We start from the raw sequence: 57,068 nt of genomic DNA, 5'->3' as shown, positions 1-57,068 counted from the left end.
ATAGTCCTTCTTTCCAAGATCTTCAGGGTAATGAATAGTAACGACGCTACTGAATCAGGCTGATTCATCGTCATGACTGAACACGATCGCTCCGGATTGAGCTTATCGTTTGCTTCGCATAGTGTAGGTGCTCGTTCCTAACAAGCCAAAGATAACGCTCCTGGGATGCTCTACTCTGACTGAATAACGTTATACACGCAACCCGGTTCACACTCTATTGAATGAAAATGACGAGGCGCGTACCCGCTTGACTTGGGAGAATCACTTCGGCTCAATGAACCTGATGTCCAGCCCATGTAAAACGGATTCCGTATAACGATTAAATTTCCGTAACACTATACCACAGATGCAATTTGGCGCAATCAGTTATTGCAATACGTGTTAACTTCCTCTACTAACGGAGACTCTCGTTCGGTGGCATCTTGGAGGGCATCAAATGCTTGCTGTGCCGCCTCTGCATCCTGGCTACTGACGGCAGTCACCATCGCGTTGGTGGCCTGACTCGTATCCGAATACATTGAGATGAACCGGGTTTGATAGGCTTGAAGGCGCTCGTCTGCGAACTGGAGTGATTCCATTTCCGATCTAGCTTGAGCCGTTGTATTGGCTATTTTTTCCATTGCCTGAGTGTCTTGGGGGCCTTTGGCCGTTTGAGTGACAGTTTGGACATCAGTCACGACACCGTTCGCAATTTCAATGAGCTGATTGCACTGGGACACTTTGCTTTCACTACAGCTCGTTGCCAAAATACTCAGAACAGTGACGACGGAAACACAAACTGTATATTTGCGAAAAAGCAGCATGCTTATTCTCCCAGGTTGGCTGACAAAATCTAGAGCAAGTCAAGAGTGGTTTAAAGGTGATTCGAGGCTGTTTAAGAACTGGCCTGTCGTGTTCATTGGGTATCTGCCGAGCTGACCGCCCCTCCCTCAAAAGGGGATTTAGGAGATGTCAACCGTTTGGCTACCGAACAATAGGACATTTAAAACATCCTCTTAGAGAAGTAACAAAGCCTTTACGTTTAGGTGGGTCGGTTTTCCATTCTAAGCGATGGTGAGATGCAAGACTTTGGAGTACAGCTTCCTACCCGAATCTACTGCCCATTTTGCTAAATCGCCAACCCTTGTTCTGGCTTACCGCAGGCGCAAGCTCCCAGGTCTGGGGAACTTTGAAACAAAATCGGTTCGGAAGTCCCTCCGGGGCTGGGGGAGTTAGCGATCGCCATCTGCCAGTCCGCAGGTATTTGGCGAGAAGTCGCTGTCTGGCGACACAATGAACAGCTTAATGTCATCAAAAACATAATCCGGCTGGTGACAACTGAGATTCACCCCAAAGTGCTCAAGGGTGGACTCTTTCGTTACGAGCAGCAACCGCTGAGACCGCTGAAGTTCCATGTCCAACTCATACGGTTCTTCAAAACGCTTGATATAGCTGAGACGGCTATAGAAATTTAGACTTGGATCGCCCACTCCAAAGGCGGATGGCAGGCTATCTGCACAGGCTTCACAGGTTTCTTGCTGCAACACCTCTGCCAGCGGCAACAAACGCCCACCCAACACCTGAACATCTAAAACAGGCAACACTAAACTCACCAGGGTTAACGCCACGCAACTAAAGGCAACCAGGCTTCCCCACCATGCCCATACCGCCTGGGCACGCAGCAGGCTGAAGAATACAGCAACAGCCGCCCCTACATGAATCAGGGTCAGTATCCACAGGGCACCTGTGTTTTGGATGCTTTGAAGCACAGGCTCATTTGGCAACAGGCGAGGCAGCACCAGAAAGGCGATCGCCATCAGCACATAACCCAGCCCGGTCAGTTTGAGTGTCAACTGTTGCCAGCGACCAGGCGTAGCCATCTGCCGTTCCCACGCTTGAGCGCAAAGATAGGCCAATGCCGGGAATCCAGGATTGATGTACCACGGCAGTTTAGTTGCGGCGACGCTCATAAAAACCAGCACCGTCAGTAGCCAGATCGTCATAAATAGACCTATCTGCTGAGCGGGTGCCTGGTGCCGCCAGTAGCGCAACCGCAACCAGCCCTGCCGAGGCGCTTGAACCAGGGTTTGGAGGAGCGGCAGCACCCAGGGGAAAAAACCAACTAGCAGCAGGGGCAGATAGTACCACCAGGGGCCGACTTGATTTAAGTTTGCCGTAACAAAGCGATCGACATTGTTAAAGACGAAGGATTGATCAACAAAATTCCAGCCGTTCGCGTACAGCACCAAGAGATACCAGGGAAAGGTAATGGCTCCAAAAAGGGTGAGTCCCCATCTCCACGGCACTGTGGCGAATTGCTCACGCCAGCGGCCTACAGCGGTTAAGAAAACGGCGATCGCCAAACTGCATAGCACCAGTGCCAGCGGCCCTTTCGCTAAAACAGCCAGCCCCAGGCAGGCAAAAAACCATAAATACCCCTGGCGTTGCCCCGTGCTGTAGGCCCAATACCAGCAGTACAGTGCTGCTGTCATAAATACCGTCAGCAGCATGTCGTGCTGTCCGGTTCGCCCCAGAGCAAAAGTAAACGGATTGGCAGCCAGCATGGTAGCCGCCAGAAGCGCAATGCGGGAGTTGGCGAACCGTGCCACAAAGCCCCAGGTAATGAGAACCAGACCCGTTGCCGACACCGCCGACGGCAGCCGCACCGCCCATTCGTTTAAGCCAAACAGCCGAAACCCGATCGCAATCAACCAGTGCAGCAAAATCGGTTTATCAAAATAAATGTCGCCGTTGTAAACCGGCGTAATCCAATCCTGTCGCACCCAAATTTGGCGGGCAATTTCTGCTTGTTTCGCTTCGGTGATGTTGAACAGCGTGTAGCCATCCAGTTGCCAAAAGAACAGAACACCACACAGCAGCAATAACCCGACAAGGGTCAGTAGGAAGCGGTTCGATAGAGAGTGGGAAGAAAACGATATCGCAGGCATTGATCGTGAGTGGCAGAGCGACAGACAGTTCCAGGCTGAGTGACGTAAGACCAATAAACGTGTGCCACTGAGCCTTTTACCTCAAAATAGAGTTTTACCCCAAAATAGAGAAAAATTAAGACAAACCACGAACCGCAGCCGCCACTTGTTGAGACACAAAGGGCAAGATGGCTTCATTTTGACTGTGGGGCTTATCTTCTGTGAAGACCACCAACAAATAAGGGCGATGGTCTGGGATTTCAATGTAGGCTGCATCATGGCGAACGCGACTCGTTAAACCCGCCTTCGACCACAGTTGAGCCGTTTGGGGCAATCCGGCTCCTAAGAAGCCAGTCACTTGATTTTCGGGATCAGCCGCCAAATCAGCCGGATGCAGACTGCGTTTCATTAAATCCATCATGGTTTGCGATCGCCGCGCCGACACGGCCACTCCTCCTATGATGCTGTGCAATAACCGCGCTGTGGCATTGGTAGTCAACCGATTGCGGTTGTCCATTGTTTCCCCTAAAAACGCCCGCTCTCTGCCATAGGGGCCATCACACCAGGTTTTTTGGTTGACGTTGATCGTTTCTAGCTCTTCCCAGTTAAAGGACTGAAAGTAGCGGTTGACCATGTTGCGCTGGTTTTTCCAGGTTTCAAAGGGAGGAGACGGTAACTCTGGACCGCTGGTGGTTCCAGTCAACACATCCACAACCAGGCTGGTCGCGTCGTTACTGGAGTCGATGATCATGTCTCGAATGGCGCGATCGAGTTCGTCCGACTGGGTCACCATTCCCTTTTCAAGCCACTCATAGACGGCCACCAGGTAAAACAGCTTGACCACGCTAGCCGGATAGATGCATTCAACGCCCCGGTAGGCAAATCCTCGCACCGGACGTTGCCAGAACTCATGCGGTGTTAGCGCACCGCCCGTATTCACGGGTACCGGATCGTCATAAACAACCCAGGTCAGGGCAATTTGGTTGCGAGCCAGTCCTGGAAATTCTGACCATGTGGCTTCCAGGAGGCGATCGCCTAGCTGTTCTAGTTGTTCATCTCGCTGAAAGAATGGCATGATCAAACCTCAAAGGATATGTAGACGCTAAACTTTGGCTTGTCAATTGTAACCATTGGTTCTGAACGCTCAATCGGCCTGACCTACCTTGTGATTTAAAGATTTTTGTCTCTGTATCATGGTTTTGCTTTCCCAACTACAAACAACCGTCCAGTCCAATCAATCTGTCGAATACCAGTGTCAGGCCAACCTCAACCTTTACGATTCACCCGATCTGACAGCATTAGCAACCCAGGCAGTAACCAATCGCCAGTTGCGCGTCGTATCGCTGCCGTTCGATGCGGATGGGCAGGGGGCAGGAGCCGCAGTGCAAGTGAGATTATGTGAGGACAACTATCCTGGCTGGCTACCGTTAGAAGATCTGGATTTAATCGAGCCGGCTGAAACGCCATATGAGGCGATCGACCTAACAGAAGCAGAAATCCGGGCGCGGATTCCCAGCGTGATTGCCTACGCCTACGCCACGATGTCGCAGCCGAATTACTATCTATGGGGTGGAACGGTTGGCCCCAACTATGACTGTTCTGGTTTAGTGCAAACGGCGTTTGCATCCGCTGGCATTTGGGTGCCCCGAGACTCCTATCAACAAGAGGCATTTACCCAACCCGTTGCATTAGAGGCACTTATCCCTGGTGACCTTGTCTTTTTTGGCACTCCAGAGCGAACCACTCATGTGGGGCTTTACCTGGGTGAAAGATGCTACATCCACAGTTCCGGCAAAGCCCAAGGACGCAACGGCATAGGCATTGATACGCTATCCACCGAGGGCGACGAGATCAGCCGAGCCTATTTTCAACAGTTCCGCCGAGCGGGTCGCGTGGTGAGCAGTTTCTCTTAGAGCATGGTTTAGAGGGGGGTAAACCAGATTGAACGATCGCCTGATGAACCCCGCTCACCGCTCCACAGGTTGCAGCGCTGGTTCAACGCGCCACAGTTTGCCGTCTAGCACTGCGCTGGGTTTAACCGACACAAGACGGTAATTGTGCTGCTGTAACCGTGTCTTTAATCCGTCTGACGGTCGAAACAAAAGCACATCCGTGAAGCGATCGGGAATGGTGGGAGTCATCTCTCCTTTAACCAGAAGTAACTGTACCGTAGGATTGAGCTGATAGCTCAGTGGCAACACGGTAATACCCGCATCAGCATCGCTGATGAGCAAAGGGCGATCGGCCTGGTTCGCAATCCAGGCCGTCTGCCGGAGTTCTGCTTTGAATGGCCCTCCTTGATACAGCAGTTCCGTCAAGATTCCGCCGGAAATGAGTAGAACAACCAGCGATCGGCAGAGGTACAGGGGCACCATCCGCGAACGAGCAGTGGTAATGCAAACACTCATGCAATAGGCAACGGCTAACTGCATTCCCAAAAAGGCTGGAATCAGATAACGTCCGGTTGCCGATCGCTGTCCCCCCAGGATCAGATCAGGCCCGATCAACAGCAGCAGCGGCACGGCAATTTGAATCACAATAAACAGCCAGACAGGTTTGGGCGTATCACGGCAGAGAAGGTAGAGGGAATAGCCCACCAGCAACACGAGCATCAACGCTACACCATTAACCAACAGGGCAGCATCCCGCAGATCGTCCAAATTGAAAAACACGTCGTTCAGGCTCACGGCCCAGCGTTGCACCAGTGTAAGCACAGGGAGATCTCTGGCCGTGCGGTTGGGTAAGGTGCGCCACTGCACAGCAATAACAGCGATCCAGGGCGTAAACACGACGATGCCGATGAGGGTCGCTCGGAGGTAGGCGATCGCCACCCGGCTCAGACGACCCGACTCTAGCCAAAGGACGTAGATTCCATGTCCCAGCAGGGTAAAGCCGAAAAAAAGATGCGTATACAAGCCCACCGCCACCGTTGCCGCATACAGCCACCAGTTTGACGGGGTGCGTAACCGGATCGATCGCAGCAGCAGCCAGCTAGATAGCAAAATCATCACAATCCACGCACTGTTTTGGCGGGCGCTTTGGGCATGAAAAAGATGCATTGGAGAAACTGCAACCAGGGCGATCGCCATGCCACCCACCAGAGCCGAGCCAAACAATTCCAGACAGAGCCAGTAAATACAGGGAAGAGCCAGGAGACTAATCAGAGCAGATAAACTTCTTAAACCTTCGACCGAACTGCCAAACAACTGCACCCAAAATCGCGCCATTAAGTAATACAAAGGAGGGTGTTCGGGATGACCGACAAAGGCTCGAATGGCATCCAACAGACTGCGATCGAAATGGGGACGTTGATACTGTTGCAACTCTCCAAGTGTAATAACCTGCCCATTAAAAACCTGTGTAAACAGGTCGTTTTTTGAATACCCCGAAATCCGCAAAAACGTTAACGTTTCATCATTCGTCAGTACGCGCCAATCTAAATCGACCAACCGAAAAAAGACACCAATAATGACAACAATAGTGATGACTAACCAGGCTCGAAGCAATACTGTATTCGATTGAACTGCACTTGAATGAGCGGCAAGCTGAGATAACTTCATGCTAAATAGTCATTACATTAGTCATACATTAGTCATGTGTTGCAATGGAGGCAAAGGATAAGATTTTCGCAACACAAATCTCGTCTCTTATTTTTATAGTTGTTAACACCTTATTCGCCCTTCATGATTTAATGCCTTTTTTAATCAAGACAGTGTGAATAGCTCAGTATACAGTTTGATAATTCAATAAAGATGTTCTAACGCCGATGAATTTACTCGTTAAAGTTTGGTATTTCTAGTTAAAGACGGCCTCACACCCCGTCCTGTCATGCCGCGTGAATGACCCGAATCGATGCAGTTTGGGCATTACTGATGGGATGCGTGAATTTTGTGGGGACGTTGCCTCTACAGCAGGAAGGAACCTACCGCTTTCCTACCGTCATTCGCAACGCCATGTCAGTTTGTGCTCACCCGCCTATTTAGCGACCTATGACTCTCAAGCTTCGACCGCTCATTGCTGCTGGAAACCAGGTCGTAAAGCGATTTAAGCCTTACCTGCGCTGGTTTATTCTGGGTGGCACCCTGTTATTTTTGGTGAAGGCATTAAAGGATAACTGGCGCGAAGTAACCGCCATTCGGATTGACGAAAACGGATGGGCTTGTTTGGCGATCGCCACCGGAGTCACACTGCTGGCGCACATCTGGTCAGGTTGGGTCTGGAGCTGGATTCTGCGAGAGTTAAATCAGCCTGCTAACGGCGTTTGGGGGGTTTTGGTGTACCTCAAAACCAACATCGCCAAATATCTGCCGGGTAACGTCTGGCACTTCTACGGTCGGGTTAACGCGGCTCGAGCCGTGGGCTTCCCACTCGGAGCTGCAACGCTCAGCGTGTTGATGGAGCCGCTGTTGATGGCCGCATCAGCCCTGATGATTGCGCTGGCAACCACCCAGCAGGTGAACCTGGGCATTCAGGTGTTTAGCCTTGTCGCAGTGCTGTTGGGCATCCATCCCTGGGTGTTGAACCCCATTTTGCGATATCTGAGCCGAGTTAAAGCCAAGATGCAGGGCGCAACCGATGGTCAGCAGCTTCAGATCAAGCGCTACCCGCTGTTGCCGCTCCTGGGCGAACTGGGTTTCTTAGGGCTGCGCGGCAGCGGATTTTTACTGACCATTGTGGCATTGCAGCCCGTTCAGCTAGCACAAACCCCATCTATCATCAGCGCCTTTGGCATTGCGTGGCTGGTTGGCTTAGTGGTTCCCGGTGCGCCGGGAGGTCTTGGCGTGTTTGAGGCCACGGCGATCGCCCTCCTCAACCACGAATTTTCAACGGGAAGCGTCCTCAGTGCAGTGGCACTATATCGCCTGGTCAGCACCCTGGCAGAAGCGATCGGCGCGAGCATGGCCTGGCTGGACGACCAATGGAATATGTCCCCGGTCGAATCCAATCTCGAAGGGTCGAGCGAGGCAAAACCGTAGTTGCAGCACTGGCTTGATTTGGCCGGATTTGGCTTAACAATACCTGATAATGTAAGTTCTGCCAGTGTGGTGCAACGTTGACCACACGGCATCAAGCCCCACGTTGATCAGGCTGTCTTATATGGTTGTTGATAAGCATGAGCAACTTGCCCCGCTAGATACCGATCGCCCCGCTCTTTCCGTCGTTGTGCCCATTTACAACGAAGCCGAAAGCCTACCTCACCTGCTCAAGGCCATCACCACCAACCTTGATGCGCTCGCTCTGACGTATGAGGTTATTTGCGTCGATGACGGTTCCAGCGATGGCTCCACCGAAATTTTGCGCCAGCAAACCGAGGTTTACCCCTACTTAAGAGCCGTCCTCTTGCGCCGCAACTATGGCCAAACTCCAGCAATGGCGGCAGGGTTCAACTATGCCTGCGGTGATGTCATCATTACCCTGGATGGCGACTTGCAAAATGACCCAAGCGACATTCCCCGCCTGCTTGCCAAGTTAGACGAAGGCTACGACCTGGTCAGCGGCTGGCGCAAAGAGCGGCAAGATGCCGCATTGACCCGGCTCCTACCGTCCAAAATTGCCAACTGGCTGATTGGTAAAGTGACTGGGGTATCGTTGCACGACTATGGCTGCTCCCTCAAGGCGTATCGAGCGGAGCTGGTAATGGACATGAAGCTGTATGGTGAATTGCACCGCTTCTTGCCCGCACTGGCATTTATTGAAGGCGCACGCATTGCCGAGCTTCCAGTACTGCACCATGCGCGGCAGTTTGGGCAAAGCAAATATGGGTTGGGGCGCACCTTCCGCGTTTTGATGGACTTGCTAACCATCTTTTTCATGAAGAAGTTTTTGACCCGTCCTATGCATGTCTTTGGTCTATTTGGCCTGGTTTGTATGATTCTGGGTACGATTACGGGCCTATACCTCACCGTGCTCAAGCTGGGGTTAGGACAAAGCATTGGCGATCGCCCCCTGCTCATTCTGGCCGTTGTGCTGTTTCTAACGGGCGTTCAGCTCTTTAGCTTTGGCCTACTGGCAGAGCTATCGATGCGAACCTACCACGAATCGCAGAATCGCCCTATTTACCGTGTGCGGGAAGTCCTCGGAGCAGACAAACCCATGCCACCGATGTAGAACCGCAACGCTCTTCCGCGAGCCGGGTGAAATTAAAGTGAGAGGCTCAGGCCAGTTCAATTCGTTCGCAAATGCCACGCCTTGGGCTGGGTAAATGTCTGAATGCCATAGGTGGAGAGCGTTAGACCGACACCAGAATGCCCTCGCCCCGACCAGGGCAACCGGGGACTGACGCGATCGCAACAATTCCAGTAAACCGTACCGCTGTTCATTTGCTGCAAAATTGCCCTGGCTCTCTTCTCCTGAGCAGTGTAAACGCTTGCCGTTAAACCATAGGGCGTATCGCTCATTAACTGCACCGCTTCTGCATCATCCGACACGGGTTGAATGCCAATAACAGGGCCAAAGCTCTCCTCTCGCATCACCGTCATGGCATGGGTGGTGTCGAGTAACACCGCTGGCGCAAAAAAGTATCCCGGTCGGTCGAGACGGTATCCACCCACGGCCAGCTTAGCGCCCTTAGCAACCGCATCCGCGATCTGATGTTCCAACACCTGCAACTGAGCGCGACGGGCTAATGGCCCAATGTAGGTCGTTTCTAGCGTTGGATCGCCCACCTGCAAGCCTTCCACCCGTTTGACAAAGTGGGCAACAAACTCTGGATAAATTCGGTAGTGAACATAAATGCGTTCGATCGCACAACAGCTCTGCCCGGTGTTATAAAACGTGCCATCGACCAGGGCAGCCGCAACTGTCGCCACGTCTACATCGTCACAGACATAGGCCGGATCTTTGCCTCCCAGTTCTAGCTGCACTTTCATCAAGTGCCGTGAAGCAGCGGCTGCAACCTTACAGCCCGTGGCATAGGAGCCAGTGAAGAAAACGCCGTTGAGCGGATGCTCCAGCAGTAGCGCCCCCACCTCCCCGGTGCCCAAGATGAGTTGAAACACACCCTCCGGCACGCCGGCCTGTCCCATGAGATGGGCGATCGCCTGTCCAGTCAACGCGGCATACTCGGACGGCTTATACAGCACCGCGTTTCCCGTTAGCAGTGCCGGAATAAAAACATTGGTGCCAACAAAGTAAGGATAGTTCCAGGCCGAAATGTTGGCAACAACGCCTAATGGTTCATGGCTAATTTGCTCCCGCAGTCCGCTATTGGGGTCAGCTAGCACCGTCTCTGTCTGGATAACCCGCTCCACCTGCTCCAGAAAAAAGGGAATACGCTGCGTTGTCGCCTGTACTTCGGCACGAGCCTGGGTGATGGGCTTTCCCATTTCTGCCGTCAGTAAACTGGCTAGCCCCTCTGCCTGCTCGACTAGCAGTTGATTAAAGCGGCGAATCACCTGGATACGCTCGGCTAAAGAAGTATTTGCCCATGCCGCCTGTGCATGTTTGGCCTGTTCTACCTTGTGGGCGATCGTGACAACCGTATCGTCCGGAAGTTGCTCAACCCGATCCTCAGTGGAGGGATTAACAATGGTCAACATTGATTCAGCCTGTAATCAACCAGGACTTACTGTACGGCTTCTGTTGACCATTGGCTGAATCACACGCTACTGAGTTCGTTGCCATAAACCGGGCTACAGCACCTCGGCTCTTAACCGCGCGATCGGTAAACAAAGGAACTTGCGATAGCCGGGAACGTACGCCCGCTGGCTGAATACATCGTACTGGTTTGCTTCGATCACATCCAGGATTTTGCGATACAGCATCAGGGCAGCCCACACCGGAAACCGAGCATCTTGGCTGAGAGAGCCAATGCCCGACTCGGCCTGGGTATAAAACTGCCGCGCCCGCTGAATTTGAAAGCGCATCAGTTCACGCCAGCGATCGTCTACCACCCCATTCAGCAGGTCTTCTTCGGTGTAGTTAAACTGCGCCAGATCTTCCAACGGAATGTAAATGCGACCACGACGAGCATCCTCGCCTACATCTCGCAAAATATTGGTGAGCTGGTTGGCAATCCCCAGGGCGATCGCCTCCGATTCAGGATTGCGTCGTTCGGGACTTTGCCAGGGCGTAGAACCCGAATTAGGGTCTACACCCATGACCGCTGCCGACATCAACCCTACCGTTCCGGCAACTCGGTAACAGTACAGGTTTAAGTCTTCAAACGTGCTATAGCGCGATCGATAGAGATCCATCCGTTGGCCAGCGATCATATCGCGAAACGGCTGAATATCCATCGGGAACCGTTCCAGCGTATCAATTAGCGCCACATCCAAATCATCCATCGGATGCCCTGCAAACAGCGCCTCCAGATTTTGTTCCCAATGATCGAGCGTGGCATCGGTTGTCAGATCGGCTCGCGGGCCATCAACCAGCTCATCAGTACGGCGGCACCAGACATAAATTGCCCAGATTGCCCGACGCTTTGCCTCCGGCATTAGCAGCGTACCTAAATAGAAAGTTTTGGAATATTCTGCCGTAATTTGGCGGCAAAGTTCGTATGAGTCTTCTAGTGAAGCCAGGGTGGTTATGCGAGGGGATTCAGGCAGTTGCAGCATTACATTGCAATCTGGGGGTCATTATTAAGGCTATCAGCGATTGGTCTATCGGCTATCTGCCACGGGGGGATAGAGCCAGCGGCAAAACCGAGTCAACCTTGTGTCAACGATCGGGCTATGGTTAGCCGCTAACAGCAGGCTCGATGGCATTTGGGGCCAAAGGTTGTTGACTAACCCCTGGCTGCCGACTGTTAATAGCCTGCGCTGTCAGCTTACCAGAAAGAACGGCCCCCTCCATGCTTGCCAGGTAACGTTGCATTGTATAGTCTCCAGTTAAATAAAAATTGGAGATGGGAGTAGACTGCGAAGGACGACACTGCTGCCGCCCCGGCGTAGCTTTGTAAACCGAGCGCGGAGTTTTGACAACTTTATACTTCAGCAGCTTAGCAGGATTATCCGTACCAAAATGCATTGGGAACAGTTTCTCTAGCTCAGTCATGGTCGCAGCTACAATCTCGTCGTCTGATTTGCTAATCCAGTCTTTAGCCGGAGCCAGCACCAGTTCTAGCATAGAGCGATCGGGACTGGCATAGCCCCGGCAAGTATTGCTCATGTCAGCGTACACACTCAGGAGGGGCGATCGCGAGAACAACAGATGATCGACATCCGTTAATTTGCGATCGAACCACAGGTGCAGGTTGATTACAGGCACCCCTTCCAATCCATTGAGCTTCTTGAAGTAGTCCATTTCGCGCCACGCCGCAGGCAGCATTACCTTAAATGGATCAACGGGCATCGCAGACACATAGAGATCGGCAGTCAAAATCTCATCTTCTGCGCCGTTTAGCCCTCGAATCAGAAACCCACGAACGCTGTTATCGTCGTTGAGCAAAATTTCCTTCAGTGGCGCATTCAGCCGCACCTCGCCCCCTCGTTCGGTGACGTAATCCACCATCGGTTGACATAACCGTTCGGGGGGCGCTCCATCGAGGAAGGCCATTTTCGACCCTTGCTTTTCTTGTAAGAAGCGGTTCAGCGCCGTTAAAAGAATGGTGGACGAAATTTCGTCTGGATTGATGAAGTTCAATGCCTTAGACATGGCAATAAACACCTCCTTCTCCACCCGTGGCGGCACCTTTTGCCGCTTGAGCCACTCCGAGAAAGAATACTTGTCCATGTCTTCAACATAGGACTGCCCTTTGATCATGGCCGGAATTAAGCCAATGCCAAAGCGAATTTTTTCATCCCACGTCAACATATCGTTGTTGCGGAGAATAGCCACAATGCCATTGATTGGGGCAGGAAGATCTGGAAAATCAAATCGGGAGTAGGTGCCCGGAGCCTCTGGTTGGTTGAAGATCATGGTGTGTTCTTTCCACTGCAACCGATCTTCAATTTCTAGCTCTTTAAAGAGCTGCAACATGTTGGGATAGGCACCGAAGAAAATATGTAACCCCGTTTCGTACCAGTCACCGTCTTCATCCTTCCACGCAGCGACTTTCCCCCCCAACACATCTTGACGCTCAATCACAATGGGAGTGTATCCAGCATCGGTAAGATACTTGGCACAAGAAAGACCCGCTAGCCCTGCTCCGGCGATCGCAACTCGCATGTAACGCTATTGTCCTTATGAAGTCTTACGTCTACTAGCTCTCATTATATGTTGCAAACTGTTACATTTTGTCGCAGGCATCATAGAGCAGTAAATTATCCTCCAAAGTTACGCTCTTCTGGGCGTTTATGCCAGTTTTTTGGCTCAACGTTCGATCGCAACCGTTAGCCAGGTATCCCCCAGGAGGGCAATTTTGGCGTTTTAAAATCTTGCAAAATGGGCAAAATGAAAACGGATTTTCCCTGAATTGCCTGCATTCATACCTCCCTCGGCCTAGAGCAGCACCCATCGACAACACGAACTCAGCGCCTTACAGCTCATTTTTATTGACGAAAGCAGATGACTGAATTGAATTTGCCATCAGAGCGCATTTCTACTGGCTTGGCTGGGTTAGATGCAATACTTTGCGGTGGACTGATTCGACGGCGATCGTACCTGGTACGGGGTGGCCCTGGAACGGGCAAAACAACCATTGGGATGCATTTTCTCTCTCAAGGAGTTGCAGCCGGAGAGCAAACCTTGCTCATCGCTCTGGGGGAACCAACCGAGCAAATTTTAGCCGATGCCAAAACGCTCAACCTGAACCTGGATCACGTCACCGTCTTAGACCTCAGCCCGACCTCCAACTTTTTTACCCAGATCCAGACCTACGACATCTTCTCTCCGGCTGAGGTTGAGCGCGAACCCATTTCGCAACAAATTATTGAGCAAATCCAGGCACTCAAACCCCAACGCGTGTTTTTGGACTCGATGACCCAGTTTCGCTACCTTGCTCCCGATCCGTTTCAGTTCCGCAAGCAGGTGCTATCTTTCCTGCGGTTTTTGGTTGAACAAGAAGCAACCATCGTTTTTACCTCAGAGGGAAGTGAAGAGGCTCCCGATGATGATCTGCAATTTATGAGCGACGGGGTGATTCATCTCAGCCTATTACCGCCAGGGCGCACGCTCACAGTGACTAAATTTCGAGGGTCCGACTTTCAAAAAGGCACTCATTCCATACGGTTGACCCACCACGGCATGAACGTCTTTCCGAGACTGTTACCCGGAGTCTACCGCCGAGAGTTTCCGCTCGAAACAATTCCCAGCGGCCTTCCAGACCTTGATGAACTTTTGCATGGGGGAATAGAGCGAGGAACGGTTACTATCTTCAGCGGCCCCAGCGGTGTTGGTAAAACAACCGTTGGGCTGCAAATTATGAAAGAGGCGGCAGGTCGAGGCGAACGGTCTGTGGTCTATACCTTCGAAGAAGAGGTGGAAGTGATCAAGCGACGCTGTGATGCGGTTGGCATTCCAGCACGCATGATGAGCGATCGCGGCGTTCTATCGTTAGTCAAAATAGAGCCGCTGCAACTTACCCCCGACGAGTTTGCCAACCTCGTCCGCCAGGAAGCGGAAGACAGACAGGCTCGCATCATTATGATTGACAGCGTATCGGGCTATCGGCTGTCGCTCAGCGGTAAGGATCTGGTGAGCCACCTCCATGCGCTTTGCAAGTACCTCGCCAATGTGGGCATTACCGTTCTGCTGATCAATGAAACAGAGTCGTATGCGGGCGAGTTTCAGGCTAGCGAAATTGGCATTACCTACCTGGCAGATAACTTTGTGTACTTCCGGTATTTCGAAAAAGTGGTAGACCGCAAAATAGAAGTGCGTAAGGCAATCGGCATTCTCAAAAAGCGGCTCAGCGATTTTGAGAAAACTTTGCACGAACTTGAAATTACCCGGCACGGATTAAGAGTAAGCCAGCCTATTTCTGGATTGCAAAACATCCTGGGCGGCACGCCCCAGGGACATGAATAGCGGGCTGAACGAGCAAGCGTTTACCAGGAAGCAGGGGTGCATCTGCCAGAAAATCGCTGTACTCTATCGGTAGTAGGTCGTTAGTCGGGCGATCGCCCAGTGCGTTAAATCAATGGCGATCGACCCATCCAAGCGTGTTCCCTGTCGATTGATCTCCTCGGCTTTCCATATATCTGATATCTGACAGCAAGAAAGCCCATCTCACTGCAACAGAAGATTAAGCAGGTAGTACCGATTGTGGGTAACGAGGTTTGAGCTGTTATTCACAATCCTTTAAGCGCATGAATATGCATCGGATTCTTTTATTGCTCGAGCATCGAGAAAATCGCAGCCTCCTCGCAGATTGGTTATCTCGTCGCCATCAGGTTTTGTTGCCTAACCTGGCAACCATTAACGCTCAGGCGGCATCGCTTCGACCCAACCTGCAACCCACCAATCAAATGACAAGTGCAACAGCCACTTCATCTGGCTCTTTAGCAGTTTCCAGTCCGTTTGATCTGTGCATTTTGGATGGTCAAGCGCTACATCGACTGTGGCACTGGGTTCAAGCTTGTAAACAAGAGGCTGACCCGCTATTTTTGCCATTTTTGCTGGTCACCCCACGATCGAGTCTTAATATGGCAGCGTGCCACTGGCAGTGGGTCGATGAGGTATTGGTCAGCCCGGTTGAAAAAGCAGAGCTGCAATTTCGCCTTGACGTGTTGCTACGAACTCGGCAACTGTCTTTAGATTTAGACCAGCGCAACGGTGAGCTTCAAACCGTTAACACTCAGCTCACAGCAGCAATTCAGCGATCGGAATACGCTCGGCTGGAGGTGCAAAAAAGCGAAACGCGGTTCCGATCGCTGCTGGAGTCGGCTCCTGATCCGATTGTGGTGGTTGAACCGCAAGGTCAGATTGTTTTAATTAACAGCGAAACGGAACGCACGTTTGGCTATCACCAGGACGAATTGCAGGGAACTCCGCTCGATCGCCTCTTGCCGCAGATTTCTGACGAGGTTTCTCAGTCTGCCGCATTGAGTCGGCCTCTGTCCGGCGCAGTAATAGGCTGCTGGGCACGCCGCAAAGATGGCAATACGTTTCCAGTTGAGGTTCGCTTCAGCCCGCTCGAAACGCCACACGATTCTCCAGAGAAGAGGCAACACGACGATCGCCTGATAACAGCCATTATTCGAGACGTTACCGTCCAAAAACAGGCCGAACAAGAGATTCGCAATGCGCTTCAAGCCGAGCAGGAACTCAGCGCGATGAAAACCCGGTTTGTGTCGATGGTGTCCCATGAGTTTCGTAATCCGTTAACCAGCATTTCACTTACGAGTCATCTTTTGGAACAGTGCAGCGAGGGATGGTCGGATGAAAAAAGACAGGAGTATTTCCAACGCATTAAAAAGACCGTTCGGATGATGAACGAACTGTTAGAAGATGTGCTGTTTATTGGTCAGGCAGATTCTGGCAAGTCGGTCTTTAACCCTACTCCGCTCAATGTGGTTTTGTTCTGCCAGGAGTTAGTGGAAGAACTGCAAACTCATCTCGGCAACCAGCATCAGATCACGTTGACTGTGGAGCCAATCACAGTAGAACCAATCACAGTAGAGCCAATCACAGTAGAGCTAATAGAGCCGGCGAATACCCTGGACACCCATCCGGCGATCGCTGCACCCACAGTGCTACTGGATGCGAAACTGTTGCGCCATGTGTTGATCAACCTCCTCAACAATGCAACCAAATACTCACCGCAAGGCGGTCATGTTTACTTCTCATTAATACGCCATCCGAACCGGGTAGTGTTTCAAATTCGTGACGAGGGCATTGGTATCCCTGAAGCCGATCAGGTTCACTTGTTTGAGGCATTTCACCGGGCTGGCAATGTGGGCAGCATTGCCGGAACAGGGTTGGGGTTGTCTATCGTGCAGCGCTGCGTTGCGTTGCATGGTGGTACGGTTGAGGTGGTTAGTAAGATAAACGTGGGGACAACCTTCACTGTTACCATTCCGGTGCAACCTTGACTGGTAGAATCAGGTGTCAGCCGTTGGATAAGTGCGATCGCCTCGATCCAATCCCTTTAACCAACTGGATACTGACCCCACATCCAATTGTGCCCTCTGGCTGAATCGTGCCTCACCATGTGCTACAGCAACCACTGAAGCTGAAAATCCATGCGTAAGCCATCCCGATCCTTTTTTAAGCGATTGTTTGCTACCGGAAGTGATGAAAACTTTTTGAAGGCGCTGGGTGGTGTCGAAACCCTCGTCTCCAAAATTCTTTCGATCGCAATGGTCGTTGTGCTGCTGGTAGCCGTGGCCGACCTGTGCCTTTTTCTAGCTCAACAACTCTTGTCAGAACCCTATGGTTCATTCTCGCAAACGCTGATCGAAATCTTTGGCTTGTTTCTCAACATTTTGATTGCCTTAGAAGTCCTGGAAAACATCACGGCTTACCTGCGTCGGCATATCGTTCAGGTGGAATTGGTGATTGTTACCTCACTAACAGCGGTAGCCCGGAAAATTATTATTTTTGACTTCAATAAAGCTGGAGGATTGGATTTGATTGGTCTGGCTGTTGCCAGTTTGGCACTGGCATTGAGCTACTGGATTGTGCGGCGGACGAACCGCAGCACGCAGCCATAACCCAATCGGCTCTATGTTCCCCTGTGTTCGAGCGTTGGCACCTGAGATAGAAAAGGGCCACTCAGCAGCAAGACGGTTGGAGCGTCTAACTCACCATTGACCCGGAGTCCACTGGCCTGCTGAAACCGTTGAACCGCAGCATTCAATGAATCAGACGGTCGGTTCAAGAATCCTAATTGGCGCAGATAATCCGTCGCCTGAGATTGAATTAGCCCGCCTTCCTCAGGACGAAAGATTGGCACATATTCTTTACGCCAGATTCGTTCAAACTGGGTGCGATCGATCTGAAAAATTCTGCCAAAAGCAGGGTCGGCGATTGTAGCGGTATTATCCTTCAAGCCAATTAGCGCCACCGCATGAGGCGCTCGACCCGTCTCGCTATACAACCACGTTGCCAACACGCCCGGTCGGTTCACTTGCTGCATTTGTTCCCAGGTTGGAAACAGCTCCACACCGTCCATGCCCATCGCTTGAGCTGCAACAATAAGCTGGGGCATCGAGGTTCCCAGACGGCTTGTTCCAGCGAACCGGGCAACCTCGGATTCAGTGGCATCAAAATCCCAGAGCCGCAAGACGGTTGCCAGTGCTGCCGGGGCGCAACTGCTGTTGGAGGTTTGGCGAAAAACGCCGTTGGGCTGCAAGTTATCGTTCAAAGAGGCATAAATTGGCGCAAGAAAGTAGGTTTCAGCCGCCGTGAAGCCACCCAGACCGATCAGCCCAATCAGCGCTACTGCCACAACTTGCGATCGCGCCGTTTTCCAACTCACCATAAACGCCACGCCACAGAACCCTAACAACGTTACTCGCAGAATTGTCCAGGTCACGCGCATCCCATACACGCGCCACTCTAGAGGCAACCCTTGAAACTGGGGAACGTAAAGCGCCAGCAGCAGCAAGCTAAAATACAGCCCTAAAAAGGCCAGCGATACTGAAGCTTTTCCTTTGAACAAATCATTTGCAGTTGCACCTTTACGCAGCATTAGCCGACCAAAGCGCATTCCCCAACGAAACAGTAAGGCTCCCAGCAGGATGGTCAGAATGGTTTCGATCAGCATAGTAATGAGTGAGAAAGTGAGTTTGTGGCGGGAGAAAATAGGGTTAGAAACATCTCTGTTACCCTGACCTCAAACCTTTAGGGAAATCGGCAGAGCGACCTGCACCCCTCAGGGGTTGAATCGAAGCGATCGCCTTGTAATTGAACAGAGCTTAGCAAGTGTGCTTTGCTAGCAGTAACCCCTCTTTAGTATTGATTTATTTGAGTGCTGCCCATGAATCTTGATTTGCTCTTTAATGGTGCCAATTTGTTTGTCTTACCATTTTGGACGCTGATGATCGTGCTGCCAAAATGGGGCATGACCCGTAAGGTCATAGAATCATTTTTGCCGTTTGTGGCACTAGCGGGTTTGTACCTAGTGTTGTTTGTTGGCAGCCTAAATGTTGACTCTGCTGAAGCATTTGCCAACCCACAGTTAGCCGATTTAGCCCGATTGTTTGCCGACGAGCGCGTCATGGCAACAGGTTGGGTTCACTTTTTGGTGATGGATTTATTTGTGGGTCGATGGATCTATCAGGAAGGGCAACGCACTGGCATCTGGACAACCCATTCGCTGGTGCTTTGCCTGTTTGCAGGGCCGTTAGGCTTGCTTTCTCATATTGTGACCCGTTGGGTGACTCACCAATTCTTCTCTAAACCCGAGAGCGATCCGGCAACGGGCACAACCGATCCAGCGGCATTGTAAGGAGCGGCGATTAGCTCAACTGCACAATTAGCTCAACTGCACAACAGGACGGTTATCTAACAACGTTTCAGCCGTCAGCAAATCCTCAACGGTGATTCGCAAAAACCGTTCTTGATCAACCCAGAACAGTACTTTGATCCGATCGCTGCCGGGATGACCAGCAGGCGACAGACGAGCAATGCTTCGAGCTTCAGGATTGTCATTCAACGGCTGAACCTGTGGTTTATTGTTGGTTGAACTGCGGGTAATGAGGCGATCGCCATCAAAGTAAACCTCGGTGCCGCCCGTCTCTGCCCCCAGTTCTCCAATCACTAATTCGATACTGGGTTGGTTCTCAATCGAGGCACCCAGCACCAGTTCTACAGGGGCTGGCATAGGGTAGGGCTGCCCTTGCTGAATTAACGGATGCCAGTTGTGGCAGCGGTTGCGCCGATCCCAATAGCGAATACCGTAGCTGTGATACAAGAAATCCTTCAACTCAACACCCTGGCTAAGCTGAAGTGCCCCGTGGGCGATCGCCTCGAACGGACGTTCCGAACGAATCTTGTCTGAAGGAAAATACTGTTGTATCCAGTTCTGCACAGCAGGAATCTGGGCGGTGCCACCCACCAACACCACCGCATCAATATCGGTTGCCTCGAAGCCCTGCCGCCGTGCCTGCCGCAACACTTGAGCAATGGATTCATCTAACCGTTCAAAGAACTGGTTATCTCGTAGCACCGTGTTGAAGCGATCGCGATCGAGCTGAAGTTCATAGCTTTCCAGCGTCTCATCATTAAAGTACACTTCCGTCGCTTCGGCCTGCTGCGAGAGCTGGATCTTCAGGCGTTCGGCTAACCGCAACGTTAGCGGCGTACTGGTCAACCCTTGCGATTGAGCAAAGTAATCCATCAGCCAGTGATCAATATCCGCTCCACCCAAATTTTGCCCTGCCTTTGCCACAACCCGCGCCGTTTTGAGACGTTGCTTAGCCGGGTCTAGCGATTTCTGCCCCCACTTGAGAATAAAGCCCAGCGGCTTTGCACCCGATTGCTGGCGATCGAGCTGCACCAACGACAGGTCTAACGTACCGCCACCAAAATCGACCACCAGCAAGGTTTCGCCATCCGTTAGCCCATAGCCCAACGCCGCTGCTGTCGGTTCGTCCAGCATTCGTACCTGCTCCACATCAAGCGATTGACTCACCTGAGATAGCCAGTTGCGGTAGGCTTCGAAGCTGTCTACCGGGACAGTAAAGACCAGCGAATGCAGATCTGGATCAGCCGCTTGCAGCCGTCGAATCATCTCGGCAAGAAACCACTGCCCCACCTGCTCAAAGCTGACGATTTGTCCATCTAGCTCTGGCAAAAAACCTTGAATGTCGGTACCAATGCCACGCTTAAAGTTGCGGAAGAACCGGGGATTGGTGCCGAGATCCAGCCCGCGATCGCGTACCGTTTGCCCAGCAACAACAACACCCGTCATCGCATCTTCAACAAACAGCAAACTGGGAATTAACGGCGGGTTTTGACCAAGCCGCAGCGAACAGCCTGACAAAGAAAGTGTTTCTGGTTGCTGGGTGATCGAGTTCCAGCGAGCAATCACCGTGTTACTAGTACCAAAATCAACCGCGTAAACCATGAACCGTTCTTATCGTTGCTATACCGTTGCTATCTATTCCACTCAACAGGGGTAAACGTTGCCCTTGTGTCTATTCTTGCAGGATTCGGTTCTCGCAGAATATGGATTCGGAGGAGCCATCTCCGCCGAACAGATCAGCAACCCAAGAAAGAGCCAGAAACCCACCTGGCCGGAATAAGTCACTTCAAAAAGGTAAAACTATTACTTTGGTTCAACGTCAAGCACATTAAATATTTCTTAACCTCAAGGAAGAACCATTGCTAATGCTGCTGCACTCCCAACAGTGCAGCGGATCGAGCCAACCTGAGGAATCGTCATGAACCAGAATCCACCGCTCGAACTTGCAGCGTTTGCCAGAAATCTTAGAAGCGGAATTTGGCTGTTAGGCGTCACCTGCTGGGTGTTTGGGTTGATTGACCGCAGCCTTGATGCCCTTGCAGACGGCTATCTGTCGGGGATTGAGATCACTCAAATCCTGACGGTTTCCTTTTTCCTGGTAGGGTGGCTATTGCTCAAACCCGCTTCTCTCAAATTTTCCCGCAAGATCAATCACTCGGCTTAAACAGCCAGAGGAGCGGCAGCCACTAACCAGACGCCTCACTTGGAATAGGCGGGTTCCAACCCCAGGCTAGTCAACAGACGATCAACATCAAAATGTTTGTGCATCATTTGCCGCACTGCCTGTACCTTTACCGACTCATGTAACCGCACTTGCCCAAAGGCGCGATCGACAATCTCGACTGTAGTCAGCGTATCCAAATCCACCGAGAGAATGGGAACTTCTAAATCTTCTGCACGGCTAACAATAGTAGGGGATGGCGGAATCTGCCCGGTCAAAATAAGGCACTGAGTCGAGGTTTCCAAAGCGGCCAACTGAATATCTGTGCGATCGCCCCCTGTCACCACAGCCATGTTGCGGGCTTTACGGAAATACTTCAGGGCAGAGTTAACATTCATTGCCCCAATCTTGAGGCTCTCCACCATTAAATCCATCCGGTCGGCTCGACACAGCACTTGAGCATTAAGTTGATGCACCAGTTCGCCCACGCTGACACTCCGCAGCAGGTCGTTACGAGGCAACAGTCCCAACACAGCAATTCCCTGCTTTTCTAAAAATGGGCGAATCGTGCTGTTTACTAGCTCCATCTGGTCGAGTGAGATGTCGTTAATCAAAATGCCCAAGAGGCGATCGCCTAGAGCCTGCTGAGCAGCCAGCAACGAATCGACCACCAACCCAGAGTGAAACCGCGTCACCAGCAACACAGACGCGTCTACCGCCTGCGCTACCTGCGGTAGCGACAAATCAAACAACCGTCCCTCGTTCAAAGTTCCTGGCCCTTCCAGTAACACCAAATCGCCGCTGGCCGACTGCGTGTACTGGTTTAGCACATGCTGGTAGTTAACCTGGTTTTCACCGTTAATGCGTTGAGCGATCGTCACTTCATCCAAAGCAAGCAGCGTGGGGCGAACGCGATTGTCGGGCAAGTTCAAGATTTGGGCAATAAACCGAACATCTTCATCCAGTACATCATCTTGAGACTCGTTAAGGCAGGTTCCAATCGGTTTTCCATAGGCGATGTCTAGCCCTTTTTCTTGAAGCTGATAGGCCATACCCAAAATCATGGCTGACTTGCCGCTATAAGCTTCTGGTGAACCGATTAATAGATGTTTAGCAGACTCTGGCACGCCCCACTCCTCTCAACTAATTTTTACTATCGTTGCGATTTAATCAATTCTGGCATTGGCACAACAGCGATCGCCTTACCTGCCGCAGTCAAAAACCCAGGGAACACAGCCTCCCTGGTTTTAAGCCCCCGCCGTATGAGGAGGCATTATGGAGTTTGCCAACCGAAACCATTGCATCCTGATTCAAAGCGGGTGTGAATTGCAGACATTTCACTTCATTGTAGAGGGAGGAATGCTGGCTGCTAGCAGAACGAAAGCCATCCAGCAGAGCAACTACCCAGCAGCGATCGGACATAGATCCCAGTCAACTTGCTTTTTAGCAATCCATAAGCATTTATATTACTTAACCTTTTTTAGCTAAATGGCACTAGGCTCCAGGAATTTAATCTCAATTTGCATGAATATGCAACAGGTTGCCGTCCAGACCTGGCAACGCCAAACTCCGCCAGCTCGAGCAGACGGAGGCTCCGTTTGCGTTGATATCAGCGCCCCAAAACCCCGAACGCTTGAAGAAGCCGAGCGAGGCACCTGCGGTTTGGTTGAGTCGGTGCCTTCAATCCTGTTTGTAGACGGTGGCAAAAGACGACGTAAAGCCCCAAACCAAAGCAAATAAAAGCCCCAAGCCATTAATGGCTTAGGGCCAGGTTGGTAGATGCATAGCTAGACGCAAACTTCGATCTCTCAATCGCGTCGAAATACTAGCTGAGACAGGCTGCCCATAGTAACGAAGGGCAAGCTAGTCATCTAAGCGCAGCAATCGACGGTAAAACCCTTGAGAGAAGTCTGCAATACGGGCACTTTTGAAGTTAAAGAGAACATCAATCAAAAAATCTACAAATTCAAAGTTTGCCAGAGTTAGCTCATAACTCAGTTCTGCATTGCCATCAAACTGCAAGCGGCACCGCGTCAAATCAGCCGGGAGTGACGAAACATTCCAACTGGCAACGAAGGGAATGCTTTCACCACCCTCTATTTTTCGTAGACCTTCCAAATTTCCCATTTGATAGAGGCTGATGGCTAGCGGCAAGGCGTTGCGCTTGCGTCCTTGATAGTAAGGTGAGTAAACGTTTACATCACGAGGATTGGCAGGCTGAAGTTTCTCAAGAGACATGCTCAAGGCATCCTTATTTAGCTTGTACTTAGCTTGTAGTGAGGTAGAAACAGCCGCTAAGGGCTTTAGATGTGAGGGGGCAATTTGGGGAAATAGATAGCACCTACAAGGCTGAAACTAGTGTTCCCCAAATCGATTTCTTGCATTCACCTTGTGCCTACCTACATCTTGTGCCTACCTACATAAAGTAGGCTGCCCACGAAGCCGGGCTGAAACGACTGCTTGTCTACTGAGTTAAGCCAGCCAAGCCAGCTCTTATCGTCCGATTGGGGTTAATTCGGAGGTGCAAGCCAAACAGCGACTAGCGGCAACAGGAACCGTGGTGAGGCAATAGGGGCATTCTCGTACCGCTGGATCGGGAGCTGTTTCTTCTTTACGCTTGAAGCGTTGCAGGAACCGAATGGCGAGAAAGAGCGCCAGCGCAATAATAATGAAGTCGAGAATTGCACCCAAAAAACTGCCAATGGCGATATTGAACGGTGGAAGAATGGTTCGCGTGCGCCAATCTCCCCCCGCAGTGGCCAACAACGGGTTGATCAACGGCATCACAATATCTTCGGTAAAGGAGGTTACAATCCGCCCGAAGGCTCCACCAATGATGACGGCGATCGCCAACTCGACTACATTACCTTTGAGCGCAAATTCCCGAAATTCTCTTAAAAAGCCAGTTGTGGCGGTTCTTGTTCGTCGTACTGTCATAAATTTGAATGTTTTTAGTTGATGTTGATATAGAAAAATAGCACTTTGATCTCTCAGCTACATTTAAGCAGGAAGCGCAAATTAATCAAGTCTGGAACCAGCGGAAAGATACTGATGCAAAAGTACGTTTGCTCTATTTGCGGCTATGTTTATGATCCAGAACAGGGCGATCCAGAGAGCGGGATTGAGCCGGGAACGCCATTCGAAGCCATTCCAGAGGACTGGGTCTGCCCTGTGTGTGGCGCAGAGAAAAGCGATTTTGAACCCGTTGAATCGATCGGTCGCTAGAATATCAATCTCAGCTCTCGATCGCGCGATTAGGTACAACCGTTGCAAGCATTACACGTTGTTGTTATTGGAGGCGGTGCCGCTGGGTTCTTTGGGGCGATCGCCTGCGCTGAGGCGCACCCCCAGGTTCAAGTCACCCTGATAGAAGCGAGCCGTCATCCGCTTCACAAAGTCAAAATTTCCGGTGGGGGGCGCTGTAATGTCACCCACTCTTGCTTTGAGCCAGCCTTACTGGTGCAGCATTATCCTAGAGGCGGCAAAGCGCTGCGTGGCGCATTCAGTCGCTTTCAGCCTCGCAATACGGTTGACTGGTTTAACCGTCATGGGGTCAGGCTCAAAACAGAAGCAGACGGGCGCATGTTTCCGGTAACAGATGACTCTGCCACGGTGGTGGATTGCTTCAGCACAGCAGCACGGCAAGCGGGGGTGACGGTGCGCGTCGGCACACCCGTTGAGGCAGTCACCCGTGCCGCATCCGGCTTTCGTGTGGTGCTAAAAACGGGAGAGTCGTTAAGGTGCGATCGCCTCCTGCTGGCGACTGGCAGCAATCCCCACGGCTATCAACTCGCCCAGTCGTTGGGGCACTCCGTTGAAGCTCCGGTGCCGTCACTCTTTACCTTCAATATTCCCGATCGGCATTTGCACGAGTTAGCCGGTGTGGCGATCGATCCGGCTCAAGTTCGCCTCCATCTTCCTGACGCAAAACCGTTAAAGCAGCAGGGCGCGTTGCTAATTACCCATTGGGGCATGAGTGGCCCAGCCGTCTTAAAACTGTCTGCCTGGGGAGCCAGAGTGCTCCACCAGCACCAGTATCGCGCTAGCTTGCAGGTCAACTGGCTGCCGCACCAAACGCCAGATCAGATTCGGCAAGATTTGCTTCAGGCCAAAGCAGAGCAACCCAAGAAGGCGATCGCCTCTAGCAATCCATCATCACTGCCCCGACGGCTTTGGCAATACCTGGCGATCGTCCAAGCGGGCATTGCCCCTGAGACCCAATGGGCACAATTGTCTAAAACCGCTCTCAACCAACTGGTGCAAGCGCTGAGCCAAAGCTGCTACAGCATCAAGGGCAAAGGCGTTTTTAAGGATGAATTTGTCACCTGTGGCGGTGTCCGGCTCAAAGAGGTTGATTTCAAGTCGATGGAAAGCCGCCTCTGCCCCGGACTGTTCTTTGCGGGTGAAATCCTGGATATCGACGGCATCACGGGTGGGTTCAACTTTCAAAGCGCCTGGACCACAGGCTGGCTGGCGGGTCAGGCGATCGGCGCGGCTGCGGTACACCCTGTGACGGTACCTTAGGCGACTGCCCGCCCGCAAACCCTAAGCCGGGTTAGCACGGGGAAAGGTATATAGCACCGTCATAAAGCGCTGTGGGTCAAAGCTACGTGGATCAAGACGGTTACCCGACCGATCGATCGCGCGGTGGGTAGTAATCCTGGAATCGGGCACACCCGTTTGGGCAATTACCCATGCCAGGGAGCGATACTGCGCCTCTGTATAGCCACTGTGGCTTCTGCTGTTGCCGCGTCCATCAGAGGGCGTTTCTAGCGAGACGTGATAGGCAAAGTTATTAACCGATGCCGGAAACTGAGGATGAGTTCGCACGGCTTCAGGGCCGTTGGCTCCTACAAAGACAGAGTTTCCGGCTCCAAAGGCTCGCATCTCTGGCGATACGATAAACACCACGGTGCCATCTCGTTTAATCAGGCTGTGGTAGCTGACCTGATCGTTTTCGTTGTAATGCGGTGCCCGAAAGGTATTAATGGCACTACTGGCCGAACCGACCGTCTCGTGGATCACAACCAGCAACGCATTTTGCACCGGATTGCCGTTAATATCGACCGTCACTCGTTGCCCATAATTGGTGGGATGAGCAGGCGCAATTTCCTGGGGAGGAGTATAGCTTGAGGCTGGTATCGTGTCTGGTAACGGAGCAGGTTTGCCAGCATACGGGTCGGGCAGTTGCGGTTGCATCTGCTTCGGTTGTACCAGGGGGGCAGCCGTGTATGTATCTGGAGACGACGAGAGAGGGGCGATCGCTGCCCTAACGACCGCCGAGGCAAATACCAGTGCCAATGCCACCAGTCCTAAAGCAAGCGATCGCAAAATAACAGTTCGATTTAGTAGCTTCATGCAAGTGAGAGTTCCAATGTGCCATCATCTTCCCTTACCTTACTTACTTACCTTACTTAAGACAGTCCGGTGAGTTGACCAAACGGTTAACGGTCAGAGACGATGAAAAGGTGATAAAGATCATAAGAGATGGAAATTCGGACGTTAGATTGGCAAGTGTAATTGGTTGCCGAATCGCTCCTTCCACCAGTTAAGATTTTAGGTTGAAATCACGTAAGCAGGTTTGTACCGCCGATGGCAGAAACCCTTTTGTTTAACGCACTGCGCGCCGCGATCGACGAAGAAATGGCGCGAGACCCTTCTGTTTTCGTCCTCGGCGAAGATGTCGGGCATTACGGCGGCTCCTATAAAGTCACGAAAGACCTATATACCAAGTATGGCGAACTGCGGGTACTGGACACGCCGATCGCTGAAAACAGCTTTACAGGTCTAGCCGTGGGAGCTGCGATGACAGGGTTGCGCCCCATCATTGAAGGCATGAACATGGGGTTCTTGCTACTGGCCTTCAACCAGATTGCCAACAATGCGGGGATGTTGCGCTATACCTCCGGCGGCAATTACAAAATTCCGCTGGTGATTCGTGGTCCCGGCGGCGTGGGGCGACAGCTTGGAGCAGAACACTCTCAGCGGTTAGAAGCTTATTTTCAGGGTGTACCGGGGTTAAAGATGGTGGCCTGTTCTACCCCCTACAACGCCAAAGGGTTGCTTAAAGCCGCAATTCGCGACGATAATCCGGTTATTTTCTTTGAGCATGTCTTGCTCTACAACCTGAAGGAAACCCTGCCCGACGACGAATATGTGCTGCCCCTCGATAAAGCAGAAACGGTTCGCAAGGGCAAGGATGTCACCATTTTGACCTACTCTAGAATGCGTCATCACGTGACCAATGCAGCAAAGACACTGGTGCAAGAAGGATATGATCCCGAAATCATCGATTTGATTTCGCTGAAGCCGCTCGACTTTGACACCATCGGTGAGTCGATTCGCAAAACGCATCGAGTCATTATTGTCGAAGAGTGCATGAAGACCGGAGGCATTGGGGCTGAGCTGGTGGCTTCGATCAACGATCGCTTCTTTGATGAACTGGATGCCCCCGTGATTCGGCTGGCCTCTCAAGACATTCCGACCCCCTACAATGGCACATTAGAAAGCTTGACGATCGTTCAGCCTGCCCAAATTGTCGAAGCGGTACAAAATATTGTTCCACTCCGGGTCTAGATCAGGTTAGCTCATCGCTACTATGACGAAGCCGTTGCACAGTGTGCAACGGCTTTGTTAATGGTCAATAAAGGCGCAGGGTTGCCTTTCTGCCAGGTATCTAGTTATTGAACCGGTGACAACACCTTTTCTTCCACAACATCGGCATTGGCCTCAGGCGTTTCGGCCTCAGACGGGGGCACCACTTGCCAGAACTGGGGCAGATAGTCAGACCAGTTCTCTAAAATGTGCTTCGCCTTCTGGCTACCCGTGCGATCGGCATGGGCAGCAATCAGGTCTTTCAACTGTGCTTCGCCAGCCGGAGACACCACCCGCTGCACCTTGACAATTTCAGGGTTGACCTTCGTGGGAAAACTGCCGTCTTCATCCAGGAAGTAAGCTAAACCGCCCGTCATACCCGCACCCACATTTCGACCAGCTTTGCCCAAAACCACAACGGTGCCGCCCGTCATGTACTCGCAGCAGTGGTCGCCTGCCCCTTCAATGACCGCCTGTCCTTTGGAGTTACGCACCGCGAACCGTTCTCCAGCTTGACCATTGGCAAACAGCGTGCCACCCGTGGCTCCATACAGGCAGGTATTGCCAACAATTACGTTTCTGGACGGGTCGTAGGTGGCGATCGCAGGCGGCTTAATCACAATTTCGCCACCGTGCATCCCTTTGCCGACATAATCATTGGCTTCTCCCTCCAGCGTCAGGGTCATTCCGGGTAGAATGAACGCGCCAAAGCTCTGGCCGACACTGCCCTGGAAGCTAAGCGCCACCTGCCCTTCAAAGCCTTTGTCACCGTACTGTTTGGCGATCGCCCCTGCCACCCGTGTCCCCACCGTTCGATCGGTATTGACCACCGTAACAGCGTGATTGACGCCCGACTGATTTTGAATCGCAGCCTGGATAGACGGCTCATTTAAAAGCTGGTCATCCAAAACAGGGCCATTGCTGTGAACCGCCTCATGTTCTAACCAACTGCGGTTCTCGCGGGTATCGGGCAGATGGGTAAGACAGTCCAAATTGAGCGATTGCGTCTTGGTGAGCGTCACTGACTCTTTGGGCTTCAGCAGATCAGCACGCCCAATCACCTCCCTCAGCGATCGATAGCCCAACCGTGCCAGCAGCGATCGCACCTCTTCTGCCACAAAGTAGAAGAAGTTGACGACATGATCCGGTGTGCCGCTAAACCGCTTCCGCAGCTTTTCTTGCTGGGTAGCAACGCCCACCGGACAGTTGTTGGTGTGGCAAATACGCGCCATGATGCAACCCTCAGCAATCATGGAGATGGAGCCAAAACCATACTCTTCTGCCCCCATCAAGGCCGCCATGAGGACATCCCAGCCCGTTTTCAAGCCGCCATCGGCTCGCAGGATGACGCGATCGCGCAGGTCATTTTCCATCAAGACCCGATGCACCTCGGTAACCCCCAGTTCCCAGGGCACGCCAGCATGTTTGATTGAGCTAAGGGGTGAAGCCCCCGTGCCGCCATCATGACCAGAAATTTGAATGATATCGGCATTCGCCTTGGCAACGCCCGCTGCCACCGTACCAATGCCCACCTCGGCCACCAGCTTCACGGAAACCTTGGCCTGTGGGTTAATTTGATGCAGATCAAAAATGAGCTGCGACAAATCCTCAATGGAATAAATATCGTGGTGGGGTGGAGGTGAGATCAGCGGAACACCGGGCTTGGAACGGCGCAGCATTGCAATGTAAGGACTAACCTTAGGCCCCGGCAGTTGCCCCCCCTCACCCGGTTTTGCTCCCTGGGCAATCTTGATTTCAATTTGTCTAGCGTTGACCAGATACTCCGGAGTAACGCCAAACCGCCCGGATGCTACCTGCTTGATTGCGGAACTGGCGGTATCTCCGTTCCGTAACCCTTTCAGGTGCGAAAACAGTTGCGACTGACCCGCTTCATCCACATCGTCTAACACCTTGAAGCGCATCGGGTCTTCGCCGCCTTCACCCGAGTTAGACTTGCCGCCAATCCGGTTCATGGCGATCGCCAGGGTTTCGTGCGCCTCACGCGACAGGGAACCGAGCGACATAGCCCCCGTACAGAAGCGCTGGACAATAGTCTCAACCGATTCCACCTCTTCAACGGGAATGGAAGGGCGATCGCCTTTGAAATCCAGCAAATCTCGGAGTGCCGTCACCGGACGCTGAGCAATCGACTGCTGATACAGGGCATAGTGGTCATGCTCTTTAGTCGTGACCGCCTTGTGCAACGCCTTCGCCAGTTCGGGGCTGTTCATGTGATACTCACCCCCTGGCTTGTAGTTGAAGAAACCGTAGTTTTCCAACTTCTTGCCGCTCAATTCCGGAAAGGCACGCTGGTGGAACGACAGCACCTCCTGAGCCAGTTCGTTCACACTCAAACCGCCCAAACGCGACGCTGTACCCTTGAAGCCAAGGTACAACAGGTCAGAGCCAACGCCGATCGCTTCAAAAATTTGCGCTCCGCTGTAGCTCGACAACAGCGAAATGCCCATCTTCGAGAGAATTTTGAGTAACCCCGCCTCGATCGCCTTGCGGTAGTTGTGCTGCGCTCCAGTTAAGCTGGTCTTGGCAATTTTGCCTCGCTCCATCAGGCTTTGCGTTTTAGCATCAGCCCACCAGTGCCGTACGGTTTCCCAGGAGAGGTAAGGACACACCGCGCTTGCGCCGTATCCCAACAAACAGGCGAAATGATGGGTACTCCAGCATTGAGCCGTGTCCACAACAATCGACGCTTTCATCCGCAGTCCCTGGCGAATCAGGTGATGATGTACCGCACCAATGGCCAAAAGCGGCGGAATGTACGTATGGGTTGCGCTTAATGTCGTCGGTTCGCCAGTTTGATCCAGGCGATCGCTCAATATCAGAATGGTTTTACCCTGTCGCACTGCCGCCGTTGCCGCCTGACACAAGGTATTGACCGCGTGCTGTAACCCCTCTGGCCCCTGAGCAATTTCAAACAGCGTCGAGAGATTGGCTGTTTCAAATCCCGACTGGCGAATTTGCCCTAGCTCTGCATCATTCAATACCGGAGATGACAGTTTCAGCAAACGAGCATGGTCGGCTCTGGTTTCTAGCAAGTTGCCGCGATCGCCCAACCGCATGTTCAACGACATCACCAAACTTTCCCGCAGCGGGTCAATGGGCGGGTTAGTCACCTGAGCAAACCGCTGCTTAAAGTAGTCGTACAGCAACCGTGGCTTGTTAGAAAGCACCGCCAGCGGAATATCATCGCCCATGCAGAAGGTTGGCTCTTTACCTTGAGAGGCCATAGCCTCAATGATCATTTCCACATCTTCTGTGGTGTAGCCAAACGCCATCTGCTGACGCAGCAGCAGAGTTTCCTCTAGCTGAACACCATCGGGGAAAGGCTGCGGCTCAAGTTCCTGGCGATTCTCTCGCAGCCACTGACCATAGGGTTGAGCGCTGGCTACTCTTTGCTTAATGTCCCAATTCTTCAAAATCTCGTGGGTTTCCAGGTCAATGGCGATCGACTCTCCTGGCCCCAATCGTCCCTTCTCGATGATTTCCGCATCGGGAAGCTCCACCACTCCCGCTTCCGAGGCCACCACCACATAGCCATCGCGGGTAATGACATAGCGGGCAGGCCGCAACCCGTTGCGATCGAGCGCTGCTCCAATCTTTTTACCATCACTAAACACCAACAGCGCCGGCCCATCCCACGGTTCCTGAATGCCGCTGTAATATTCGTAAAAATCGGTAATTTCTGGATGCTGTGCCAGTTCCGGCTGATTCTGGTACGCTTCCGGCACCATCATCATCAGCGCTTCCAGGGGGCTTCGCCCTGAACGCACCAACAGTTCCAGCACGTTGTCAAGCGTGGCCGAATCGCTGTTGTCTGGGTCAACAATGGGCTTGAGGCTTTGCAGGCGATCGCCCCAGAGGGGATGTGCCAAGTCTGCCTCGCGCGCCATCATCCAGTTGATGTTACCTAACAGAGTGTTGATTTCGCCGTTGTGCCCCAACAGGCGCATGGGCTGAGCCAGCGGCCACTTGGGCATGGTATTGGTGCTAAAGCGACGATGATAGAAGGCAAAAGCGCTCTCGTAGATAGGGTTCTGCAAATCGGTGTAGAACTGCCCCAACACCGCCGATCGCACCATGCCTTTATACACAATCGTGCGACACGAAAAGGAACAGACGTAAAGATCGTCCTTATCGGCTCTGGGTAACGCTGCCACAACAGCCTGTTCTGCCTGCTTACGAGCCAAATAAAGCTGTCGCTCCAGCGCATCCCCACTCAAGTCAGAGCGCACGATAATTTGTTCGATTTGGGGCTGGTTTTCTTTGGCTTGAACTCCCAAAAACTGGGGTTCCACCGGAACCACACGCCAACCCAGTACCGTTAAACCAGCGGCAGATATCACCTGCTCCATCGTCTGCCGAGCGATCGTGGCCAGCGCTTCTGACGGCGGCAAAAACACCATTCCCACGCCAGTTTGCTCCACAGGCGGCAGGGATAATTGCTGCTGATTCAACCAGTCGTGCAACAGCTTCCAGGGAATGGCCGTCATCAACCCGGCTCCATCTCCGGAGTCTTTGTCGGCACTACAAGCTCCCCGATGTTCCAGGCAAGTCAGCGCAGACAGAGCTTTTGCAATCAAGTCGTGGCTGGCTCGTCCTTGCTGATCGGCAATCAGGCCAACACCACAGGCATCTCGTTCCTCGACCAACCATCGCTGCCCTGCATATCCCGCTACTGATTCCTGATGGACCGGTGTGTTTTGATTCACGCTTGCAATACCCCCGTGAGACAAATTAAAAATGCCCAATTACTGCTGATCGAAATTCATGGAACCCTGCTGCCACAATGCTTCTGGCTATCAGGATTCAATGAAGGGCGGTTTCATCACTTCAGCCAGAAGGATGGAGCCGCTTTGGTGCCTTAATGCTGACGTGAAGATTTGGATGATACCCAACGCCTCAAAGAATGCGATTGCCGTCACTCACCTGCGATGAACCATACCGACAACCCATGGAGCAAAAAATCAAATCTTACCGTCATCAAAACAACGGTTTCTCAGCTTTTTCCTGGAAAACCGCTACTCAAAACGCCTAGTTCACTAATAGAAAACCCGTCAAGGGCAGAGTAAAAATCTTATAGAAAGTCTACCAATCTTGGCAATCCCTAAACTCGTTAATCCACAGATTCAGGTCATATTGACCCTCACTCGTTGGTAGCTTGAGACAAAGCGCCCCTTTCTACTCATCCGAGTCGAGATGCCAAGACTCTCCTCAAACGGTTTGCGGCTGGTTCGGCTGGATTTGGCAGCCTTATGTTTCCTATTATGAAGCCAAACTTTCAAATCCAGAGGACGTTTTTTCAGGGATAGTTGACACATGCGGTTAGAGCAACTGGCGATCCCTATGTTTACTATAGCGATCGCTCTCCCACCTGGCTGGATCGGGTGGCTGGGGTAGATACGAGCCGCTGAAACAGGGATTCGATGTGCCGTCCTCGACTCAAACCGTTAACAATTTGTGAATACCTGTCGGCAACAAACCCTGATTCGGGACATTCTGTAGAAATGGAGTCATCCCCAGGACGTATCTCAAACTGCATATATCCTGAGAGTGACCGTCATTGTTCCTCCTCGTCCTGCTGAGTTCTGTGGTCATTCGTCCCCAACGTCGATCGGGCGATCGACATGCTCAACGACGTGCCCACCACCGGGCAATACGTCAAGCCCAACGTCAAGCCCAACGTCAACTACAGTTTCAACAACGTCTACGACGATTACACGCTATTTCTACCAAATACCAGCGTCTTTTGGTCATCACCCTGGTTGCCCTGGCAACGGCTCTTCATTTATCTGCGCCGAAGGGAATTGCAGAACCCATCCAGACCCAAACCTTGCAGTCGGCTTCGCTCAAACTGTCCTGGCTACCAACGCTGGCACAAGCCATTCCACCCGTATTGGTGGCACAAGGAAATCAAATTATTCTCAATGGGCAAACCCTGCCTGCCGCCTGGAGCCAACGCCAGCAAAGTATTGGCATCAGCGATTCAGGACTAATGCAAACCGTTGGGGTGGATTTGCTAAACACAACTGACGCAACCCGACAACCCGTGCAATGGTTTTCCGAGCCGTCTACACAGCCGCTAGTGCTAGAGAGTTGGCTGACCAGCCAATCTCGCTATCTAGATATCACTCAACTGGCACAACAAGCGGGGTGGCAAGTGCAGGCTAGAGGAAACGCCCTGCAAATTAATACCCCTGCTACGCGGGTAGTTGGTGTGCGGCAGGGACGGCAAGACTGGGGCGATCGCATTGTGGTCGATTTAGATCGTGCAACCCCCTGGCAGGTGAGCGAACAGGGGCAAGAAGCGATCGTTACAATCAATGGGGCGATCGCTCCGGCCATGGTGCAAAACTTCCGCCCTATCCCAGGAACTCGTCTCACCTCGTTAAACGTAGCGGCAAACGGCAACCAAACCGTGATTCGAATGGGCACGAATCTTCGCCCTCGAGTGTGGACGCTGCCCAACCCCAATCGGCTCATTATTGATATTCGGTCTGACTCGATGGTAGAGCGAGATATAGCATGGGCACCCGGTATTCGCTGGCGACAACAAAATGTTGGCGTTGGCAATTTCGTGTTTCCAGTGGTGTCGTTGGTGGTGAATCCGCGCCAACCAGGGATTGCGCTCAAGCCCATTACTAGCAATCCTAATGCGGCGATGGGAACGGCACCATTGCTCACCACTGCTCAACAGCAACAGGCGGTTGCCGCGATTAATGCGGGTTTCTTTAACCGCAACAATCAATTGCCGTTGGGTGCCATTCGAGTAGACAACCGCTGGATCTCTGGGCCGATTTTAAACCGGGGGGCGATCGCCTGGAATGACTTTGGTGATGTCACCGCAGGTCGCCTCAGTATCCAGGAAAGCTTAACCACCTCAACCGGACAACGCTTACCCGTATTGCTGCTCAACAGCGGTTATGTCCGAGCGGGCGTTGCCCGTTATACGCCCGACTGGGGAGGAAGTTACACCCCCATTCTGAACGATGAGGTGATTGTTACCGTGCAAAACAATCAGGTGAGCAGCCAGCAGCCCAGCGGAGTAGCCGGACAGCGATCGATTCCAATTCCGAGCAACGGCTACCTGGTTGTGGTTCGAGCAAACGGAGCCGCCGCCAGTGCCCTGCCTGTCGGCACCACTGTCCAGGTTGAAACCGTGACCTCTCCTTCAGAGTTCAGCCGATTTCCGCAGGTGATGGGAGCGGGGCCTCTGCTGGTGCAAAATCGGCAGATTGTTCTCAACGCAGAGGCGGAGCAGTTTACGCCTGCCTTTATTCAACAAGCAGCCGCTCGTAGCGCGATCGGGGTACTGCCCGATGGCAATCTCATTCTGGTTTCTGTTCACCGTCGCATCAACGGTACAGGCGCAGGCCCCACCCTTAATGAAATTGCCCAAATTATGCAGCGGTTGGGCACTGTTCATGCTCTCAACCTGGATGGTGGCAGTTCAACTACGCTTTATCTGGGTGGGCAACTGCTGGATCGATCGCCCCGCACCGCAGCACGGGTGCATAACGGCATTGGTGTGTTTATGCAGCCTAACCTGGCGCGAATTAGACCCTAGCCAGCACCTCAAGGTTTGATTCGCTAGAGACGCCCCCATTGGAGCGTCTCTGTGTATGGTTTCAGGAATCGCTATCAATGGGTTTGGATTTATACCTGTTCCTCTCCCCCCGCACGGGTATACTCGCCATGCCAAGCCTGAACCCTAGCCAACCTGAACCCCATTATTTGGAGTACTGTGTTCGGTCTGCCCTTGCCGTTGGCGAACTGTCTCCTGCTGTCGAATCACACATCAAACGCATTGTCGTTGACGGCAATTTGACTCCGCGCGATCGCACCCTGCTAGACATCTTGCGAGACGCGATCCAGGATGGCTGTGTGCGACGAATTCAGTGACCGGAGCCCACCCAAATCTCAACGGTCAAATTTCCACATCAAGCCAGACACCAGATTAGTGGTAACGTGCGCCAGGATAGGCACCATTAAATTTCCAGTCGCCAAAGCGCTAACTCCCAGCACGGCTCCAATGACGGTTGCCCAAATCACGTAGGGTAACTGTTGCGAGCCACTGAAGTGCAACACCCCAAAACAAACGCTAGAGATTATGACAGCGAGAAGATTAAACCCCAGGGCTGGTAACATTACCCCTCGAAACAAAAGCTCTTCACTTAACCCCGGTAATAAGCCCAACCAAATCAAATCTGTCCAGGTTAACGGTTTTAAGATCAGCGCCAGATAAAAATCAGCGCTGCGGCGATACGACTCCCACAGTCGGTAAACGATGGAGCTTGCACCCGTGATCCCCAAGCCGATCGCTGCGCCAAGGAGTAAATCAGTCCATACCCAGTTTACAGAGAGCAGTGCAACCGCATCGAGTACCATCCACGCACGAGCCACCAGCAGCAACACTACGGCGGTTAAACCCATAGCAGCCAGGATTTGCACTCGAGATAGAGGTTCGACTTGAGGCTGGTTTGGAAGCTGTTCAGTCACAATCAACCCCGCAAAACATTATTGAACGATTCTTGATTGGCGCGTCCTTACTGGATTGTTCGTTTGTGCCGGTTGCCCGTTCAAGATAGAGCGATCGCCATCCAGGTGAAGCGCTTCAGGCTATATCAACAGCATGGCTCACAGGGCAAACGCTGTGTGGTCTAAGGCTAACATCTACCCAGTCGGGTTAGCAGCGATTTTTCAACGAACGGCTGAAGTTGCGTTGCTTCAGGCCGCAACGCGCTGATGCTGATCCCTGCCCGGTGGGCTACCAAAACGCCGATCGCCTCCAGGTACGAATCGACTTGCAGGGCAGATATGCCTAAACTCTCTGCGGTCACTCGCATCCGCGTTTGGTTATCGGCCACTGTAACCACTTGAGCCGACTGGCTCAAATGCAACACCGCACTGCCCCCACAGGCGGTGGCTGGCACGATCACCGCATCCACCTGTTCCGCCCAAACATCCTCTGGTCGAGTGGCAGCACCGATCACAAACTGCGGCGCACGGCTTAGCCCCACTAAGACGCAGGGGAGAAAGGTGTACCCCAACTCCTCAGCCGCCGAGCGGGGAGACAATTCTGCATCAAGCGGCAGCGGCAACAGTGCCGGGGCATGGGCACAGGGAATCTGAAACGCCTGAACCACCAGGTGGCTAATGACTGCCTCTGCCCCAGCCAATGGATCTACGCCCTGACCATGACGGTAAGATTGCAGCGCTTCACTACCCAGGTCGTCGGGGAAGCGAGCTACTACCGCGATCGCCTCTGCCCCAGCCGCAGCAATTAGCTTATCAGCAGCTCGCAGTAAGCTATCTGGATGTCGAATCGTTCCCCATGTCGCCCCAGAGTCCGCCGTTTGCAGTTCTACACCCAATGGAGCATCCGTCACGATGTAGTCGGTCAACGTCAAACCCAGGGTCGAGCGAGCGGCATCTGCGGCCTGGAGATGCCTCAAGCGCAAGTCTGGTTCAATCGCCTGGTCTAAGATCAGGCCAATCCGGTTTTGATGAACCGGTCTCAGCCCCCATCGACCAGACGCAAACCGATCCAGACCATATCCCTCAACGTAGAAAGCGTTGGGTAATGACCAGTAAAGCTGTGCCCCATTCAACACGTTGGGATGGGTAATGAGCCGATCGACCACCTGGGCGATCGCTCGGGCAACGGGTAGGGCATCCCCGGCATAGCCCCCAATGGCAGCCCCAATTCCAGTAGGAACAATTAAAACGGCAGTATACGGTCGCTGACTCAACTGGCCTGACCCGACTTCGTAACAACAACGGCTTCAACCTGAGCCGTTTGCCGCTCAGAGTCGATCGCAGTAATCGCCCAACGCAGAGGTTCGCCTTGCTGTTGCAAGGTCTGAATAATGGCTTCCTCTAGGGCGCGTGGAGAAGATTGCAGCTCAATTTCAGCCGTAATGAAATGGGTAGTCATAAGGAAACTCTGGGTAAGGCTAGCATTTTGACAAAACAAAAAAGAGAAGCAGATTCGAGCCACAGTTGCCACCGCTATTTTCGCTGCTGGAACTGACCAAACTGTAGGTTGTAAACGACCTCTTCTTTCTCAGTCTCAATTTTGAGATCAGAGCGTGGGAAGGCAACACACAGCAAAGCGTAGCCTTGCTCACGAGCATCAGCCCCAATTCCCATCGCATCGTCCTGGTCTACCACTCCTTCTACCACTTGAGCCGCACAGGTTGTACAAACGCCAGCACTGCAAGAATAGGGTAATTCGACCCCTGCATCCAGGGCAGCGGCTAAGATGGTTTGGTTTTCCGGTACGCTGAGCGTATGAGTGCTTCCCTGATGCTGAATTTCGACCGTGTAAGACCTAGACATAAGCTGTACTATTGATTAAAAACCTGGTCAAAAAAAATTGCTCTACAAAATAACCGACTTCTATTGTTTCATGAATACCTGCTTAGCGGCTTGTAGTTAACCCTAGCCTTGACATGTACTTGAGTATTTAGAGGACAGGATTGATTTCAGTTTATGATTTCGGTTTGTAGAGCTTCACCCCATAGACAAGTTAGACACACTATTCAAGTCAAACACGCAGTTAATCAGGATACCATTCCCGTTCTGCATTCCATCCAGAGATGAACCTCAACCAAACAGAAACCGAAAAGAGGTTAAAGCCATCCGTTGAGAGGCTGAAGAGCTTGAAGTCCAGTTCAAGCTAGGGGTTCGCTCGAATGATAGATGGGATTTAGCTTCAGAATTATTAAACTAACGAAGAGTCGCCTAAACCTGCTTACCTACTGTTTACAATGCCGCACCATGAAAGCCAATGTCTTCGCGTTCTCGTAGCTGACGACCATGAACTCGTTCGTTTCAGTCTAAAGCTTGCCTTGCAAAAGCACACCAATATTGACCTTGTTGGGCTAGCGAGTAATGGCCGTGAGGCAGTCGAGATGGTTGAGCAGTACCGTCCTGATGTTGTCATTCTGGATCTCCAGATGCCAATTGTGGATGGGCTAAGTGCCTCTAACCAGATCAAGAGCCAACATCCACATACTCGAATTGTGGCCTATTCGTCGGTGCAAGATCCTCAAATTGAGGTGATGATTCAGACGGCTCAAATTGACGCTTTTTGCGAGAAAGGAATCCCAGTCCAGGAATTAATCGAAATTGTGATGAAGCAAGGCGAAAGCCGCTTGAAAGCAAAAGAATAGCCCCGTCGGCTGTGTAACACAGTCAACGAGGCTGTTTTCGTTAGCACCTGACTAGCACTTAGTTCGTTTCAGCATCAGGAAAGGTGCGCTTAAACTCTTCAATCAAGTCGTCGATCTCTTCCAGCGCTTGATTGACATCAATTCTCAAGGTTCCAAGATCGGGCTGTTCTAACAACTTCACTAACGATTCGCGCTTGCCTTCGATGAGCAGAATGCGCTCTCGAAGGGTTTGAGGATCTAACATGCAACAGACTCCGTTGGCTTGCTTTGAAATTTCTGCTGCTGCGATCGCCATGCCCGTTCATCCCAGGCAGGATAGCAAAGGCTTGGCTCCAATCCAGGGATTTCTCCGTTGGCCGTCGTGCCCGATCGCAGCAGCAAGGTAACCGTAGCTCAGCAAAGACAGAGATAATAATCAAGTAATTTGTTGAGCTTTTATAATGTTACGTCAAATCTCTCTGGGAACGTTAGGGTTAGCGGTGGGTGGCATTTTGTCAGTCATGGGCTTTGCCGCCTATTTTTCCGGAAACCCAACTCTTAACCTGGTCGGTTTCTTTTACGGCATTCCGATCTTGCTGGGTGGTTTAGCCCTAAAAGCATCCGAACTGAAACCAGTTCCTTTCGCACAGCCCACCTCGCCCCCAGTTGAAGCCCTACGAGAACAGCAGGCGACTTCAACCCAAAACCAGATCCGCAAGGACGTTACTCGGTTTCGGTATGGGCAAGAAGCCCATTTAGACACATCTTTGAGCTATCTGGGGTTAAGCCCAACCGACGAAGAACGCCCCCTGCTCCAGGCCATTTGGGAAGAGGCGATCGACGGTCAGTATGCTTTGGTACTGGAATTTGAGTCGCCCCTCATTAGCTTTGAGGAGTGGCAAAAGAAGCAAGATAAAATAGAGCGCTTTTTTGGCCCCGGACTGCATGTAACCTTAAAGCAGCCGCAAACAGACCGGGTTGTCGTAGCTTTGATTGCCGCACCAGAGGCGATCGCCTGACTGGTTATTTCTCCAATCGAACCACATACCACTGCAAAAACTGTCCAGGGCCAATATCAAACTCACACGACGTTTCCATCAAGTACTGAGTTTGAGCATCCAAATCCGACAATTGCTGCAAGTCCCTGGGTAGATCATCCTGACGGTCTGCCAGCACCGATCTGAGCTTGGCAAACAGTTCTTCTGGTGTCAAAAACTGCTCCGGCTGGTTTGTCTCCAGCAAAACGTAAGCATCTTCCTGATACATCATGGGATCAGGCATAAGGACTCCTTGGTTGACGACTAACCAGCTAACAGGATAGAGAAAGATACCCCTTTAAACCATCAAGCCATTGGCCTAAACCCACCCGGTTGGCACCAAAAAATCGAGGACTGGGGTTCAGTCCTCGACGGCTTAAAGCACGATCAATGCCTCATCGAGAGGAATTAGCCCATCAAGCCGTACTGGTTCTCGCAGAAGCGGCCTGAATTGTCCAAAGCGCTAGTCCTCTGCAAAAATGTAGCGGTACAGCTCGCTTGGATCGGGTTCAGCACTACTTTGGGCAAACTGAACCGCATCATCAATTACAGACTGAATGCGGCGTTCAATGTCCAACAATTCGTCGTGCTGCACCAGGTTTTGTTCAGTCAGGTAGGCCGCAAACTTCTTAATTGGATCGCGCGAAAACCAGACTTCTTTTTCAGCTTTAGAGCGCATTTCATCTGGGTCAGCTAACGAGTGCCCCCGGAAACGGTAGGTTAGCGCTTCAATGAGGGTTGGGCCTTCCCCTGCACGGGCACGAGCAACAGCCTCCTGCGCGATCGACCGCACAGCCAACACATCCATCCCATCAACCTCAAACCCCGGCATACCAAAGACGCTGGCTTTTTTGTAGATTTCAGGTTGCGAGGTAGCTCGCTCGTGTGCCATCCCAATTGCCCACTTATTGTTTTCCACAACAAAAAGAATGGGCAACTTCCAGAGTGCGGCCATGTTCAGGCACTCAAAGAACTGTCCGTTATTGGCCGCTCCATCACCAAAAAAGCAGGCCGTCACCTGATCTGCCGTCTCATCTCCCAGCGCTTCGCGTCGATACTTTGTTTGAAACGCAGCCCCCGTTGCCACCGGAATTCCTTCTGCAACAAACGCAAAGCCGCCCAGCAAATTGTGCTCTGCTGAAAACAAGTGCATTGAACCACCGCGCCCTTTGCTGCAACCCGTGGCTTTACCAAACAGTTCTGCCATAACGTTGCGTGCTGGAACACCCGCACTCAGCGCATGAACATGATCTCGGTAGGTGCTGCAAACGTAATCATCTGAGCGCATCGCCTTAATTACGCCAGAAGAAACGGCTTCCTGACCGTTGTACAAATGGACAAAACCAAACATTTTGCCCCGGTAGTACATCTCAGCGCACTTATCTTCGAAGAATCGCCCCAGGATCATATCTTCATAAACCACCAACCCTTCTTCGCGGGTGATGGAAGCCAACGCCGTTGGAAATTCTGGCAGTGTCCGTTCTTGAACCATCGGTTTGCAGTATCCTTCAACAGTGCACTAAGTGAACAAGGAACCTTGAGCGGCCATCCGTTGGGGCAACTCAAATGTTCAAGCTGCGTCCTTAGAATCTTAGCCTTAAGACCTCAGGGACACCAAATTTAGAATGGGAGTATCGTCAGACATTCATAGTCTCACACTGAGTAACAATGCTCAACTATGAGACAACTTCTTCAATCCCAATACTGAGAGGACGCTTTAAGGGGGTTGCTTTAAAGGGGTTGATTGCAACTCGAATCGCTCTCTAAATCTTCGAATGAAGCAGGTCACAACATTAAGGGTTCATCGATAAAGCAGACACAATATCCAGCATGGCAGCCACAAACAGAGGGCGATCGCGTATTGCAACCCAGTCTTCAGCACCGTTATGTTTCAAATGTCCACTTTTAGATAAATTTATTTTGTATCATCTTCAACTACTCCATACCCAGTGCTTGATATAGTGGCAACTTAAATCGGAATAGGGCATGTTGATAAAGGTTGATAAAGTAAGTTGTCCAGGGGTGCCAAATCTAATGGCTGTAGTCGGTTGGAGGACTGTAACTCTTCCGTTTCACTAAACCCTGTTTACAGCTTACCTGTAGAGCCTCTGGTCAAATTGATGCCCAGCGTCAGGCGTATCTACCTAGTTCGGAACTGTACATCCGTGCAGCGGCTTCTGCCCTCCTGACTAGCTCGGCGCGACCGTTGCAAATGCGACTAGATCTAAAATTAATTTTCTAAATCTTTAAAACTCGTGTTAAGTTTGGCAGCTTTTTGTCTATGCTGATGAGTAAATTCCACTACAACGCGACCTGTTGTGGTAGGAAAGCTGAATTGTTAAGCATCAACGTGCAATGTTCTTGGCGAGTTGAGTCGATCGTTGTTGGGGAAGTGGATCGTGAAAATTCCGCTTGATTATTACCGAATTCTAGGTTTACCGATTCAGTCCACGACTGAACAGTTACAGCAGGCGCACCGCGATCGCACCTTGCAACTTCCCCGACGCGAGTTTTCGGAAGCGGCGATCGTCGCCCGAAAGCAACTGTTAGACGAAGCGTATGCTGTCCTTTGTGATGCTGAGCAGCGCCAGGCCTACGACACCAGTTTCCTATCTAAGTCGTATGAGTTAGAGCCAAACCGCCCCCCCGAAGCGACGCTAGAGGGCAAAACCACTGGACAAGCCACACGAGACACCCTGCTCGACCCGCTGGCCGATCCCTACACACCAAATATCGAGATCCAGGATCATCAGTTGGTGGGTGCGCTCCTCATCTTGTTAGAACTAGGAGAATATGAGCTGGTGTTGCGGTTGGGTCGTCCTTACCTGAGCAGCGGCAGCGCTAGTCTCAAAAATGGACGATTTGGTGAGCCAGATATTGTCTTATCTGATATTGTTTTAACGGTTGCTCTTGCGTGCCTGGAACTAGGGCGCGAGCAATGGCAACAAGGGCAGTATGAAAACGCTGCGGAATCGCTCGAAACCGGACAAGAACTGCTGCTACGAGAAGGCATTTTTGCTAGCCTCCGAGGTGAAATGCAAGCTGATCTGTTTAAACTACGCCCCTATCGAATTCTAGAGTTGGTTGCATTGCCCGAATCGCACGAGGCAGAGCGACAGAAAGGTCTGGCGCTGCTGCAAGATATGCTGCAAGACCGAGGCGGCATTGATGGAACAGGGGACGACCAGTCCGGGCTAAGCGTAGACGATTTTCTGCGGTTTATTCAGCAGCTACGCAGCTATTTGACGGCAGCCGAGCAGCAGGTACTGTTTGAGGCAGAAGCTCGCCGCCCGTCTGCTGTTGCTACCTATTTGGCGGTTTATGCCTTGCTGGCTCGTGGGTTTGCTCAGCGGCAACCTGCATTGATCCGACGTGCCAAGCTGATGCTCATTCGCCTGGGGACTCGCCAGGATGTGCATCTAGAACAAGCTGTTTGTGCGTTGTTATTAGGGCAAACCGAAGAAGCCAGTCGCGCCCTAGAACTCAGTCAGGAGTACGAGTCGTTAGCCTTTATTCGAGAGCATTCCCAGGGATCGCCAGACCTCTTACCCGGTCTCTGCTTGTATGGGGAGCGCTGGCTACAAAACGAGGTGTTTACCCACTTCCGCGATCTCGCCAAGCACCAATCTTCCTTGAAAGAATATTTTGCGGATGAGCAGGTGCAGGCTTACCTGGAAGAACTGCCCAACGAACCGGAAGCCAATCAGTGGGCACCGACCCAATCGTCGGTGGTCTATGGCCAGCCAGCCAGCCGCCGATCGCCCATTAGCGTTAACAATGTGCGATCGGCGGCGGCTGAGCAGGCAGCCAATCTACCCAATTACAGGAATGGCTCGACTGCAACCATTGAGCCACCGCTTAACAGTAACGCGGCCACCACAACCGCCATGCCAGCCGCCGAGCGGGTATCTCAACTGTCCCCAGAAGGTCGTTTAGGCAATGGCGATTCTGGCTCTGGGCGGCGGCGACATGCAACAGGAGAAGCGCCAACTCCAACGCTAGACCGGGCACGTCCGTCTTCAGCTACAAATCTGCGGGTACCACCGCTTGACCCGACCCCATCCCGGCGTTCCGGGAGCGGTCGTCGTGCGCCTCGGCTCGATCGCCTGCTGTTTTTGCTTGCCCTTGGCGTGCTTGGCATTGGTCTATTTGCCGTTTTGGCGAACCGCACCTTGAGCTGGCTGGGCGGAGTTGTAGCACCTGGCCCCTCATTAGAAGGTGAACAGCTTCAGATTCAGCTCGATCAACCGCCTGTGCCCATTCCTGATCCTGCGGCTCAACAGGCAGAAAGCACCGACCCAACGGCTCCCTTAACCGAAACGACTGCACAAGCGGTGATTCAATCCTGGCTAGATGCAAAGTCGGCAGCAATGGGCGAAGAGCACAACACTGAACCGCTCTCCCAGATTTTGACGGGTGCCGTTTTGACGCAATGGCAAGCCCGGGCAGAGGAAGCCCAGCAGCGCAATGAATACTGGACATACGACTATCCCAAACTAGAAGTGACATCAGTAGAAACCTCTGAGGATAATCCTGATGCGGCTCAAGTTGAAGCAGAAGTGACCGAATCCTCCTCTAGTTATCAAGATGGTCAACCCAGTTCATCGGCAGAAGACAGTTTACAGGTTCAATATGACCTGGTACGCGAGGCAGGGCGATGGCAGATTCAAAGCATATCCGCTAGCGTGCTGGAATAGACTTCTCTCCCTGGCTGCCGCATGACAGAGACTCTGGTTCATGCCTACGTTCCATTGCTCGTTTGGTCTGGCTTAGGGCTGCTACTCTTTCGTTTCCTGCCCGATGGTTTACCTCGCTTGTTGGGACGGGGCTTGTATTGGGTGGGGATTCCGCTAGAAGTTCTGGCGCTGGCTCGCCAAACTCATTTTGCCAGGAATATTGGCATTGCACCTATAGTTACCATAGCGGCTCTGTTGGGTGGTTTGGGGTTGGCATGGCTCAGCCTACAGAGCCTCAGACGGGTTTCGCAGCCTGCTTCAGCAACAGATGCCCCGTCCATCTGGGAAGACCGATCGCGCCAGGGCAGTTTTCTCTTGTCGTCCACGCTAGGTAACACAGGTTTTGTGGGGTTGGCGATCGCGCCTGCATTGGTCAGCGACCCGTATGTGAGTTGGATTGTCTTCTATAGCATCACCCACAACATCATCGGCACCTATGGCATCGGAGTTGTGTTATCTAGCTACTTTGGGCGATCGTCGGAGAGCAATCGCTGGTGGATGCAACTGCGAGATGTTTTAACCGTTCCGTCCCTATGGGCCTTTGCTCTGGGATATGCCACCCAATCTGTCGTGTTGCCCGATCGGGTGGAGGATAGCTTACACGCTTCAATCTGGGTGGTCATTCCCATTGCGCTCCTGTTGATGGGAATGCGGTTAAGCCAACTCAACGGTTGGAAGAGCTTAAAACTGGCGATCGTTCCAGCCATTCTCAAGGTGATTATCCTTCCAGCGGGTGTTGGTTTGGCCACTCGGTTACTTCAGCTTCCAGCCGAGCCAAGTCTGGCATTGGTGCTAATGTCGGGAATGCCAACGGCCTTTGCTGGGTTAATTCTGGCGGAGGAATACGAGTTAGACCGAGAAACGATCGCCAGCAGCATCGTCCTCACTACGGGGCTGTTGTTGCTCACCATTCCTCTATGGCTCCTGTTATGGGGGCAACCGCTTCCCAGTCGTTAATTCTTCCACCAAATTTAAAATTTTTAGGAGAATGTCTAAGAAGGATTCAACAGTCTGCATTGGCCCCTAAACTCTTCAATTCCGGCGGGCTTTAAAGCAGAATTGGCTGGGAAGTCCTCAAACGGGCGACTCAAGGTGGGTTGGCTTAGCATTAAACTCAGACAGTCCTGAACTACCTTTGACTATAGGATTGAGGAAACCGTCTCTTCTGCGCTAACCACCTCTGCCGACAAAGAACCTGCCTGAATCGAGTCCGGTTGAATGACTAACACGGCGCACGACGCATGGTGCAGCACATAATTACTAACACTGCCAAATAAAACCTCAGCAATACCTCTGCGACCGCGCCTTCCTAAAACAATTAAACTGGCTTCCCACTGTTTAGCCGCTAAGCAAAGCCCTTGACCTGGTTCGGCAATTCGATAGTCGCACTCGGTAGCAACACCATGCTGTACCGCTACCTCGTAGTAACGGTTTAGCAATGCCTGAGTCTGTTGAATTTGCTGCTCTAAATGCACATATTGAGCCTGATAAGCCTGGTTCAGCCACCGGGGCGATAACCCTAGTTCACCTGAAAACGGTGGCGGGCCCGCCACCGGATCGGAACTGAGGCAATGAAACAGCATTAACCTGGCTCGATTTCGTAAGGCCAATTCTAGCGCTTGGTCAAACACCAGTTGACACAAGGGGGAGTAATCTAGAGCAGCAAGAATCTTTTGAAAGCCCATTTGATTGCCGTCCTCCCCAACCCAATGCTGGCAGAATTGTTTTGAATCCACCAGACGATTGTCTAATGGTTATTTTTATCAACTTATCGCACCTCACAGACAAGTTTGACAAATCGAAACAACCCTTGATGATTTGCAGCAATGGATACAAACAACAACGGTCTGCTGATGGTGCCATCAGCAGACCGTGCTTTATAAATCACCCACTAGCAAAGGTGTAGCGGCGTTAGATCAACATGCGCTCCAGGGCTGCTGTGTCGGGAATGCAGAGCGTTTCACGATCGCGTACAATCAACCCCTTGCGCTCGAGCTTACTCAGCACACGTGTGACCGTTTCTCTTGCCAACCCGCTTAAGCTGCTTAGCTCTCGATGGGGCAGGTTGGGAATTTCGATGCCCTGCTCACTACGCTTTCCTTGCCCATCTGCCAGAAACAGCAGAATGTCAGCGACGCGGGACATGCTATCTGATTCACGTAAGCGCAACCGACGATTAACCTGTCGCAATCGACGAGCCATCAGTTGAGCTAACCGAATCCCCGCCTGCGGCTCTGTGTTAATTAGCTGCACAAAATCTGAAGCAGGCATGTTCCCAATCACAGTGGGAACCAGCGTAATTACATCTGTAGATCGAGGAACTTCTTCTAGAGGAGCCATTTCGCCAAAGAGTTCACCTTTGCCTAAGATGTTGAGTGTCACCTCCTTGCCATCCAGGTTGTAGGTACGAATTTTGACCCAGCCTTCCAAAATGAAGTAAACCGAAGTGCCCCAATCATTTTCCAGCAAAATTACCTGATTGGGCGGGTGTGTACGGGTAACAACATGGGTAATAGCTTTTTCTACAATGACATCGGGCAATCCCTCAAAAAATGGAGCCGTTCGAATTAGCGAATTGTCACGAAAGTCACGTGAGCTATAACGATCTTGCATGGAGTCTCAACACTCCAAACGGTGGAATCAGAAAGGGCTGCCTGGTGGATTTTAAACCCATCGATTGAAGCCGACAGCAGCGAATCGGCTTTCATGAAGGCATGGGACGAACCTACTGAGTAAGCCTGCCCTAAAACCCAAAGCAATCATAGCCTAGAGTCTTCCAAAGTTGAGAAGAAATGTAAATTTGTTGTCAGATTTCGATTTACAGAAAATCCAAATTTCGCTGGTTCAGTGAGTTTTGTGGCGCTATTCGTGTGGAGTAGGTGTATGGGAACGCCGTGACGTTAAACAAGTCAAGTAAAACTACCCACCTCTCTACAGGTCGTTAGCTAGAGGTGGGCAGGTGACCAGGCATCAACCGATTGGGATGCCCAGTCGATAGGTGACTGATATCGACTCGAACCGTGTTGGATCAAGCCTTCTGAGCAGAGCGATCGCCCATAGTAGGTCAGCAAGAGCAAAAGCCCCCAGCCAATAGGGTTCAACCGTCGGCATGAATGCAGCCGAATGGCTCAGCCAAATTGGAAAAAGCGATCGCTCCAAACGTGAGGCGACTTTTTTCGTTTAGTAGTCGTTTAAAACGGCAACGATTCAGGCGGAATCACATCTGGAGTCGTGGTGCTGCCGCCCGCACTGGAACTTTGCACAGTACCGAGATCGGCCTTTTGAGACGGCTGAGCCACCTCTGGTGCCGAATCGGGTGAGCTGATGTGGTGTGCCCCCTCCGATGCGGCCTGGCTACTCATCCAGGTTAAGCCGCCCACTGCGCCAGCCATCAATGCTGCATAGCCGACATAGAGGTGAACCGGACTCAGCGATTTTGCAGAGCCAACCGATCGCTGCCAGGATGGAACCACTGTTTTAGCCCGTTCAGGAACTGGAATCCCCGCAGCGATTTCTGCACCGTTGAGTTTCAGCGCATCTCCGACTCGCTTAATAAACCCCCGCACGTAAATATCTTCGGGCAGTTGATCGACTTGACCCGCCTCCAGCGCTTTGAGCTGATGTAACGGCACCCAGGTTTGAGTGTGGAGCTGTTCCAGGGAAAGCGATCGCGTCTCACGAACCCGCTTAAACTCTTGTCCAATTAGCCGTAACATGGAATCTCGTTCCTGGTCGATCGCCGCCACGGCATCGGCTCTAGACCACTTACGCAGCCGAGAAGGTGCTGGCGGTGGTTGAACGGGAAGGGATGTAGACTGAGTAACCTCGTCTGGCGGGGCAGCAGACTGGCTCTCTTTCACAGTAGCCGTCGCATCATCCTCAGAAACCGTACTTTTTGCAATCGTCAGATTTGCATTGGGCGCAGGGATCGACTGCACAGACGGCATGGAGGCAATGTTGAGAGACGGGCGATCGGTCAAGACAGGTGACGGTTCAGTCGCACTCGTCATAACGTTGACACGATGCTGCCGCACCAGTTGACGAACCGCCAGCCGAATGGCCTCTCTGGCAAATGCGCGAATCAGGTTTTGACACCCCTCTGCCGCCTCTGACAGACCTCGCTGCAACTCTGCCAGGGTTCGCTGATAAACCTCGCTGTGGTAGAGTTCAGCCTCTGCTTGACGACAAATATGCCGCAGTCCTTCCTGAGAAATTGTGATTTTAGTATTCTCAGCGCCTTCCAAACAATACATAGATGTCATTGCCACGATTCTTATCGTCTCCGTGATGTGATGCAACAGCGTTCAACTAACGGCCAAGCAGCCATATTCAGACGTAAAATCTGATATTCCAGGCGCGTCCGTTGAATGGGTCAATACTAGAAATGGATTTAAGCAGTTTGAGCACGTTTCACTGTGAAGCGAGCAGGGAAACCATGCATCAGCCAGAGGTATGCATCAGCTAGCAACAATGATTCCGGCGTCTCTGCTCTAAGCTTAAAGAAATCGTGCTTAGTTAGCTTTTCGAACAACCCACCGGAATTCCGGAAGCACAAGCTATAAATCAAGATAACAACGTGAAGAATGGCCAAAAACAGCACCGCAAAACAATAGAGGCAAGCCAAACAGTCATTTGGATCAACTGTTGTAAGGGCTTGCCTCTAGATATTTGCAGTCTATTTGCAGTCGTTGAGAGAACTGCTGAATGGTTAGGCTCTAAATATAGAAATGGAAGTAGTCTATTGCGCTTTAACAGAAGCACCCCATTAGTTACGGAACCGTTCCTCTGGACGATAGGTTCTCGACCAGCACCGCTCCAGATGATGCAACCGTTGTAGATACCAGAATCGATGGGGGTTAAGGATGGTTGGAGATTTCGAATCAAACACGGGCTGATTGAGGAACTGCCAAAGGGTGCGAAAGAGTTCGTTGCGATGGGAATTCATGGTGAAAGGGTTCTGTGGACAGTAGCTGTAGAAAAGGTGGAAACCTCCAGTACCACTCAAACGTGGGGCTTTGAGCTTCCAGTATAAGCGTGCCCAAATTTCAGCCACAATTCCCTAGACAAAGTCACAGCAAATCAAAATTATTGGATAAAGAGTTTGAGCCGATCGCAAAAACAGTTAGCAGCAATCGGCCAAATAAGCTACTTTGGAGGGTTGCCTGACCTGCCCTTATACTGCGATCGACGTCAAATCAACGTCAAGCAGTATGAGTTTCCAGGGATGTTGGTAAAACGCTTCCATTGCAGGAACAAACAACACCGCCATCCAACAGTGTTCATACCGTCCAGCAAAACTCTGCCCGTTTTTACCGGGCTGGTGCGTTATCCTCCCCTGTATAGGCCACACGATAAATCACTCCGTTGGTGTCGTCAGTAAATAGCAGTGAGCCATCGGGTAGGGTAGCCATACCAACGGGTCTACCAAACTGGGCGGAACCATCTTCCGTTAAGAACCCCGTAACAAAGTCTTCAAACGCAACAGGTTGTCCATTCTCGAAGCGTATCCGCACCACCTCATAGCCCACAGGAGGCTGACGATTCCATGAGCCTCGCATCGTCACAAAGGCATCACCCTGATACTCCTGTGGAAACTGAGAGGCGTTGTAAAACAGCATGTCCAGAGGAGCGCTATGGGCCTGGTACGTGAGGACAGGAGGCTGGGTTGTGGCACAGAATTCCTCTTTGGTCATGCTATCCGGTTCGGCGGGAAGATAGACATCCGGCTGGCGATCGCCCCAGCAAAACGGCCAGCCGTAATGTTCTCCTGGTGCAATCCGGTTGAGTTCTTCTGGGGGAGAGTCGTTACCTCGCCAATCGGAGCCATGATCCATCCCCCACAGTTCACTCGTTTCAGGGTGCCAGGTAAAGCCAATGGTGTTTCTTAATCCTTCCGCGTAGATTTCCCGATTGCTACCATCGGGTTGCGCTCGCAACAGAGTGGCGTGTTCATCGTTGGGTTCATCGCAGGCATTACAGGTACTGCCCACGGAAATATACAGCATGCCATCAGGGCCAAACCCAAGGGTGCGGTTGGGATGCTGTCCGGCATCGGGCAAATCATCAATCAAAACTTGTGGGGCGGCGGGCATCCCATCTGCACCCAGAGCTGCCGAATACAGCGTGGTATCTGTGACAAAATAAAGCTGATTTTCGTGGACGATAATGCCGTTGACATAATCCACATTGGAGGCCACCGTTCGCTTCTCATCCATGCGGCCATCGCCGTTGCGATCCATCAGAGCTAGCACCTCACCGTCGTCACGAAGCGTCACAAAAACGGTGCCATTTGGAGCAACAGCCAACTTACGGGGATTACCTAAGTCTTGGGCAAATACATTAATCTCAAACCCGTCTGGCAGTTGTAGCCGTTCCAGTAGCGCCTCGTCAAATTCAAGCTGCTCAGGGGTGGCTAAGTACCCTTCTAATGGCTCAACGGTCTGTTGTTGAGGTTGCTGGGAATGGGCAGGAGCTGACAATCCCAGAATTAACGTCAAACCGATAAACAAACACCCCGAGTTTAAGGTAGCTTTCATGAGCATATTTCCTCCGCCTAACAAGCAATGAGATGGGTTTGGCTAGGCTACGATGCTGTCTTGAGAATGATGGCTATATGAATGTCTAAAAAGGCATAACAGGCAGCACCGTGCAGCTTAAGCCAGGTTCATTCAGCAGGTAAATCGGTTTTAGTTGTCGATTTAACTTCATCAGTATTGAAAACAATTGTGATAGGAAAGTGACAACGTCAAGTCTGCCTTAGGTTAGGTGCAGCGCCGTTTTAGGGGTGAGGAGACCTGTTCATCTAGATTGTCATTCGGTTATTTTGTCTGCCTCTCTCAGCCGCTGCAAGAAGAGGAAATACGTTCAACACAAAAAAAGCAGTGGGCAAACTGGGACGCTGCGATCGCTGCAATACTCAAGTTAGACAGTCAAGCTTATTGCTATGAACCTGCCGCAGCAAGAGGCGATCGCCCTTTTTTGGGTTTGAACTCTAACCTGAGAAATATGCCTATAGATAGAGAAAAGTCTTGAACGCAACCGTGAAAATCCGGATGAGTCAACCTATAGAAACATGGTTTCAGTGTCCAGGTTCATTCTGATTCTGAGTTCGATCAGTTTAAGTTTTTCCTGCGTCGTTCCATTTTCGGCACATGCTACAGGATGGCAGGATAGTGAAACACTCATTCCTGATGACATTTTGAGCGAGCCGGACGATGGTTTTCAAGACGAGATCAGTGATTTGAGGAATGCTTTAAACGATGAGTTGAGCGATATCGAACCTGCCGCCGGAATCGAGCCATTGTTTCCATCGTTAGAAGACATCGATCGCCCTTCTGTTTCTCAATTAGCCGATGTGCAACCCGACGATTGGGCCTTTGAAGCACTGCGATCGCTGGTAGAACGGTATGGCTGTGTCACCGGATTTCCAGATGGAACGTACCAGGGCGATCGCCCACTCACTCGCAATGAGTTTGCAGCCGGGTTAAATGCTTGCCTCACCATTTTGCAGGAACTTGAGCGAGCGTTAGAGGAACAGCGTTCAGAACAGTCTGACTTTAGGGAAACGCTGCGGCGGTTGCAGGAAGATTTCGCGGCTGAACTCACCGCCTTGCAAGCGTTAACCAATGAGTTGGAACCAGCGATTGCAGAGCTGGAGGCCAACCAATTCTCTACCACAATGCAGCTAGGTGGCTCTTTGGTAACCGCGCTAAGTGACCTGACCGGGGACACCGCAGACGGCAATCCAGATACTCGCCTCCAATCCAACCTGGCGCTAAACTATCGGACGCGGTTCAACCTGACGACAAGCTTTACGGGGCGCGATCGCCTGCTAGTGCGCCTGCAAGCCTCAAACCGAACGCCCAACTTTAATGGTGCATCTGGCACAAACATGACGCGGCTTTCATTTGAAGTGGGCAACACCGATAACAATCTGCGGTTAAATCTACTGGAATATCGATTTCCGGTGGGCGATCGCCTTGACTTTTATATCTATGGCAACGCCGCCTCTCACCATTACTACGCCACTGTTTCCAATCCTTTATTTGCGAGCTTTGGCGGCGGCAAAGGTACCCCTTCCCGGTTTCTGGATCGGAACCCCATCTACCGCATTGGCGATGTCAGTTAGGCGGTGTTGCAGCAGTCTATCGGTTGAACGAAGTCCTTCGTGTTGACTTGGGCTACTTGAGCCGAGAGGCCAGCAGCCCGACGGGTAGAGCCGGACTAGTCAACGGTACCTACAGTGCTTTGGCACAGCTTGCTATTCAACCCACCTCAGATTTGCAGTTAGGGTTAACCTACATTCGTCATTATTCAGCAGACGGCGACCTGGCTCATCGCACCGGCAGCAGTTTTGCCAATCTGCCCTTTGGTGAAAACGTGCCACTCGTCTCCAATTCCTATGGAGTTGAAGCATTTTGGCGAATGACACCTCAGCTTGCCATAAGCGGCTGGTTTGGCTACACCGATGCCAGACGAGTTGACGGCAGCAACGGGCAGGCCGACATTATCAACTATGCGGTGAACCTGGCATTTCCCGATTTGTTTGCCGAAGGTGCTGTGGGAGGGCTAGGTTTTGGGATGCCGCCTAGAGTCACTCGCAGTGCGATCGCTACCCGTGCCGATCCAGGAACAGGATTACATGTTGAAGCCTTTTATGAGTATCCATTGACAGACAACATCAAGCTGATTCCTGGAGTGATCTATCTCACTAATCCTGAACACAATGCGGCAAACGACGATGTTGTTATCGGCATCATCAGAAGCGTGTTTACCTTTTAGCAGGTTTACGCCCCTGCTTGCTACAGGCACCCGGTTTTCTACAGATACAAAATTGCCCGACCTCATAGAAGAGACGGGCAACCAAAATGAAACGTCATGATTTGGGCTAAAAAATGGAGCTGACGGGAGTCGAACCCGTGTCCGCCCTGGGTATTGGTATCTCACTCATTCACAGGTTTAGCTTCTCTACCCTAGAAGCGGGGACTGTCTATTATCCCTGACAGCGGGATGCTCTGGTAATGTCTTAATCAGCAATCGACCAGAGGCGAAATACTGAAGCATCCGTTGGGGTTAAGACCACAATCCTTAACGGAGTCAAACTGTGGACGCTCAAAACCTAAGGGTTTTTAGGCAACAGCTGCTGCCTTACGAGCAAAAGGTACGATGTTGTTCGCATGTACTTGTTTTTGAGCCTTGATTTGCGAGAGGTGACTCACTCTCGACCTGCATCACAAGATAGTGTTCGCCAGCACGTCGAAGCCGTTACAGCCCCGCATCTGATGCTTAGCTTCATTATAGCGAATAGTTTTATGTCGTGGTGAACACACTGCCCCAGTTCCAGCCTGCCAGAAGGAAAGAAGAGCCTGTGTCTCCTTTCCTTCTTCTAAGCGGTTGATGGTTGCGGCTAGCTAGCCAAATATTCTCGAATGTCGGCGCGGCGCTTGCGGAGTTTGGTGAGCGCCTCGCGTTCGATTTGCCGCACCCGTTCTCGGCTAATGTTGAGACGATCGCCAATCTTCGCCAGGGTCATCGTTTGACCATCGTCTAGCCCAAACCGTAGCGCCAATACTTCGCGCTGCTGGGGAGTTAGCTCGGCCATGAGTTGCTCTAGCTCGGTACGCAGAGACGACTGCATCGCAAAGTCTTCAGGAGACGGGCCGGTATCTTCCAGCAATTCTCCCAATTCGGTATCCTGGTTGTCGCCCACCCGCAGATCGAGCGACAACGGTTGGCGCGATCGTTCTAAGTATTCTCGAACCTGCTTGGAGGTAAGGTCTAACTCTTGCGCTAGCTCGGCTGCGGTCGCTGCACGACCCAGTTGCTGAGCTAACTGCCGCTGTGCTTTCTTAATTTTGTTTAGCTTCTCAGTGATGTGAATCGGTAGGCGAATCGTGCGGCCTTTCTCGGCGATCGCCCGAGTAATGGCTTGCCGAATCCACCAGTAGGCGTAGGTTGAAAATCGATAGCCCTTGGTTGGGTCAAACTTTTCGACACCGCGCTGCATCCCGATCGTGCCTTCCTGGATTAAATCCAGCAGATCGACATTGCGCTTGATGTACTTTTTAGCAACCGAAACCACCAGGCGCAAATTGGCCTCAACCATCTTGCGCTTAGCATTTTCGCCTTCGTCGATCGCCTGTTGCAATTCGTTAAGCGATAATTCGCACTGTTGCGCCCACTCATCTTGGGTGGGGGTACGGCCAAGCTTTTCTTCTAACGCGGCCTGCAACTCTTCTAAAGCGGTCAAACGCTGAACCTGCTTACCATAAAGAATTTCTTGCTCATGGGTTAGCAGAGGGACACGACCAATTTCTCTTAGATAAGTACGGACTGGATCAGTTGAGGATTGAGCAGTTTTCATCGCGCTGGACTTAGGCTAGGAGGGACACAAATAAAATGCACAAAACTGACTACTGCATGGGCAGAGTAACGGAAACCTATTCAAACCGAATCGGAGTTTGATGAATTAAACAGACGTGAGACGAGCGTCATGAGCTAAAGTTGCAGCCCAACAGTTAGCTGTGCGGATTCAGAATTGCTGATTGAGCACTCATCTTCAATGCTGCCTCGTGGGACAGCGATCGCTGCTACCGGATACCTGTATTCTGGGTGACTGTATTAAAAACTGTAACATTTATGAAGAATGCTAACACATCCTTTAGATGGATATATCTCCGTCGAATTCCATAGCCTGTATTCTCTAGCGTACCCAGAAATACCCAGGATAATTGCATCCTGGAGAACAAAATCCACCGGATAGCAGGAGTGATTTTACGGGCATCCTGGCGCTCTTTATTAATATTTCTTAAGCTTTTCCTCCCAATTGCGTGATATTTCTTAATTTTTCGCGAGCGCAGGCGGAACAGCACCAGGACGCTTCATCCAGGTTTAACCGAGCCGTAGCGAACGCTTCTTAAAAGCTCTGTTAAGACCTGGTTCTTTTTGGTGGGGTTGGCAGGACAATAGCTCTAGATAGCCATAGAGCGCTTTCCCAACATGAAGCCTATTCGCACGTTCAACGTTTCGCCTTCTCTGCCCGCTCGCCTGGAGCCGTTACGTAGATTGGCGTATAACCTGCACTGGGATTGGAATTATGAGACGAAGGACTTGTTTGCCCGTCTCGATCGCGATTTATGGGAATCAAGCCGTTACAATCCGGTACTGATGTTAGGCACAATCAGTCAAGAGCGGCTGAGAGAAGTAGCGGAAGACGAAGGCTTCCTGGCTCAGATGGATCGAGCGGCTCAACAACTGGAGAACTACATCCAGGAGCGAACATGGTATCGCCAGCATCGCAACAACCCAACCCGGCTGGCCGCAAACGCCCAACTGCGACAAACCAGAACCCAGACAGACAGCACGGCATTAACCGCTTCGGAATGCTATGCCTATTTCTCAGCAGAGTTTGGCTTAACTAGCTGTTTGCCCATCTATTCGGGCGGCCTGGGTGTGTTGGCAGGTGATCACCTCAAATCTGCTAGCGATCTGGGTTTGCCGCTGGTTGGAGTGGGGTTGCTATATCAGGAAGGTTACTTTGCCCAATATCTCAATGCAGACGGATGGCAGCAAGAGCGCTATCCTATCAATGATTTTTACAACATGCCGCTGCATCTGGAGCGCAATGCAGACGGTTCTGAGTTGCGAATTACAGTGGATTATCCCGGTCGAGCCGTTTATGCCCGCGTCTGGCGCGTGCAGGTAGGCACGATTCCGCTTTATCTGTTAGATACCAATATTGCTCCCAATAGCCAATACGACCAGGACATTACAGACGAGCTGTATGGGGGCGATCTAGACTTACGGATTCACCAGGAAATTATGCTGGGAATTGGTGGGGTGCGAATGCTGCGGGCGTTGGGGTTGCAGCCTACGGTCTACCACATGAATGAAGGACACTCGGCGTTTTTGGCTCTAGAGCGCATCCGGTTCATGATAGAGGAAGATGGCTTAACCTTTGCCCAGGCTCGTCAGGTGGCTCAAGCCAGTCAGTTATTTACAACCCACACTCCCGTTCCAGCGGGAATTGACTTGTTTCCACCTGACAAAATCATTTATTACCTGGGATATTATGCTGATTTGTTTCGGCTGTCTCGGGAAGAATTTTTATCTCTGGGGCGCGAAAATACGGGAGATTTAGCCTCGCCGTTTAGTATGGCTGTTTTAGCGC

Annotated in this window: 53 protein-coding genes and 1 other RNA gene (1 of these 54 only partly in view); 25 read left to right on the top strand and 29 right to left on the bottom strand. The window is 51.8% G+C overall.

The window, feature by feature from the left end; translation table 11 throughout:
- Positions 1 to 362 precede the first annotated feature (362 nt).
- The 3 genes from IQ268_RS02095 to IQ268_RS02085 form a co-directional block, all read right to left on the bottom strand.
- On the bottom strand, positions 363 to 803 hold the full coding sequence (locus IQ268_RS02095) for a hypothetical protein (protein ID WP_193875066.1): 441 nt from the start codon (positions 801 to 803) through the stop codon (positions 363 to 365).
- 408 nt (positions 804 to 1,211) lie between these two features.
- Positions 1,212 to 2,927, bottom strand: a complete 1,716-nt coding sequence (locus IQ268_RS02090) for a glycosyltransferase family 39 protein (RefSeq protein WP_193875064.1) — start codon at positions 2,925 to 2,927, stop codon at positions 1,212 to 1,214.
- A 115-nt stretch (positions 2,928 to 3,042) separates the two neighbouring features.
- Positions 3,043 to 3,981, bottom strand: coding sequence for a serine hydrolase (locus IQ268_RS02085; protein WP_193875062.1), 939 nt, complete (start codon positions 3,979 to 3,981; stop codon positions 3,043 to 3,045).
- Positions 3,982 to 4,099: 118 nt separating this feature from the next.
- Between IQ268_RS02085 and IQ268_RS02080 the strand changes: the two genes are divergently transcribed.
- Positions 4,100 to 4,819, top strand: coding sequence for a C40 family peptidase (locus tag IQ268_RS02080; protein ID WP_193875060.1), 720 nt, complete (start codon positions 4,100 to 4,102; stop codon positions 4,817 to 4,819).
- A gap of 54 nt (positions 4,820 to 4,873) precedes the next feature.
- On the opposite strand, the gene IQ268_RS02075 is transcribed toward IQ268_RS02080, so the two are convergent.
- Complete coding sequence (locus IQ268_RS02075; protein WP_193875058.1) at positions 4,874 to 6,466, bottom strand: glycosyltransferase family 39 protein; 1,593 nt, start codon at positions 6,464 to 6,466, stop codon at positions 4,874 to 4,876.
- Between the two features lie 279 nt (positions 6,467 to 6,745).
- Here IQ268_RS02075 and IQ268_RS02070 point away from each other — a divergent pair, with 279 nt between their 5' ends.
- From IQ268_RS02070 to IQ268_RS02060, 3 genes are all read left to right on the top strand, one after another.
- Positions 6,746 to 6,889: a hypothetical protein gene (locus IQ268_RS02070; protein WP_193875048.1), complete on the top strand. Its 144-nt coding sequence runs from the start codon at positions 6,746 to 6,748 to the stop codon at positions 6,887 to 6,889.
- 6 nt (positions 6,890 to 6,895) lie between these two features.
- A complete protein-coding gene (locus IQ268_RS02065; RefSeq protein ID WP_193875046.1) occupies positions 6,896 to 7,882 on the top strand; it encodes a lysylphosphatidylglycerol synthase domain-containing protein in 987 nt (328 codons plus the stop codon).
- Positions 7,883 to 8,003: 121 nt separating this feature from the next.
- Positions 8,004 to 9,014: a glycosyltransferase gene (locus tag IQ268_RS02060; protein ID WP_193875044.1), complete on the top strand. Its 1,011-nt coding sequence runs from the start codon at positions 8,004 to 8,006 to the stop codon at positions 9,012 to 9,014.
- Positions 9,015 to 9,070: 56 nt separating this feature from the next.
- Here IQ268_RS02060 and IQ268_RS02055 read toward each other — a convergent pair whose 3' ends face one another.
- From IQ268_RS02055 to pds, 3 genes are all read right to left on the bottom strand, one after another.
- On the bottom strand, positions 9,071 to 10,444 hold the full coding sequence (locus IQ268_RS02055; protein WP_193875042.1) for an aldehyde dehydrogenase family protein: 1,374 nt from the start codon (positions 10,442 to 10,444) through the stop codon (positions 9,071 to 9,073).
- A 93-nt stretch (positions 10,445 to 10,537) separates the two neighbouring features.
- Positions 10,538 to 11,464, bottom strand: a complete 927-nt coding sequence (crtB, locus tag IQ268_RS02050) for a 15-cis-phytoene synthase CrtB (RefSeq protein WP_193875040.1) — start codon at positions 11,462 to 11,464, stop codon at positions 10,538 to 10,540.
- A 121-nt stretch (positions 11,465 to 11,585) separates the two neighbouring features.
- Complete coding sequence (pds, locus tag IQ268_RS02045) at positions 11,586 to 13,016, bottom strand: 15-cis-phytoene desaturase (protein WP_193875038.1); 1,431 nt, start codon at positions 13,014 to 13,016, stop codon at positions 11,586 to 11,588.
- Positions 13,017 to 13,355: 339 nt separating this feature from the next.
- Between pds and IQ268_RS02040 the strand changes: the two genes are divergently transcribed.
- From IQ268_RS02040 to IQ268_RS02030, 3 genes are all read left to right on the top strand, one after another.
- Entirely contained in the window at positions 13,356 to 14,816 is a 1,461-nt protein-coding gene (locus IQ268_RS02040) for an ATPase domain-containing protein (protein ID WP_193875036.1), read from the top strand.
- 281 nt (positions 14,817 to 15,097) lie between these two features.
- Entirely contained in the window at positions 15,098 to 16,822 is a 1,725-nt protein-coding gene (locus tag IQ268_RS02035) for a PAS domain-containing sensor histidine kinase (protein ID WP_193875034.1), read from the top strand.
- Positions 16,823 to 16,972: 150 nt separating this feature from the next.
- Positions 16,973 to 17,443: a phosphate-starvation-inducible PsiE family protein gene (locus IQ268_RS02030; protein ID WP_193875032.1), complete on the top strand. Its 471-nt coding sequence runs from the start codon at positions 16,973 to 16,975 to the stop codon at positions 17,441 to 17,443.
- A gap of 11 nt (positions 17,444 to 17,454) precedes the next feature.
- On the opposite strand, the gene IQ268_RS02025 is transcribed toward IQ268_RS02030, so the two are convergent.
- Positions 17,455 to 18,498 (bottom strand): cysteine peptidase family C39 domain-containing protein, encoded by a 1,044-nt coding sequence (locus tag IQ268_RS02025; RefSeq protein WP_228035009.1) that lies wholly within the window; start codon positions 18,496 to 18,498, stop codon positions 17,455 to 17,457.
- A gap of 213 nt (positions 18,499 to 18,711) precedes the next feature.
- Between IQ268_RS02025 and IQ268_RS02020 the strand changes: the two genes are divergently transcribed.
- A complete protein-coding gene (locus tag IQ268_RS02020; protein WP_193875029.1) occupies positions 18,712 to 19,182 on the top strand; it encodes an ABA4-like family protein in 471 nt (156 codons plus the stop codon).
- A 27-nt stretch (positions 19,183 to 19,209) separates the two neighbouring features.
- Here IQ268_RS02020 and IQ268_RS02015 read toward each other — a convergent pair whose 3' ends face one another.
- Positions 19,210 to 20,802 (bottom strand): Hsp70 family protein, encoded by a 1,593-nt coding sequence (locus IQ268_RS02015; RefSeq protein ID WP_193875027.1) that lies wholly within the window; start codon positions 20,800 to 20,802, stop codon positions 19,210 to 19,212.
- A gap of 316 nt (positions 20,803 to 21,118) precedes the next feature.
- Here IQ268_RS02015 and IQ268_RS02010 point away from each other — a divergent pair, with 316 nt between their 5' ends.
- On the top strand, positions 21,119 to 21,364 hold the full coding sequence (locus IQ268_RS02010; RefSeq protein WP_193875025.1) for a hypothetical protein: 246 nt from the start codon (positions 21,119 to 21,121) through the stop codon (positions 21,362 to 21,364).
- A 35-nt stretch (positions 21,365 to 21,399) separates the two neighbouring features.
- Here IQ268_RS02010 and IQ268_RS02005 read toward each other — a convergent pair whose 3' ends face one another.
- Positions 21,400 to 22,488: a phosphotransacetylase family protein gene (locus tag IQ268_RS02005; protein WP_193875023.1), complete on the bottom strand. Its 1,089-nt coding sequence runs from the start codon at positions 22,486 to 22,488 to the stop codon at positions 21,400 to 21,402.
- Between the two features lie 397 nt (positions 22,489 to 22,885).
- On the opposite strand from IQ268_RS02005, the gene IQ268_RS02000 reads away from it, so the two are divergent.
- Positions 22,886 to 23,101, top strand: coding sequence for a hypothetical protein (locus IQ268_RS02000; protein ID WP_193875021.1), 216 nt, complete (start codon positions 22,886 to 22,888; stop codon positions 23,099 to 23,101).
- Between the two features lie 123 nt (positions 23,102 to 23,224).
- On the opposite strand, the gene ebsA is transcribed toward IQ268_RS02000, so the two are convergent.
- Positions 23,225 to 23,599, bottom strand: a complete 375-nt coding sequence (gene ebsA, locus IQ268_RS01995; protein ID WP_193875019.1) for a type IV pilus biogenesis protein EbsA — start codon at positions 23,597 to 23,599, stop codon at positions 23,225 to 23,227.
- A 255-nt stretch (positions 23,600 to 23,854) separates the two neighbouring features.
- Complete coding sequence (gene mscL, locus IQ268_RS01990) at positions 23,855 to 24,298, bottom strand: large conductance mechanosensitive channel protein MscL (protein WP_193875017.1); 444 nt, start codon at positions 24,296 to 24,298, stop codon at positions 23,855 to 23,857.
- 114 nt (positions 24,299 to 24,412) lie between these two features.
- On the opposite strand from mscL, the gene rd reads away from it, so the two are divergent.
- Positions 24,413 to 24,586 carry a rubredoxin gene (gene rd, locus IQ268_RS01985; protein ID WP_193875015.1) on the top strand — a complete coding sequence of 58 codons (174 nt, stop codon included), beginning with the start codon at positions 24,413 to 24,415 and terminating at the stop codon, positions 24,584 to 24,586.
- Positions 24,587 to 24,628: 42 nt separating this feature from the next.
- Positions 24,629 to 25,885, top strand: a complete 1,257-nt coding sequence (locus IQ268_RS01980) for an NAD(P)/FAD-dependent oxidoreductase (RefSeq protein WP_193875013.1) — start codon at positions 24,629 to 24,631, stop codon at positions 25,883 to 25,885.
- A 21-nt stretch (positions 25,886 to 25,906) separates the two neighbouring features.
- On the opposite strand, the gene IQ268_RS01975 is transcribed toward IQ268_RS01980, so the two are convergent.
- The gene (locus IQ268_RS01975) at positions 25,907 to 26,719 is read right to left on the bottom strand and encodes a peptidoglycan recognition family protein (protein ID WP_193875011.1); all 813 of its coding nucleotides are present in this window, start codon (positions 26,717 to 26,719) and stop codon (positions 25,907 to 25,909) included.
- Between the two features lie 234 nt (positions 26,720 to 26,953).
- Here IQ268_RS01975 and IQ268_RS01970 point away from each other — a divergent pair, with 234 nt between their 5' ends.
- Positions 26,954 to 27,937, top strand: coding sequence for an alpha-ketoacid dehydrogenase subunit beta (locus IQ268_RS01970; RefSeq protein WP_193875009.1), 984 nt, complete (start codon positions 26,954 to 26,956; stop codon positions 27,935 to 27,937).
- Positions 27,938 to 28,041: 104 nt separating this feature from the next.
- Here IQ268_RS01970 and IQ268_RS01965 read toward each other — a convergent pair whose 3' ends face one another.
- Complete coding sequence (locus tag IQ268_RS01965) at positions 28,042 to 32,682, bottom strand: glutamate synthase-related protein (RefSeq protein ID WP_339383392.1); 4,641 nt, start codon at positions 32,680 to 32,682, stop codon at positions 28,042 to 28,044.
- Between the two features lie 15 nt (positions 32,683 to 32,697).
- Here IQ268_RS01965 and IQ268_RS01960 point away from each other — a divergent pair, with 15 nt between their 5' ends.
- A complete protein-coding gene (locus tag IQ268_RS01960; RefSeq protein ID WP_193875005.1) occupies positions 32,698 to 32,838 on the top strand; it encodes a hypothetical protein in 141 nt (46 codons plus the stop codon).
- A 485-nt stretch (positions 32,839 to 33,323) separates the two neighbouring features.
- Here IQ268_RS01960 and IQ268_RS01955 read toward each other — a convergent pair whose 3' ends face one another.
- Positions 33,324 to 33,512 (bottom strand): hypothetical protein, encoded by a 189-nt coding sequence (locus IQ268_RS01955; RefSeq protein WP_193875003.1) that lies wholly within the window; start codon positions 33,510 to 33,512, stop codon positions 33,324 to 33,326.
- Positions 33,513 to 33,560: 48 nt separating this feature from the next.
- Between IQ268_RS01955 and IQ268_RS33300 the strand changes: the two genes are divergently transcribed.
- Positions 33,561 to 35,537: a phosphodiester glycosidase family protein gene (locus tag IQ268_RS33300; protein ID WP_339383391.1), complete on the top strand. Its 1,977-nt coding sequence runs from the start codon at positions 33,561 to 33,563 to the stop codon at positions 35,535 to 35,537.
- Positions 35,538 to 35,614: 77 nt separating this feature from the next.
- Entirely contained in the window at positions 35,615 to 35,872 is a 258-nt protein-coding gene (locus IQ268_RS01945) for a hypothetical protein (RefSeq protein WP_228035008.1), read from the top strand.
- Positions 35,873 to 35,890: 18 nt separating this feature from the next.
- Here the strand turns inward: IQ268_RS01945 and IQ268_RS01940 are convergent, their stop codons facing one another.
- Entirely contained in the window at positions 35,891 to 36,469 is a 579-nt protein-coding gene (locus tag IQ268_RS01940) for a CPBP family intramembrane glutamic endopeptidase (protein WP_193874998.1), read from the bottom strand.
- 36 nt (positions 36,470 to 36,505) lie between these two features.
- On the opposite strand from IQ268_RS01940, the gene IQ268_RS32695 reads away from it, so the two are divergent.
- Positions 36,506 to 36,634, top strand: coding sequence for a hypothetical protein (locus IQ268_RS32695; RefSeq protein ID WP_255527132.1), 129 nt, complete (start codon positions 36,506 to 36,508; stop codon positions 36,632 to 36,634).
- Positions 36,635 to 36,636: 2 nt separating this feature from the next.
- On the opposite strand, the gene IQ268_RS01935 is transcribed toward IQ268_RS32695, so the two are convergent.
- From IQ268_RS01935 to IQ268_RS01925, 3 genes are all read right to left on the bottom strand, one after another.
- Positions 36,637 to 37,722, bottom strand: coding sequence for a DUF3326 domain-containing protein (locus IQ268_RS01935; RefSeq protein ID WP_193874997.1), 1,086 nt, complete (start codon positions 37,720 to 37,722; stop codon positions 36,637 to 36,639).
- On the bottom strand, positions 37,719 to 37,907 hold the full coding sequence (locus IQ268_RS01930; protein WP_193874995.1) for a hypothetical protein: 189 nt from the start codon (positions 37,905 to 37,907) through the stop codon (positions 37,719 to 37,721). Before IQ268_RS01930 ends, IQ268_RS01935 begins: the two co-directional genes overlap by 4 nt.
- A 74-nt stretch (positions 37,908 to 37,981) precedes the next feature.
- On the bottom strand, positions 37,982 to 38,311 hold the full coding sequence (locus IQ268_RS01925; RefSeq protein ID WP_193874993.1) for a 2Fe-2S iron-sulfur cluster-binding protein: 330 nt from the start codon (positions 38,309 to 38,311) through the stop codon (positions 37,982 to 37,984).
- A gap of 431 nt (positions 38,312 to 38,742) precedes the next feature.
- Between IQ268_RS01925 and IQ268_RS01920 the strand changes: the two genes are divergently transcribed.
- Positions 38,743 to 39,147, top strand: a complete 405-nt coding sequence (locus IQ268_RS01920; RefSeq protein WP_193874991.1) for a response regulator transcription factor — start codon at positions 38,743 to 38,745, stop codon at positions 39,145 to 39,147.
- Positions 39,148 to 39,205: 58 nt separating this feature from the next.
- Here the strand turns inward: IQ268_RS01920 and IQ268_RS01915 are convergent, their stop codons facing one another.
- Positions 39,206 to 39,391 carry a hypothetical protein gene (locus IQ268_RS01915; protein ID WP_193874989.1) on the bottom strand — a complete coding sequence of 62 codons (186 nt, stop codon included), beginning with the start codon at positions 39,389 to 39,391 and terminating at the stop codon, positions 39,206 to 39,208.
- Between IQ268_RS01915 and IQ268_RS01910 the strand changes: the two genes are divergently transcribed.
- Together IQ268_RS01910 and IQ268_RS01905 are read left to right on the top strand one after the other, a co-directional pair.
- The gene (locus IQ268_RS01910; RefSeq protein ID WP_193874987.1) at positions 39,390 to 39,533 is read left to right on the top strand and encodes a hypothetical protein; all 144 of its coding nucleotides are present in this window, start codon (positions 39,390 to 39,392) and stop codon (positions 39,531 to 39,533) included. The genes IQ268_RS01915 and IQ268_RS01910 overlap by 2 nt on opposite strands.
- Positions 39,534 to 39,587: 54 nt before the next feature.
- Entirely contained in the window at positions 39,588 to 40,145 is a 558-nt protein-coding gene (locus IQ268_RS01905; protein WP_193874985.1) for a DUF2854 domain-containing protein, read from the top strand.
- A 4-nt stretch (positions 40,146 to 40,149) separates the two neighbouring features.
- Here IQ268_RS01905 and IQ268_RS01900 read toward each other — a convergent pair whose 3' ends face one another.
- Positions 40,150 to 40,407 (bottom strand): chlororespiratory reduction protein 7, encoded by a 258-nt coding sequence (locus tag IQ268_RS01900; RefSeq protein ID WP_193874983.1) that lies wholly within the window; start codon positions 40,405 to 40,407, stop codon positions 40,150 to 40,152.
- A gap of 219 nt (positions 40,408 to 40,626) precedes the next feature.
- Entirely contained in the window at positions 40,627 to 41,655 is a 1,029-nt protein-coding gene (gene pdhA / locus IQ268_RS01895) for a pyruvate dehydrogenase (acetyl-transferring) E1 component subunit alpha (RefSeq protein ID WP_193874981.1), read from the bottom strand.
- A 907-nt stretch (positions 41,656 to 42,562) separates the two neighbouring features.
- Between pdhA and IQ268_RS01890 the strand changes: the two genes are divergently transcribed.
- Together IQ268_RS01890 and IQ268_RS01885 are read left to right on the top strand one after the other, a co-directional pair.
- Complete coding sequence (locus tag IQ268_RS01890; RefSeq protein WP_193874979.1) at positions 42,563 to 44,860, top strand: IMS domain-containing protein; 2,298 nt, start codon at positions 42,563 to 42,565, stop codon at positions 44,858 to 44,860.
- A gap of 21 nt (positions 44,861 to 44,881) precedes the next feature.
- The gene (locus tag IQ268_RS01885; protein ID WP_193874977.1) at positions 44,882 to 45,856 is read left to right on the top strand and encodes an AEC family transporter; all 975 of its coding nucleotides are present in this window, start codon (positions 44,882 to 44,884) and stop codon (positions 45,854 to 45,856) included.
- Between the two features lie 182 nt (positions 45,857 to 46,038).
- On the opposite strand, the gene IQ268_RS01880 is transcribed toward IQ268_RS01885, so the two are convergent.
- The 5 genes from IQ268_RS01880 to IQ268_RS01860 all read right to left on the bottom strand — a co-directional run bounded on the left by IQ268_RS01880 (position 46,039) and on the right by IQ268_RS01860 (position 51,435).
- Positions 46,039 to 46,635: a universal stress protein gene (locus tag IQ268_RS01880; RefSeq protein ID WP_370584634.1), complete on the bottom strand. Its 597-nt coding sequence runs from the start codon at positions 46,633 to 46,635 to the stop codon at positions 46,039 to 46,041.
- Positions 46,636 to 46,810: 175 nt separating this feature from the next.
- Positions 46,811 to 47,512, bottom strand: coding sequence for a Crp/Fnr family transcriptional regulator (locus IQ268_RS01875; RefSeq protein ID WP_193874973.1), 702 nt, complete (start codon positions 47,510 to 47,512; stop codon positions 46,811 to 46,813).
- 578 nt (positions 47,513 to 48,090) lie between these two features.
- Positions 48,091 to 49,161: a RodZ family helix-turn-helix domain-containing protein gene (locus IQ268_RS01870; protein ID WP_228035023.1), complete on the bottom strand. Its 1,071-nt coding sequence runs from the start codon at positions 49,159 to 49,161 to the stop codon at positions 48,091 to 48,093.
- A 503-nt stretch (positions 49,162 to 49,664) separates the two neighbouring features.
- Entirely contained in the window at positions 49,665 to 49,844 is a 180-nt protein-coding gene (locus IQ268_RS01865; RefSeq protein WP_193874969.1) for a hypothetical protein, read from the bottom strand.
- Positions 49,845 to 50,208: 364 nt separating this feature from the next.
- Positions 50,209 to 51,435, bottom strand: coding sequence for a sorbosone dehydrogenase family protein (locus IQ268_RS01860; protein WP_193874967.1), 1,227 nt, complete (start codon positions 51,433 to 51,435; stop codon positions 50,209 to 50,211).
- 536 nt (positions 51,436 to 51,971) lie between these two features.
- Here IQ268_RS01860 and IQ268_RS32690 point away from each other — a divergent pair.
- Together IQ268_RS32690 and IQ268_RS32685 are read left to right on the top strand one after the other, a co-directional pair.
- Positions 51,972 to 53,027, top strand: coding sequence for an iron uptake porin (locus IQ268_RS32690; RefSeq protein WP_193874965.1), 1,056 nt, complete (start codon positions 51,972 to 51,974; stop codon positions 53,025 to 53,027).
- Between the two features lie 23 nt (positions 53,028 to 53,050).
- Entirely contained in the window at positions 53,051 to 53,680 is a 630-nt protein-coding gene (locus tag IQ268_RS32685; protein WP_193874963.1) for an iron uptake porin, read from the top strand.
- A 111-nt stretch (positions 53,681 to 53,791) separates the two neighbouring features.
- On the opposite strand, the gene ssrA is transcribed toward IQ268_RS32685, so the two are convergent.
- Positions 53,792 to 54,173: a transfer-messenger RNA gene (gene ssrA, locus IQ268_RS01845) on the bottom strand.
- 132 nt (positions 54,174 to 54,305) lie between these two features.
- On the bottom strand, positions 54,306 to 55,262 hold the full coding sequence (locus tag IQ268_RS01840) for an RNA polymerase sigma factor, RpoD/SigA family (protein ID WP_193874961.1): 957 nt from the start codon (positions 55,260 to 55,262) through the stop codon (positions 54,306 to 54,308).
- 635 nt (positions 55,263 to 55,897) lie between these two features.
- On the opposite strand from IQ268_RS01840, the gene glgP reads away from it, so the two are divergent.
- Positions 55,898 to 57,068 carry the 5' end (the start) of an alpha-glucan family phosphorylase gene (gene glgP / locus IQ268_RS01835; protein ID WP_193874959.1) on the top strand. Its footprint extends 1,571 nt past the window's final position, so 1,171 of the gene's 2,742 nt are visible here — the first part of the coding sequence; its start codon is at positions 55,898 to 55,900; the stop codon falls past the right edge of the window.

The organism is Oculatella sp. LEGE 06141 (genome assembly GCF_015207605.1).
Classification (GTDB): Bacteria; Cyanobacteriota; Cyanobacteriia; order Elainellales; family Elainellaceae; genus Oculatella.
This window is presented reverse-complemented; position numbering and strand designations above follow the sequence as displayed.

Excerpts from the sequence above, each read along its gene's own strand:
- IQ268_RS02095 (WP_193875066.1), bottom strand. The coding sequence starts at position 803 with ATGCTGCTTTTTCGCAAATATACAGTTTGTGTTTCCGTCGTCACTGTT.
- IQ268_RS02090 (WP_193875064.1), bottom strand. The coding sequence starts at position 2,927 with ATGCCTGCGATATCGTTTTCTTCCCACTCTCTATCGAACCGCTTCCTA.
- IQ268_RS02085 (WP_193875062.1), bottom strand. The coding sequence starts at position 3,981 with ATGCCATTCTTTCAGCGAGATGAACAACTAGAACAGCTAGGCGATCGC.
- IQ268_RS02080 (WP_193875060.1), top strand. The coding sequence starts at position 4,100 with ATGGTTTTGCTTTCCCAACTACAAACAACCGTCCAGTCCAATCAATCT.
- IQ268_RS02075 (WP_193875058.1), bottom strand. The coding sequence starts at position 6,466 with ATGAAGTTATCTCAGCTTGCCGCTCATTCAAGTGCAGTTCAATCGAAT.
- IQ268_RS02070 (WP_193875048.1), top strand. The coding sequence starts at position 6,746 with ATGACCCGAATCGATGCAGTTTGGGCATTACTGATGGGATGCGTGAAT.
- IQ268_RS02065 (WP_193875046.1), top strand. The coding sequence starts at position 6,896 with ATGACTCTCAAGCTTCGACCGCTCATTGCTGCTGGAAACCAGGTCGTA.
- IQ268_RS02060 (WP_193875044.1), top strand. The coding sequence starts at position 8,004 with ATGGTTGTTGATAAGCATGAGCAACTTGCCCCGCTAGATACCGATCGC.
- IQ268_RS02055 (WP_193875042.1), bottom strand. The coding sequence starts at position 10,444 with ATGTTGACCATTGTTAATCCCTCCACTGAGGATCGGGTTGAGCAACTT.
- crtB (WP_193875040.1), bottom strand. The coding sequence starts at position 11,464 with ATGCTGCAACTGCCTGAATCCCCTCGCATAACCACCCTGGCTTCACTA.
- pds (WP_193875038.1), bottom strand. The coding sequence starts at position 13,016 with ATGCGAGTTGCGATCGCCGGAGCAGGGCTAGCGGGTCTTTCTTGTGCC.
- IQ268_RS02040 (WP_193875036.1), top strand. The coding sequence starts at position 13,356 with ATGACTGAATTGAATTTGCCATCAGAGCGCATTTCTACTGGCTTGGCT.
- IQ268_RS02035 (WP_193875034.1), top strand. The coding sequence starts at position 15,098 with ATGAATATGCATCGGATTCTTTTATTGCTCGAGCATCGAGAAAATCGC.
- IQ268_RS02030 (WP_193875032.1), top strand. The coding sequence starts at position 16,973 with ATGCGTAAGCCATCCCGATCCTTTTTTAAGCGATTGTTTGCTACCGGA.
- IQ268_RS02025 (WP_228035009.1), bottom strand. The coding sequence starts at position 18,498 with ATGCTGATCGAAACCATTCTGACCATCCTGCTGGGAGCCTTACTGTTT.
- IQ268_RS02020 (WP_193875029.1), top strand. The coding sequence starts at position 18,712 with ATGAATCTTGATTTGCTCTTTAATGGTGCCAATTTGTTTGTCTTACCA.
- IQ268_RS02015 (WP_193875027.1), bottom strand. The coding sequence starts at position 20,802 with ATGGTTTACGCGGTTGATTTTGGTACTAGTAACACGGTGATTGCTCGC.
- IQ268_RS02010 (WP_193875025.1), top strand. The coding sequence starts at position 21,119 with ATGAACCAGAATCCACCGCTCGAACTTGCAGCGTTTGCCAGAAATCTT.
- IQ268_RS02000 (WP_193875021.1), top strand. The coding sequence starts at position 22,886 with ATGAATATGCAACAGGTTGCCGTCCAGACCTGGCAACGCCAAACTCCG.
- ebsA (WP_193875019.1), bottom strand. The coding sequence starts at position 23,599 with ATGTCTCTTGAGAAACTTCAGCCTGCCAATCCTCGTGATGTAAACGTT.
- mscL (WP_193875017.1), bottom strand. The coding sequence starts at position 24,298 with ATGACAGTACGACGAACAAGAACCGCCACAACTGGCTTTTTAAGAGAA.
- rd (WP_193875015.1), top strand. The coding sequence starts at position 24,413 with ATGCAAAAGTACGTTTGCTCTATTTGCGGCTATGTTTATGATCCAGAA.
- IQ268_RS01975 (WP_193875011.1), bottom strand. The coding sequence starts at position 26,719 with ATGAAGCTACTAAATCGAACTGTTATTTTGCGATCGCTTGCTTTAGGA.
- IQ268_RS01970 (WP_193875009.1), top strand. The coding sequence starts at position 26,954 with ATGGCAGAAACCCTTTTGTTTAACGCACTGCGCGCCGCGATCGACGAA.
- IQ268_RS01955 (WP_193875003.1), bottom strand. The coding sequence starts at position 33,512 with ATGCAGTTTGAGATACGTCCTGGGGATGACTCCATTTCTACAGAATGT.
- IQ268_RS01945 (WP_228035008.1), top strand. The coding sequence starts at position 35,615 with ATGGGTTTGGATTTATACCTGTTCCTCTCCCCCCGCACGGGTATACTC.
- IQ268_RS01930 (WP_193874995.1), bottom strand. The coding sequence starts at position 37,907 with ATGACTACCCATTTCATTACGGCTGAAATTGAGCTGCAATCTTCTCCA.
- IQ268_RS01925 (WP_193874993.1), bottom strand. The coding sequence starts at position 38,311 with ATGTCTAGGTCTTACACGGTCGAAATTCAGCATCAGGGAAGCACTCAT.
- IQ268_RS01920 (WP_193874991.1), top strand. The coding sequence starts at position 38,743 with ATGCCGCACCATGAAAGCCAATGTCTTCGCGTTCTCGTAGCTGACGAC.
- IQ268_RS01910 (WP_193874987.1), top strand. The coding sequence starts at position 39,390 with ATGCAACAGACTCCGTTGGCTTGCTTTGAAATTTCTGCTGCTGCGATC.
- IQ268_RS01915 (WP_193874989.1), bottom strand. The coding sequence starts at position 39,391 with ATGTTAGATCCTCAAACCCTTCGAGAGCGCATTCTGCTCATCGAAGGC.
- IQ268_RS01905 (WP_193874985.1), top strand. The coding sequence starts at position 39,588 with ATGTTACGTCAAATCTCTCTGGGAACGTTAGGGTTAGCGGTGGGTGGC.
- IQ268_RS01900 (WP_193874983.1), bottom strand. The coding sequence starts at position 40,407 with ATGCCTGATCCCATGATGTATCAGGAAGATGCTTACGTTTTGCTGGAG.
- pdhA (WP_193874981.1), bottom strand. The coding sequence starts at position 41,655 with ATGGTTCAAGAACGGACACTGCCAGAATTTCCAACGGCGTTGGCTTCC.
- IQ268_RS01885 (WP_193874977.1), top strand. The coding sequence starts at position 44,882 with ATGACAGAGACTCTGGTTCATGCCTACGTTCCATTGCTCGTTTGGTCT.
- IQ268_RS01875 (WP_193874973.1), bottom strand. The coding sequence starts at position 47,512 with ATGCAAGATCGTTATAGCTCACGTGACTTTCGTGACAATTCGCTAATT.
- IQ268_RS01870 (WP_228035023.1), bottom strand. The coding sequence starts at position 49,161 with ATGACATCTATGTATTGTTTGGAAGGCGCTGAGAATACTAAAATCACA.
- IQ268_RS01865 (WP_193874969.1), bottom strand. The coding sequence starts at position 49,844 with ATGAATTCCCATCGCAACGAACTCTTTCGCACCCTTTGGCAGTTCCTC.
- IQ268_RS01860 (WP_193874967.1), bottom strand. The coding sequence starts at position 51,435 with ATGAAAGCTACCTTAAACTCGGGGTGTTTGTTTATCGGTTTGACGTTA.
- IQ268_RS32690 (WP_193874965.1), top strand. The coding sequence starts at position 51,972 with ATGGTTTCAGTGTCCAGGTTCATTCTGATTCTGAGTTCGATCAGTTTA.
- IQ268_RS01840 (WP_193874961.1), bottom strand. The coding sequence starts at position 55,262 with ATGAAAACTGCTCAATCCTCAACTGATCCAGTCCGTACTTATCTAAGA.